General features: G+C 65.2%; 45 protein-coding genes and 2 tRNA genes (2 of these 47 running past the window's edge). 28 read left to right on the top strand and 19 right to left on the bottom strand.

All coding sequences use genetic code 11. The annotated features are described in order from the left end of the window. The 5 genes from ABE454_RS06280 to ABE454_RS06260 form a co-directional block, all read right to left on the bottom strand. On the bottom strand, positions 1–127 hold the start of the coding sequence (locus ABE454_RS06280) for an ABC transporter permease (RefSeq protein ID WP_346530120.1). 1007 nt of this gene lie to the left of the window's left edge; the window shows 127 of its 1134 coding nt (coding positions 1–127); the start codon lies at positions 125–127; its stop codon lies off the left edge, out of view. Continuing rightward, positions 124–1458 (bottom strand): TolC family protein, encoded by a 1335-nt coding sequence (locus tag ABE454_RS06275; RefSeq protein WP_346530118.1) that lies wholly within the window; start codon positions 1456–1458, stop codon positions 124–126. The genes ABE454_RS06280 and ABE454_RS06275 overlap by 4 nt, the downstream gene beginning before the upstream one ends. Positions 1459–1617: 159 nt before the next feature. Next, complete coding sequence (locus ABE454_RS06270; RefSeq protein ID WP_346530116.1) at positions 1618–2664, bottom strand: ATP-binding protein; 1047 nt, start codon at positions 2662–2664, stop codon at positions 1618–1620. Then, the gene (locus ABE454_RS06265; protein ID WP_346530114.1) at positions 2661–3347 is read right to left on the bottom strand and encodes a response regulator; all 687 of its coding nucleotides are present in this window, start codon (positions 3345–3347) and stop codon (positions 2661–2663) included. The genes ABE454_RS06270 and ABE454_RS06265 overlap by 4 nt, the downstream gene beginning before the upstream one ends. A 127-nt stretch (positions 3348–3474) precedes the next feature. After that, entirely contained in the window at positions 3475–4122 is a 648-nt protein-coding gene (locus tag ABE454_RS06260; protein WP_346530112.1) for an HAD-IB family hydrolase, read from the bottom strand. A 196-nt stretch (positions 4123–4318) separates the two neighbouring features. On the opposite strand from ABE454_RS06260, the gene clpX reads away from it, so the two are divergent. The 5 genes from clpX to ABE454_RS06235 all read left to right on the top strand — a co-directional run bounded on the left by clpX (position 4319) and on the right by ABE454_RS06235 (position 9955). Beyond that, entirely contained in the window at positions 4319–5587 is a 1269-nt protein-coding gene (clpX, locus tag ABE454_RS06255) for an ATP-dependent Clp protease ATP-binding subunit ClpX (RefSeq protein ID WP_024354171.1), read from the top strand. A 371-nt stretch (positions 5588–5958) separates the two neighbouring features. Beyond that, complete coding sequence (gene lon, locus ABE454_RS06250; protein WP_346530109.1) at positions 5959–8358, top strand: endopeptidase La; 2400 nt, start codon at positions 5959–5961, stop codon at positions 8356–8358. A 117-nt stretch (positions 8359–8475) separates the two neighbouring features. Beyond that, positions 8476–8751, top strand: a complete 276-nt coding sequence (locus ABE454_RS06245) for an HU family DNA-binding protein (protein ID WP_346530106.1) — start codon at positions 8476–8478, stop codon at positions 8749–8751. Between the two features lie 47 nt (positions 8752–8798). Continuing rightward, positions 8799–8875: transfer RNA gene (locus ABE454_RS06240), tRNA-Val, on the top strand. Between the two features lie 276 nt (positions 8876–9151). Further along, positions 9152–9955 carry a class I SAM-dependent methyltransferase gene (locus tag ABE454_RS06235; RefSeq protein ID WP_346530104.1) on the top strand — a complete coding sequence of 268 codons (804 nt, stop codon included), beginning with the start codon at positions 9152–9154 and terminating at the stop codon, positions 9953–9955. Positions 9956–10014: 59 nt separating this feature from the next. Here the strand turns inward: ABE454_RS06235 and ABE454_RS06230 are convergent, their stop codons facing one another. Next, complete coding sequence (locus tag ABE454_RS06230) at positions 10015–10758, bottom strand: DUF481 domain-containing protein (RefSeq protein ID WP_346530101.1); 744 nt, start codon at positions 10756–10758, stop codon at positions 10015–10017. 248 nt (positions 10759–11006) lie between these two features. Then, a complete protein-coding gene (locus ABE454_RS06225; protein ID WP_346530098.1) occupies positions 11007–11810 on the bottom strand; it encodes an AraC family transcriptional regulator in 804 nt (267 codons plus the stop codon). Between the two features lie 123 nt (positions 11811–11933). On the opposite strand from ABE454_RS06225, the gene ABE454_RS06220 reads away from it, so the two are divergent. Then, complete coding sequence (locus tag ABE454_RS06220; RefSeq protein WP_346530095.1) at positions 11934–13169, top strand: MFS transporter; 1236 nt, start codon at positions 11934–11936, stop codon at positions 13167–13169. Positions 13170–13187: 18 nt separating this feature from the next. On the opposite strand, the gene ABE454_RS06215 is transcribed toward ABE454_RS06220, so the two are convergent. Both ABE454_RS06215 and ABE454_RS06210 read right to left on the bottom strand, forming a co-directional pair. Beyond that, the gene (locus ABE454_RS06215) at positions 13188–13925 is read right to left on the bottom strand and encodes a TetR/AcrR family transcriptional regulator (protein WP_346530092.1); all 738 of its coding nucleotides are present in this window, start codon (positions 13923–13925) and stop codon (positions 13188–13190) included. 9 nt (positions 13926–13934) lie between these two features. After that, positions 13935–15443, bottom strand: coding sequence for a carboxylesterase/lipase family protein (locus tag ABE454_RS06210; protein ID WP_346530090.1), 1509 nt, complete (start codon positions 15441–15443; stop codon positions 13935–13937). A 201-nt stretch (positions 15444–15644) separates the two neighbouring features. Here ABE454_RS06210 and ABE454_RS06205 point away from each other — a divergent pair, with 201 nt between their 5' ends. Next, on the top strand, positions 15645–17879 hold the full coding sequence (locus tag ABE454_RS06205) for a TonB-dependent receptor (protein WP_346530087.1): 2235 nt from the start codon (positions 15645–15647) through the stop codon (positions 17877–17879). A 75-nt stretch (positions 17880–17954) separates the two neighbouring features. On the opposite strand, the gene ABE454_RS06200 is transcribed toward ABE454_RS06205, so the two are convergent. The 3 genes from ABE454_RS06200 to ABE454_RS06190 form a co-directional block, all read right to left on the bottom strand. Continuing rightward, positions 17955–19415 carry an amidohydrolase gene (locus ABE454_RS06200; RefSeq protein ID WP_346530084.1) on the bottom strand — a complete coding sequence of 487 codons (1461 nt, stop codon included), beginning with the start codon at positions 19413–19415 and terminating at the stop codon, positions 17955–17957. 141 nt (positions 19416–19556) lie between these two features. Next, positions 19557–22649 (bottom strand): TonB-dependent receptor domain-containing protein, encoded by a 3093-nt coding sequence (locus ABE454_RS06195; RefSeq protein ID WP_346530082.1) that lies wholly within the window; start codon positions 22647–22649, stop codon positions 19557–19559. 135 nt (positions 22650–22784) lie between these two features. Next, a complete protein-coding gene (locus tag ABE454_RS06190; protein WP_346530080.1) occupies positions 22785–25565 on the bottom strand; it encodes a M14 family metallopeptidase in 2781 nt (926 codons plus the stop codon). Positions 25566–26121: 556 nt separating this feature from the next. Between ABE454_RS06190 and ABE454_RS06185 the strand changes: the two genes are divergently transcribed. Both ABE454_RS06185 and ABE454_RS06180 read left to right on the top strand, forming a co-directional pair. Further along, entirely contained in the window at positions 26122–29106 is a 2985-nt protein-coding gene (locus ABE454_RS06185) for a TonB-dependent receptor domain-containing protein (RefSeq protein WP_346530077.1), read from the top strand. Positions 29107–29260: 154 nt separating this feature from the next. Beyond that, a complete protein-coding gene (locus ABE454_RS06180) occupies positions 29261–30532 on the top strand; it encodes a metal-dependent hydrolase family protein (protein WP_346530148.1) in 1272 nt (423 codons plus the stop codon). Positions 30533–30627: 95 nt separating this feature from the next. Here ABE454_RS06180 and ABE454_RS06175 read toward each other — a convergent pair whose 3' ends face one another. From ABE454_RS06175 to gltX, 3 genes are all read right to left on the bottom strand, one after another. Next, a complete protein-coding gene (locus ABE454_RS06175) occupies positions 30628–31017 on the bottom strand; it encodes a cupin domain-containing protein (protein ID WP_346530074.1) in 390 nt (129 codons plus the stop codon). Between the two features lie 137 nt (positions 31018–31154). After that, on the bottom strand, positions 31155–32456 hold the full coding sequence (gene gltA / locus ABE454_RS06170; RefSeq protein WP_346530071.1) for a citrate synthase: 1302 nt from the start codon (positions 32454–32456) through the stop codon (positions 31155–31157). Positions 32457–32524: 68 nt separating this feature from the next. Then, the gene (gltX, locus tag ABE454_RS06165) at positions 32525–33940 is read right to left on the bottom strand and encodes a glutamate--tRNA ligase (RefSeq protein WP_346530068.1); all 1416 of its coding nucleotides are present in this window, start codon (positions 33938–33940) and stop codon (positions 32525–32527) included. A gap of 58 nt (positions 33941–33998) precedes the next feature. On the opposite strand from gltX, the gene ABE454_RS06160 reads away from it, so the two are divergent. Further along, positions 33999–36092, top strand: a complete 2094-nt coding sequence (locus ABE454_RS06160; RefSeq protein WP_346530065.1) for a ComEC/Rec2 family competence protein — start codon at positions 33999–34001, stop codon at positions 36090–36092. Positions 36093–36289: 197 nt separating this feature from the next. Here ABE454_RS06160 and lexA read toward each other — a convergent pair whose 3' ends face one another. The 3 genes from lexA to ABE454_RS06145 form a co-directional block, all read right to left on the bottom strand. Continuing rightward, entirely contained in the window at positions 36290–36994 is a 705-nt protein-coding gene (gene lexA / locus ABE454_RS06155; protein ID WP_346530062.1) for a transcriptional repressor LexA, read from the bottom strand. A gap of 154 nt (positions 36995–37148) precedes the next feature. Continuing rightward, positions 37149–39239: a S9 family peptidase gene (locus ABE454_RS06150; RefSeq protein ID WP_346530059.1), complete on the bottom strand. Its 2091-nt coding sequence runs from the start codon at positions 39237–39239 to the stop codon at positions 37149–37151. A gap of 118 nt (positions 39240–39357) precedes the next feature. Then, positions 39358–42579, bottom strand: a complete 3222-nt coding sequence (locus ABE454_RS06145) for an autotransporter outer membrane beta-barrel domain-containing protein (protein WP_346530056.1) — start codon at positions 42577–42579, stop codon at positions 39358–39360. 286 nt (positions 42580–42865) lie between these two features. Between ABE454_RS06145 and ABE454_RS06140 the strand changes: the two genes are divergently transcribed. Further along, positions 42866–44116 carry a glycosyltransferase gene (locus ABE454_RS06140; protein WP_346530146.1) on the top strand — a complete coding sequence of 417 codons (1251 nt, stop codon included), beginning with the start codon at positions 42866–42868 and terminating at the stop codon, positions 44114–44116. A gap of 130 nt (positions 44117–44246) precedes the next feature. Here ABE454_RS06140 and ABE454_RS06135 read toward each other — a convergent pair. Further along, positions 44247–44323: transfer RNA gene (locus ABE454_RS06135), tRNA-Asp, on the bottom strand. A 449-nt stretch (positions 44324–44772) separates the two neighbouring features. Between ABE454_RS06135 and ABE454_RS06130 the strand changes: the two genes are divergently transcribed. The 17 genes from ABE454_RS06130 to ABE454_RS06050 form a co-directional block, all read left to right on the top strand. Then, positions 44773–45150 (top strand): NADH-quinone oxidoreductase subunit A, encoded by a 378-nt coding sequence (locus ABE454_RS06130; protein WP_346530054.1) that lies wholly within the window; start codon positions 44773–44775, stop codon positions 45148–45150. Further along, a complete protein-coding gene (locus ABE454_RS06125) occupies positions 45120–45719 on the top strand; it encodes a NuoB/complex I 20 kDa subunit family protein (RefSeq protein ID WP_346530052.1) in 600 nt (199 codons plus the stop codon). Before ABE454_RS06130 ends, ABE454_RS06125 begins: the two co-directional genes overlap by 31 nt. Then, positions 45716–46339, top strand: coding sequence for an NADH-quinone oxidoreductase subunit C (locus ABE454_RS06120; protein ID WP_346530050.1), 624 nt, complete (start codon positions 45716–45718; stop codon positions 46337–46339). Before ABE454_RS06125 ends, ABE454_RS06120 begins: the two co-directional genes overlap by 4 nt. 92 nt (positions 46340–46431) lie before the next feature. Next, the gene (locus ABE454_RS06115) at positions 46432–47610 is read left to right on the top strand and encodes an NADH-quinone oxidoreductase subunit D (protein WP_346530143.1); all 1179 of its coding nucleotides are present in this window, start codon (positions 46432–46434) and stop codon (positions 47608–47610) included. After that, on the top strand, positions 47607–47792 hold the full coding sequence (locus ABE454_RS06110) for a hypothetical protein (protein ID WP_346530048.1): 186 nt from the start codon (positions 47607–47609) through the stop codon (positions 47790–47792). Before ABE454_RS06115 ends, ABE454_RS06110 begins: the two co-directional genes overlap by 4 nt. Then, positions 47792–48466 (top strand): NADH-quinone oxidoreductase subunit NuoE, encoded by a 675-nt coding sequence (gene nuoE / locus ABE454_RS06105; protein WP_346530046.1) that lies wholly within the window; start codon positions 47792–47794, stop codon positions 48464–48466. The genes ABE454_RS06110 and nuoE overlap by 1 nt, the downstream gene beginning before the upstream one ends. Beyond that, positions 48466–48735, top strand: coding sequence for a hypothetical protein (locus tag ABE454_RS06100; protein WP_346530044.1), 270 nt, complete (start codon positions 48466–48468; stop codon positions 48733–48735). The genes nuoE and ABE454_RS06100 overlap by 1 nt, the downstream gene beginning before the upstream one ends. 6 nt (positions 48736–48741) lie before the next feature. Further along, positions 48742–50055 carry an NADH-quinone oxidoreductase subunit NuoF gene (gene nuoF, locus ABE454_RS06095; RefSeq protein WP_346530042.1) on the top strand — a complete coding sequence of 438 codons (1314 nt, stop codon included), beginning with the start codon at positions 48742–48744 and terminating at the stop codon, positions 50053–50055. A gap of 5 nt (positions 50056–50060) precedes the next feature. Beyond that, positions 50061–52106, top strand: a complete 2046-nt coding sequence (gene nuoG, locus ABE454_RS06090) for an NADH-quinone oxidoreductase subunit NuoG (protein ID WP_346530039.1) — start codon at positions 50061–50063, stop codon at positions 52104–52106. 3 nt (positions 52107–52109) lie between these two features. Next, the gene (nuoH, locus tag ABE454_RS06085; protein ID WP_346530037.1) at positions 52110–53186 is read left to right on the top strand and encodes an NADH-quinone oxidoreductase subunit NuoH; all 1077 of its coding nucleotides are present in this window, start codon (positions 52110–52112) and stop codon (positions 53184–53186) included. Further along, positions 53183–53413 (top strand): hypothetical protein, encoded by a 231-nt coding sequence (locus ABE454_RS06080; protein WP_346530035.1) that lies wholly within the window; start codon positions 53183–53185, stop codon positions 53411–53413. The genes nuoH and ABE454_RS06080 overlap by 4 nt, the downstream gene beginning before the upstream one ends. Continuing rightward, positions 53410–53625 (top strand): hypothetical protein, encoded by a 216-nt coding sequence (locus tag ABE454_RS06075; protein ID WP_346530032.1) that lies wholly within the window; start codon positions 53410–53412, stop codon positions 53623–53625. Before ABE454_RS06080 ends, ABE454_RS06075 begins: the two co-directional genes overlap by 4 nt. Then, complete coding sequence (gene nuoI / locus ABE454_RS06070) at positions 53625–54116, top strand: NADH-quinone oxidoreductase subunit NuoI (protein ID WP_003170180.1); 492 nt, start codon at positions 53625–53627, stop codon at positions 54114–54116. The genes ABE454_RS06075 and nuoI overlap by 1 nt, the downstream gene beginning before the upstream one ends. A 113-nt stretch (positions 54117–54229) precedes the next feature. Beyond that, positions 54230–54856, top strand: coding sequence for an NADH-quinone oxidoreductase subunit J (locus tag ABE454_RS06065; protein WP_040345165.1), 627 nt, complete (start codon positions 54230–54232; stop codon positions 54854–54856). Then, on the top strand, positions 54856–55164 hold the full coding sequence (gene nuoK, locus ABE454_RS06060) for an NADH-quinone oxidoreductase subunit NuoK (protein ID WP_003164596.1): 309 nt from the start codon (positions 54856–54858) through the stop codon (positions 55162–55164). Before ABE454_RS06065 ends, nuoK begins: the two co-directional genes overlap by 1 nt. Before the next feature lie 14 nt (positions 55165–55178). Next, the gene (nuoL, locus tag ABE454_RS06055) at positions 55179–57218 is read left to right on the top strand and encodes an NADH-quinone oxidoreductase subunit L (RefSeq protein WP_346530141.1); all 2040 of its coding nucleotides are present in this window, start codon (positions 55179–55181) and stop codon (positions 57216–57218) included. A gap of 5 nt (positions 57219–57223) precedes the next feature. Continuing rightward, positions 57224–57671 carry the 5' end (the start) of an NADH-quinone oxidoreductase subunit M gene (locus ABE454_RS06050; protein WP_346530028.1) on the top strand. It continues 1040 nt past the right edge of the window, so only the first 448 of its 1488 coding nucleotides appear in the window; it begins with the start codon at positions 57224–57226; its stop codon lies off the right edge, out of view.

Genomic DNA, 57671 nt, shown 5'->3' with positions numbered 1-57671 from the left:
TGCTGAAGATGCCCAGCACCAGCGCCGCCTGCACGATCAGCAACAGACCGGCGAAGGTGACGGCCAGCACCACGGGCACGAAGCGCGGCCATTCGTGGATCAGGGTCTTGCGGGCCAGCGAGATCATGGCGCCGTCTCTGAAACAGAAGGCGGGCCGCCCGCCGCCTTGTGGACCGCCAGCAGGGCCAGAATGCTGTCCAGACGGGCGCCGACCAGGGCCGCGCGGGCGTCCAGCAGGTCCGCTTCGGGCTGGATCAGGTCCAGTTCGCTGGCCAGACCCAGATCATGGCGGGTGGTCCAGACGTCCAGCGACTGTCGCAGCGTCTCGACCGTTTCGCGGCGCGTCGTGACGATGGCCTGTTGTTGCTCAAGGGCGCCGAGGGCGGTGCGGGCTTCGCTGGCGGCGTCGATGACGGACTGGCGGTAAAGGGCAAGCGCGCCGGACAGGGCGTGGTCTTCGCTGTTCACCACGGCGAGGCGACGGCCCCAGTCCCACAGCGGAATGTCGATCGTCGGCCCGACGACGGGGGCCACGCCGCCGGGCGAGGGCGCGGACGCCAGGCTGAGCGTGTAGCCGATGGACCCGCCCAGCGACAGGCTGGGGTAGAGGGCGGCGCGGGCGATTTTGACGCGGGCGGCGGCTTCCAGCACCTCGGCCTCGGCGACCATCAGATCGGGACGGCGACGCAGGTCGTCGGCGCGCAGTTCGGACGCAAAGCGCACGGCGGCGAAATGCCCGCCCGGCCCGGCGTCATGGGGATCAGGACCGGACCGGCTCAACAGGGCGGCCAGCGTCCATGAGGCGCGGTCGATCTGATGCTTCAGGCGCGTCTGTTCGATCCGGCGGCGGTTTTCCTCCATCACGGCTGCGCGCAGGTCGGAGGCGTCGGCCAGCCCGGCGTCATGTCGCGCCTGCATCAGGTGCAGGGCGCGCAGGGACAGGTCGTGCGACTGTCGCGACAGGGCCAGCTGGACCTGCGCCTGATGCCGTTCGTAATAGGCCTGAATGAGCGAGGTCGCGATCATCAGCCGCGCCGCCCGCAGCTGGGCGGCGCTGGAGGCGGCGCGGGCCGCGGCCTCCTGATTGCGCGCTGCGCCCGCGCCGAAGAAGTCGATCTCCCATCGCGTGCCGACGCCCAGCTGATAATAGCCGTCGCCGGTGGGCACGTCCTGCAGGGGGGCGCCGAACAGATCCGCGCCGGGACGGTCGGCGTTGCGGGCGCCGCGCTGCAGGGCTGTCGCCTGCTGTAGCCGATGCCGGGCGCTCTCGATGGTCAGATTGCGCTCAAGCGCCTCGGTCAGCAGGGCCGCCAGATCGGGGTCGTCGAAAACCGCGCGCCAGTCATCGGCGCTGACGGTCTCGGCCAGAGCCGAGGCTTCGGCCGGAACGGGCGCAGGGGTCTGATCGTCGCGCGCGGCGGCGCCGCCCGCGACGACAAGAAAGATCGCGCCTGGCACACCCAGCAGAAGTCTTCGGTTGGGGTGGTGCAATGATGATCCTGCTAAACCACGACGCGGCGGGACGTGGGGATCACTACCCACTGCGTGTTGCGGCTTTGCGGACGGAATGTGGAGGCCATGTCGTCCAGGCTGGCCCGGAATACGGCGACGCGGGCGTCACTCGGCCAGCGGCAGCTCGAACTCGGCCTGAAGACCGCCCAGATCGGAGCGCCCCAGCAGGGCGTATCCGCCATGGGCCTCAGCGATATACTGGACCACGGTCAGGCCCAGACCAGACCCCTTGGCGTCCGAGCGGGCGCTGCGGAAGGGGTCGAACATCTGGGGCGCGATGTCGTTCGGCACGCCGGGGCCGGAATCGGCGACGCTGATGACGGCGAAGCCATAGCTTTCCTCGATGGCGACCCGCACCAGTCCGGGGTCGGCGTGGACCCGAACGTTCTCCAGCAGGGCGTGCAGCGCCTGACGGATGCGGGTGCTGTCGCCGACGACGCGCACCGGCGTGGTCGCCCATTCCATCGTGAAGCCCAGCTTGTTGAGCAGGGGCTCGTACAGGCCCTTCAGCGGCTGGATGACGGCGTCCAGAGACAGTTCTTCAGTTTTCAGCGACAGGTGGCCGCTTTCATACAGGCTGATGACGCGCAGATCCTCGACGATCCGCGTCAGGCTCTCCAACTGGAACTTCATCAGCCCCAGCCATTCGTCATCCAGATCGAAGATGTTGTCGGCGACGCCCTCCATCATGCCGTTCATGATGGTCAGGGGGGTTCTGAGCTCATGGGCGATGGCGGCGTTCCACTGCATCGACTCGCGCGTGGATTTCTGAAGATGCGCCGCCAGCGTGTTGAAATCAGAGATTAATTGGGAAACCTCGCCAAGGCTGCCGTCCTTATAGTCCACGCGAGCGGCCAGATCGCCCGCCGTCAGGGTCCGCGCCGCCAGAGCCACATGGGACAGGGGCGCCGCGATCCGCTGCGACAGGATGCGCGCGGCGATGATGGAGACGGTCAGGCCCAGCAGCAGCGACAGCAGCAGGGCCGCCAGGTCGATGACATCGAAATAGATCTCCAGATGTTCGTCGCGCGGATCGACGAACAGCAGATAGACGATGCTCCATGCGAAAAAGGCCGAGAACAGACCGCTGATCGCGACCGTCGCCATATAGAAGGAGAACTTCCGCTGGAGACTGGGCGAGCGCTGGATCATCTGGCGTTCAGGCGATAGCCGACGCCCCTGACGCCCTTCAGCGCCTTGTCCATCCCGGCGGCGTTCAGTTTGCGGCGCAGCTTGCTGATGTGGCTGTCGACCGTGCGGTCCAGCACGTCTTCGTTGGGCAGGCAGGCGTCGGCCAGTTCCCCGCGTGAGAAGACGCGCATCGGGTGGCGGGCCATGAACTCCAGAATGCGGAACTCGGTCAGGGTGGTGTCGAGGTGGTTCAACTGATCGCCGTCGCGCACGGTGGCGATATAGCTTTCGGGGTCGATCTCCAGCCTGTCGACGCGGATCAGCCGGTCGGGCGCCATGCCGTTGGTGCGCCTCAATATGGCCTGAACGCGGGCGACGACCTCCATCGGGCTGAAAGGCTTGACCACATAGTCGTCGGCCCCGGTGCGCAGGGCCTGAAGCTTGTCCACGTCCTGATCCAGCGCGGTCATGATCAGGACCGGCGTATCGCCCTTGCGGCGCAGTTCCGACAGCACGCCCCAGCCGTCGATGCGCGGCAGCATGACGTCCAGCAGCACCACATCCGGCTTCAGCGCGGCATAGAGGTCCAGCCCGACCTGACCGTTATAGGCGCGGGCCGTGCGGAACCCCTCGCGGACCAGATAGCGATCCAGAATCTCGGCGATCGCGACTTCGTCTTCAATGATGAGGGCCAGAGGGTTCATGCGTGCGGCGTCAGGCGTCCCGGTATCATCAGGCGAACCTCGCATGGGGCGGTTCGGGGGCCAAGTTGCGATCAGCGCCTCGGTCCGGCGTCCATCATGTCTCCATGTTCGCGCAACAGATGGTGCGTCAGGGACGGCCGCTGAAGACGCGGTAGCCTTTTTCCTGCGCCGCCGCGATCATCTGGGCGTCGCCCGATGTGTCGCCATAGGCGGCCGCCAGCACCATGTCCGGGCCATAGACGGCCCGCAGACGCTGCATCTTTTCCTCGCCCCGGCAGTTGCCGCCGACGAAGGTCCCCAGCACGCGGTCCTGATCGTCGAAGGCCAGACGGGTGCCGATCAGGTTGTCGGCGCCGAGCCTGCGGGCGAAGGGGGCGACCGTGGTCTCGGGCGAGGCGGTGACGATGACGCGGTGGGCGCCGCGACGGCCCCAGTCTTCCCAGGTCGCCAGCGCATCGGGGCGCATGAAGCGCGGCCAGATCTCGGCGGCGAAGCGCTCTGCATCGGCCTCCAGCGCCTTGCGGTCGGCGTCCATCAGGAACTCGCGCACCGAGGCGATTTTGATCCGGCCCCGGTCGCGGTCGCCCAGATAGGCGAAGACCGCCGGGACCATCTGCACCAGTCCGGTCATCCATCGCACCGGCCCGGCCCGCCATTTCAGGAAGGTGGTGAAGCTGTCGCGAATCGTCAGCGTGCCGTCGAAATCGAAGGCGACGATGGGTTGTCCGGGGGCAGGGGACTGGTGAAAGGCTTTTTCGCTTCCCATGTCAGACATTAGCCGTGATCCCCATATTATCTGTCCTGTCCGATCCCCGAAGCGCGTTGCAGCGCCGCAACGGGGTTGTGGCGGAACGTGTGATGGGTGATTGTCATTTTTTGAAGACCTTCGATGATAGATTCCCTGGATCGATCGCGAAGGAAGCGCTTTTCGTCTCAATGTCGGGGCGGATTGCGGATAGTGAGAAGGGTCTATGACCAAAGCCGCCGGCACAGACGCCAAAAGCACGCTCTACTGCTCGTTCTGCGGCAAGAGCCAGCACGAAGTCCGCAAACTGATTGCCGGACCGACCGTTTTCATCTGCGATGAATGCGTCGAACTGTGCATGGACATCATCCGCGAAGAGCACAAGATCGCGTTCAAGACCTCCAAGGACGGCGTGCCCACGCCCAAGGAGATCCGCGATGTCCTCGACGATTATGTGATCGGTCAGGCCCACGCCAAGAAGGTGCTGAGCGTCGCCGTCCACAACCACTACAAGCGCCTGAACCACGCGACGAAGAACAACGACGTCGAACTGGCCAAGTCGAACATCATGCTGATCGGGCCGACCGGCTCGGGCAAGACGCTGCTGGCCCAGACGCTGGCGCGCATCATCGACGTGCCGTTCACCATGGCCGACGCCACCACCCTGACCGAAGCCGGTTATGTGGGCGAGGACGTCGAGAACATCATCCTGAAGCTGCTTCAGGCGTCGGATTACAACGTCGAGCGGGCCCAGCGCGGCATCGTCTACATCGACGAAATCGACAAGATCTCGCGCAAGTCGGACAACCCGTCGATCACCCGCGACGTGTCGGGTGAAGGCGTGCAGCAGGCCCTGCTGAAGATCATGGAAGGGACCGTCGCCTCCGTGCCGCCGCAGGGCGGGCGCAAGCATCCGCAGCAGGAATTCCTGCAGGTCGACACCGCCAACATCCTGTTCATCGTCGGCGGCGCATTCGCCGGCCTTGAAAAAGTGATCTCGGCGCGCGGGGCTGGGGCCTCCATCGGCTTCGGCGCCAAGGTCAAGGAAATCGACGAGCGCCGCACCGGCGAAATCCTCAAGGGCGTCGAGCCGGACGACCTGATGCGCTTCGGCCTGATCCCCGAGTTCATCGGCCGTCTGCCGGTTCTGGCGACGCTGGAAGACCTGGACGAGGCGGCGCTGATCACCATCCTGACCGAGCCGAAGAACGCTCTGGTCAAGCAGTACAAGCGACTGTTCGAGATGGAGAACGTCACCCTGACCTTCACCGACGACGCCCTGTCGGCGGTCGCCAAAAAGGCGATCACCCGCAAGACCGGCGCGCGCGGCCTGCGCTCCATCCTTGAGGGCGTGCTGCTGGAGACCATGTTCGAACTGCCCACCTTCGAGGGCGTCGAAGAGGTCGTGGTCAACGCCGAGGTGATCGACGGCAAGGCCCAGCCGCTGCTGATCTATTCGGAAACCAAGAAGAAGACGGCTGACGGCGCGGCGTGACTGAACACCCACCCTTTCTCCTCGATGGGGGAAGGGCAGGGATGGGGGTGACCGCGCGACATCGACCAGATGGGTCGCTGGAGACGAGGGCGCGTCGCCTGAGCCCTGTTCTGAAGCCGTGCGGCCGCACCCCCACCCAACCCTCCCCCATCGAGGGGGAGGGCTTTGTTTTGGGCCATCTGAAATCGCACGCTTTTTCACGCTTCTGTGGGTCGCGGACCCGCCACGCTTGAACCGCGTCCAGACAGAACCACATACTCACACGAAAGCCGCTGAAAACAGCGGGTCGAGTCGGAACGAGGCGGCAGTAACGCCCAATCAGACCGGATCGGCGGGCCGGAGATTCACAAAGGCCCCGGAAAGTACGCATCATGACCGAGAGCAAAATCCTCCCTGTCCTGCCGTTGAGAGACATCGTCGTCTTTCCGCACATGGTCGTGCCGCTGTTTGTCGGGCGCGAGAAGTCCGTGCGCGCCCTCGACGAGATCATGAAGGGCGAGAAGCAGATCCTGCTCGCCACCCAGATGAACTCGGCCGACGATGATCCGGCGACGGACGCCATCTATTCGACCGGCGTGCTGGCCTCTGTGCTGCAACTGCTGAAGCTGCCCGACGGCACGGTGAAGGTGCTGGTCGAGGGCAAGTCGCGCGCGCGCCTGACCCGCTTCACCGAGCGCGAGGACTATTACGAAGCCGAGGCCGTCGAGATCGACGACGAGGCCGGTGATCCTTCGCAGAGCGAAGCCCTGCTGCGCGCGGTGATCGAGCAGTTCGAAAACTATGTGAAGCTGAACAAGAAGGTCCCGCCCGAGGCCCTCAGCGCCATCCCCCAGATCACCGATCCGTCCAAACTGGCGGACTCGGTCGCTGCCCATCTGTCGGTCAAGATCGCCGACAAACAGGCCCTGCTCGAAACCGTCGTCATCCCGGCGCGGCTGGAGAAGGTCTATGGCCTGATGGAAGGCGAGATCAGCGTCCTGCAGGTCGAGAAGAAGATCCGCAGCCGCGTGAAGCGGCAGATGGAGAAGACCCAGCGCGAATATTATCTGAACGAGCAGATGAAGGCGATCCAGCGTGAGCTGGGCGAGACCGACGATGCTCGCGATGAACTGCTGGAGCTGGAAAAGCGCATCAAGAAGACGCGCCTGTCCAAGGAGGCCCGCATCAAGGCCGAGGCGGAGCTGAAGAAGCTGCGCAACATGTCGCCGATGTCGGCGGAATCGACCGTGGTGCGCAACTATCTCGACTGGCTGCTGTCGATCCCGTGGTCGAAAACCCGGCCCAAGGCCATCGACCTGCAGAAGGCCGAGGACATCCTCGAAGAGGATCACTACGGCCTGGAGAAGGTCAAGGAACGGATCATCGAGTATCTGGCCGTTCAGGCGCGCACCGGCAGCCTGAAGGGGCCGATCCTGTGCCTGGTCGGCCCTCCGGGCGTCGGCAAGACCTCGCTGGCCCAGTCGATCGCCAAGGCGACGGGTCGTGAGTACGTCCGCATGTCGCTGGGCGGCGTGCGCGACGAGGCCGAGATCCGCGGCCACCGCCGGACCTACATCGGCTCCATGCCCGGCAAGATCATCCAGTCGATGAAGAAGGCCAAGACCACCAACGCCTTCGTCCTGCTGGACGAGATCGACAAGCTGGGCGCCGACTGGCGCGGCGACCCGTCCTCGGCCCTGCTGGAGGTGCTGGACCCGGCCCAGAATTCGACCTTCGGCGACCACTATCTGGAGGTCGACTACGACCTGTCGCCGGTGATGTTCGTCACTACGGCCAACAGCCTGAACATGCCCCAGCCCCTGCTGGACCGCATGGAGATCATCCGCGTCTCCGGCTACACTGAGGATGAGAAGGTCGAGATCGCCAAACGCCACGTCCTGCCCAAACAGCTCAAGGACCACGGCCTGAAGGAAGAGGAGCTGATCGTCCCCGACGAGACGATCCGCGACCTGATCCGCTACTACACGCGCGAAGCCGGCGTGCGTTCGCTGGAACGCGCCCTGGGCGGTCTGGCCCGCAAGGCGGTGCGCGAGATGGCCAAGACCAAGGCGACCTCGATCACCGTGGATGCGGCCAAGCTGGCCGAATACGCGGGCGTGAAGAAGTTCCGCTACGGCGAAACGGACGCGGAAGATCAGGTCGGCATCGTCACCGGCCTGGCCTGGACCGAGTTCGGCGGCGACATCCTGACCATCGAGGCCCTGAAGATGCCGGGCCGCGGCCGCATGACTGTGACCGGCAACCTGAAGGAGGTCATGAAGGAGTCGATCTCGGCGGCGGCGTCTTACGTCCGCAGCCGCGCCCTCAGCATCGGCGTCAAGCCGCCGGTGTTCGAGAAGACCGACATCCACGTCCACGTTCCCGACGGCGCTACGCCCAAGGACGGCCCCTCGGCGGGCGTGGCCATGACGGTGGCCATGGTGTCGGTTCTGACCGGCATCCCGATCCGCAAGGATATCGCCATGACCGGCGAGATCACCCTGCGCGGTCGGGTGACGGCCATCGGCGGTTTGAAGGAGAAGCTGCTAGCGGCCCTGCGCTCGGGCGTGAAGACCGTGCTGATCCCGCAGGAGAACGAGAAGGACCTCGAAGACGTGCCCGAAAACGTGAAGGCCGCCCTTGAGATCGTGCCGATCTCCACCGCCGACGAGGCGCTGAAGTGGGCCCTGACCGGCACGCCTACCCCCGTCGAATGGGACGAGGCGGCCGAGCCCATGACCCCGACGCCGCCCGCCCCGACGGCGGGCGAAGGGGCCAGCGTCAGCCACTGACGCCGGGTCTGAACAAATGAAGCGAGGCGGTTCGGGGCGACCCGGACCGCCTTCTTTTTGACCTGTGCGCCGACACTGGCTTAAGTGCGCGCTTCGTTCGCGAGGGGAGCCGCAGACATGACCAGAACCGAACTGATCGGCCGCATGGCCGAGGCGGCGGGTATCACTCGCGAGCAGGCGAAACTGGCGCTGGAAGCCTTCACCGATCAGGTGACGGGGTCGCTGGTTCAGGGGCGCGACGTGCGTCTGGTCGGCTTCGGCAGCTTCATCGCCGTGGACCGTAAGGCAGGCGTCGCCCGCAACCCCCAGACCGGCGAACAGATCGCCCGCCCGGCTTCGCGCACCGCGCGCTTTCGCCCCGGCGAAGGCTTGAAAAGCGCCTTGAACGGCTGACCGTCACAGGGCATGAAGCCTGTTCCCGACGCTGAGTCGGATGATGTGGGCGGCTAGCTCAGCTGGTCAGAGCATCTCGTTTACACCGAGAGGGTCGGCGGTTCGAACCCGTCGCCGCCTACCATTCCCCCAATCATGGCGATGAAGTCCGCCTTGCTGCGCGTCAGCCATTGCTGGCGCCATGGTCGACCGTTAGAATAATCGCACGGATCAAGGAGATCGGTGTCGTGATCAAGGCGTGAAAACCATCCATGCGGTGCGTCTGACGGTGTCAGACGTCGCATATGAATGCTCGTCGCATTGACGTCGGGCCAGTTGTTTTCGCCATCCGATCGACAGCTTCATGTCACGTGCCTGATGCACGCCGCCGTAGAGCGGGTGGCCATGATGCGAGGTTTTCATGACTGATACTTCTTCACGCTCCATCGATGTGAATACGCATAATCAAGCCGCCTGGGATCATCAGGCGAAGCAGGACTGCGACTGGTCGCGCCCGGTTTCACCAGAGGTCATTGCGGCGGCCAGAGCCGGACAGTGGTCCGTGCAGTTGACGCATGGCGCGCTGGCCGAAGACTGGCTGGGCGATGTGCGGGGGCGGCGCATCCTGTGCCTGGCTTCGGGCGGAGGGCAGCAGGCGCCGGTGCTGGCGGCGGCGGGCGCGCAGGTGACGGTGTTCGACGTCTCGCACAGCCAGCTGGATCAGGACCGCATGGTCGCGGACAGGGAAGGCCTGTCGCTGCAGACCGTGCAGGGAGACATGCGCGACCTGTCCGTCTTCGCCGATGCGTCGTTCGATATCGTGTTCCAGCCGATCGCCAACCCCTATGTCGACGACGTGAACCCTGTGTGGCGCGAGTGTTTTCGCGTGCTGCGTCCGGGCGGGCGGTTGCTGGCGGGCTTCTATAATCCGGTCATCTTTGTCGGCGACCGCGATCCGGAGCTGTTTGAAAAGGGTCTGATCCGGCCGGTCTTTTCCATCCCCTATGCCGATGCGGCGGACATGGATGAAGAGACGTTGAAGGCTAAGATCGGGCGCGATGAAGCCCTTGTCTTCGGCCACAGTCTGAAGGATCTGATCGCCGGTCAGATACGGGCGGGCTTCGTCATCGCGGGCTTTCAGGAAGATTTTGCGCCGCGGCCACGTTTCCTGATCGACCGTTATCTGCCGACCTTCCTGTCGACCCTGGCCATTCGGCCGGAGTGACGGCGGTTACTTGAGTAAAAGAATGACGGAGCGAGGACGACCTCGCTCCGTCTTCAGTCTTATTTGCCGAAGCCGTAGACCAGCGACACGCGGGTGGCCGTGTCAGTCTTGTCGAAGCCGAAGGGCGGATCGGTGTCGTGACGCACGTCAACCGAGAAGCGCGCCGACAGGGCGCCGCTCAGGGCCGCCGTGACGGCCAGCGAGTTGGTCAGCTGGGTCGAGGTCTTGGCGTACATTACAGCGGTGTCGTTCGTCAGCTTGACGCTGTCGTTGAACGCGTGGCTGAATTTGGAACCGGCGATGAAGGAGAAGCTGGTTTCCGTTTCACCGGGAACCACGATCGGGCCGGGCAGGGTGGTTTCACGCACTTCGTCGAACTTCACGCCCGGGCCGCCTTCGACCGCCCAGTTGGTGCGCTCGCCGACGATGACGCGATAGCCGGCGCCCGCGCCCAGGAAGGTGCGGCTTTCGAAGCCCGAGAACTCGTCCCGTTCATGCGAGACGCGGCCGAAGCCGTAGGTGCGCGGACCGAAGTCGCGATCCGCCTGGCCAGCGACGAAGATGCGGTTCTTGGTTTCGACGCCATCGGTCTTGCCGTAGTCGGCCAGGGCTTCCAATGAGATCTTCCAGTCGCCGGTCTTGCGGCCAAGCTTCAGGCCCAGGCCCATATCGCTGGTGTCAGTGTTGCCGCTGGTGAAGCCGGCGCCGAACGAGCCTTCACCCGTCCAGACGGATTCTTGCGCCAGAGCCGGGCTTGCCGCGGCGGCGATCAGGGCGCTGGCGGCCAGAATGCTGATTTTCATAGAGGGGGAGCCTCTCTCTGCCTTTGATAGGAGGGCGGCCCATAACAATGCTCTTCGCAAGGATCAAGTATAGATGCTGATATTTTCAGTATGGTGAATAACTTGTTTACAGTGATGTGATCCTGTTGCCTCAAAGTATAATATTCAAATTATTTAGGTGCGTTAGTCATTATTATTTTTTTTGGTGGTGTAGCGAAGCAACAACCCTAAAGGGGAATGCTATTTGGGGCGACTGCCTGATTATGATGTTATTCTAGTGAAGGGCGCGCCTTATGCGGGTGCAGGGCTGCGCTGCTCAGATAGGCGCTGGGCGCCAGTCCCATCCGGCGTTTGAACATGGTCGAGAAATTGCCCGCGCCTTCATAGCCCAGATCAAGGGCGACCGTTGTCACGGCTTCTCCGGCCGCCAGTCGGGGCAGGGCGACCGACAGGCAGGCGCGCTGGCGCCATTCGCCGAAGCTGAGGCCCGTTTCGCGCCGGAACAGGCGGGTGAAGGTGCGGCGGTTCATCGCCAGCTGATCGGCGAAGGCATCGATCGGCGCCACCGCGTCGGGCGCCAGCAGAAAGGCCTGACACAGCCGCGACAGGGCCGGATGAGCCGGAAAAGGCACGGCGAACCCTTCCGGCGCCGCCCGGTCGATTTCGGCCATCAACAGCCGGACCAGCAGGCCGTCGCGGCTGGCAGGGTCGTATTCAGCGGGCACGTCGAAGGCTTCCAGCAGCAACTGGCGCAACAGGGGTGAGACGGCGACGACTTCGCAGGCGCGGGATGCGGAGCGGCACTGACGGGGCTCGATCAGGACGCTGCGGGTGTGGACGACGCCGACCATCTTGACCGCATGGGGCGTGCCGCCGGGAATCCAGACGCCGCGCTCTGGCGGGGCGACCCAGGCGCCGTGCGGGGTGCTGACCACCATGACGCCGCGCGCGGCGTACAGGAACTGGGACCGGCGGTGGCTGTGCTCGGCCAGTTCGAAGGAGGGCGGATACTGACGCCCCAGCGCCACCATCGGGCGGGGATTTTGATCGGGATCGCTGAAGGCGGGCTGCATGAAGCGATTGTCCCAGATTCATAAGCGATTGTCTCTTGTGTCGAAGTGGGTCACCTCCGGGCCTGCTACATAATGACGCGCCGCGACAGGCGGCCATCGCCTCCCCAAGACGAGAGTTCGTGCGTGACCATCCCTGCAGACCTGACTGACGCCCCGCCTCCGACGGCCGCATCGACGGCGCCGCGATTCCTGATCGGCGTGGTCGGGGCTGTGGCGTTCGCGCACCTTTTGAATGATCTGATCCAGGCGGTGCTGCCCGCCATCTATCCGATGCTGAAGATGAAGTTCGCGCTGAACTTCACCCAGATCGGCATGGTGGCGCTGGTCTATCAGTTCACGGCGTCGCTGCTTCAGCCGTGGATCGGGCTTTATACGGACAAGCATCCCAAGCCTTGGCTGCTGCCGTGCGGCATGTTCGCGACCCTGATCGGGATCGGCCTGCTGGCCACGGCGGGCAGCTACCCGATGCTGCTGACGGCGTCGGCGGTGATCGGTATCGGTTCGGCCACCTTCCATCCTGAGGCTTCGCGGGTGGCGCGTCTGGCGTCGGGCGGGCGTTTCGGCACGGCGCAGTCGACCTTTCAGGTCGGCGGCAATACGGGATCAGCGATCGGGCCGCTGGTCGCGTCGATGATCATCCTGCCGATGGGGCAGACGGCGGTCGGCTGGCTGGCCGTGGCGGCGGTGATCGCGATCTGGGTGCTGTTTGGCGTCACGCGCTGGCGGCTGCGTAATCCAGAGATCAAGGTCGTGGCCAAGGCGACGGCCGGGGCGCAGGTCCTGAGCCGGGGGCGGATCATCGTGGCCCTGGCGGTCATTGCGGTGCTGATGTTCGCCAAATTCATCTATATCGGCGGCTTCACCAACTACTTCACCTTCTACCTGATCGAGCGGTTCGACCTGTCGGTGCGTGAGTCGCAACTGCACCTGTTCGCCTTCCTGGCGGCCGTGGCGGCGGGCACCTTTGCAGGCGGGCCGATCGGCGACCGGATCGGGCGCAAGGCGGTGATCTGGCTGTCGTTCATGGGGGCGGCGCCGTTCGCCCTGATGCTGCCTTACGTGGATCTGGGCTGGACGACGGTCTTTTCGATCGCGGTGGGCTTCATCATGTCGTCGGCCTTTGCGGCGCTGGTCGTCTATGCGCAGGAGTTGGTGCCGGGGCGCGTCGGTCTGGTGTCGGGGCTGATGTTCGGGCTGATGTTCGGTATCGGCGGCATCGGCGCGGCGGGGCTGGGCATGATCGCCGACGTGCGCGGCATCGTCTGGGTTTACAAGTTCTGCGCGATCCTGCCCTTGCTGGGCCTGTTCACGGCCCTTCTGCCCGATACGCGGGGCAGTCGGGCGACCAGGCGGGGCTGAGGCGTAGGGGGCGCGGTTTCAGCCCGGCTCGGCCCCGGACTGGCACAGGATCTGGAAGCCGCCGGTGAAGACGGCCTCCATCGCGTCGCAGATGGCGGTCATCTCGGACGAGCGGCACAGGCCGCCTGACAGGACGTCGATCCGCCCCGTCTGGGCCAGCGACAGCGTCAGCGACCCCGACAGCAGGTGATAGAACCAGTAGATCTGGCGATGCGGCGTCTCGGGCGCTATCCGTTTCAACAGGCCGATGAAGCGGTCGATCACCGGGTCGAAATGGCGGTGCATGGTGTCGCCGCCCCAGGCGGGGGTGTTGTTCACCTGAGCCACTAACGCGCCGTAGTTCAGCCAGGCCGGGTCGCCGTCCTCGAACAGCACGAACAGCGGGCGCAGGAAGGCGTCGATGGCGCCGCGCACCGTCATGGCGTCGCCGTGCGCGGCCTCATAACGGTCCAGACTGTCGAGCCGCAGTTGATTCACCACCTCGGCGCGGCGGCCGAAGACGGTCGAGAACAGCTGGTTCTTGTCGTTGAAATAGTAGTGCAGCAGGGCCGTATCCACGCCCGCCGCCTTGGCCACCGCCTTCAGGGTGACGCCGTGCAGGCCGTCGCGCGAGAACAGCTCTTCGGCCACATCCAGAATGCGGGTGGTGGTTTCTTCGCGCCTCTGGGCCTTGGGTTTAGGAGGGGCCTTGGGCTTGGGGGCGGCCTTGGGTTTGGGCGTCGTCTTCGGACGTGGCCGGGACTCGGTCGTGGACATGGGGTCAGCTTACCCGAACATCCGCCGCAGGCGATCCCGCAGACGCATCAGCAGGATCAGCAGCCTGCCCTTGCGTCCGTGATGATCCAGCGCCGTTTTCCACCAGCCGCGTCTGACCACGCCGCCGGGCGTGCGGTCGAACACCATCCACGCATCATCGGCGGGCGTATAGGCGGGCCAGTCGGCGCCCGGGGCGCCGGTCCTGGCGAAGGCGACCCAGCGGGCGTGCATGGCGGCGCCGATGGCGCGGTCGGCCTCGGTCGCGGGCGGGGCGCCGTCGGGGCGGTGATCCAGCGTCTCGAAGATGTGGAAGATCTCGGCGGCGTGGGCGGCGCGGGGCATGGCGTCGCGCCGGGCTTCTTCCACATAGTCAAAGGCGTAGAGCCAGCTCTTTGATCGTTTCGGGCGCGAGGCGACCCAGCGCGCCGGGGCGGCGAAGGCGAAGTCGCGGAAGCCAAGGCGGATCAACTGCTCCCTGTCTCCATCGGCCTGCGGATAGAGGCGGGCCAGCGCCGCGTTCGGTTTGATCAGCTTGCCGAACCGTTCCAGTCCGCCGGCGTAGTTGAGCAGGGAATCCTCGCCGCTGTTGACCCCGATCATCAGCGGCACATCGGCGAAGTCGCCGCGCGCAAAGGCGCTGATCGGGTCGCGGTCCAGCAGGCGACCATCAATGACGGGACCGAAGGCGCCCTCGACAGCGGTCAGCCTCTCAGGCGCGACGGCGCGCAGGGCGGTGGGGTCTGCCTCGGTCAGGCCCAGGGCGGTCGCCGTGGCCGCGCCCTTGGCCTCGGCGGCCTTCAGCGGGGTGGCGGGCAGCCAGCCGCCGCCGGACTGGACCACAGCCTTGTGGAACAGACCGCGCGCACGACGGACGGTCATCAGCGCCAGTATGTCGAGGCCGCCTGCTGACTCTCCGAACAGGGTGACGTTGGCCGGGGCGCCGCCGAAGCTGGCGGCATGGTCGCGCACCCATTCCAGCGCGGCGATCTGATCCAGCAGGGCCTGATTGCCCAAAGGCTCGTCCGCAGGCGCCTCGGCCGTCAGCGACGGGTGGGCGAAGAAGCCCAGCTGGCCCAGCCGATAGTTGACGCTGACCAGCATGACGCCGTCGCGGGCGAAGGCGGCGCCGCCGTAGAAGGGCAGGGAGCCCGCCCCCATACGGTTCGACCCGCCGTGCAGCCAGACCATGACCGGCGCCGGGGCGGTCGCCTCGGCGGGCGCCCAGATGTTCAGCGTCAGGCAGTCTTCATCTGTTGGTTCGGGCGCGCCGCCGATGGAGACGATGTCGGCGACGTCCGCCGGTCCCGCCTGCGGCGCCGAAGGCCCGAAAGCGAGGGCGTCGCGAACGCCCTGCCATGCCGGAAACGGACGCGGCGCCCGCCAGCGCAACTCGCCCGTGGGCGCGACGGCATAGGGCACGCCGCGAAAGACATTGGCCGGTCCCTCGCGCTGGCCGCGCAGGTCGCCGGACGGCGTGTGGGCGACGGGATGCGTCGCGCCCTGATGGTGCTGATCCATGTTTCGTCCCGTTTTCGTGTGATCTGCGCCACACTCGTTCACTCAAGAATGAGGAATGCCCGCCCGTCTGTCGAGCCGCTTCGTGAAAAGTCATTCATGCAAGAATGAATGATGTTGACAGCGGGGCCATTCGCGGATCACCGTCGCACCAACACAGATCAGCGGCGACTGAAACGACCGCGCGTGGAGGAGGAAACGGGAATGCGATCGACAGGACAATTGCGTCTGGCGCTGATGAGCAGCGTCTTCATTACGGCCTCGCTGTGCGCGGCGCCGTCTTTCGCCCAGCAGGCGACGGGGAGCGAGCAGGCCTCGAACGTGGACGACATCGTCGTCACTGCGCGCCGTCGTGAGGAAAGCCTGAAGGACGTGCCGGTCGCCGTCACCGCCGTCACCAGCGAGCGTCTGGAACAGACCGGCGCCGCCGACATCACCACCCTGCAGGCGCAGACGCCGAACGCGACCGTTCAGGTGGCGCGCGGCACCAACTCGACCCTGACCACCTTCATCCGCGGCGTCGGCCAGCAGGATCCGTTGTGGGGCTTTGAGCCGGGCGTTGGCCTCTATGTCGACGACGTCTATGTGGCCCGTCCGCAGGGCGCGGTGCTGGATATCTTCGACATCGAGCGGCTGGAAGTCCTGCGCGGACCTCAGGGCACGCTGTATGGCCGCAACACCATCGGCGGCGCGATCAAATATGTGACCAAGCGCATCGGGCCGGATCCCGAACTGACGCTGAAGGGCGCCTATGGCAGCTATAATCAGGTCGATCTGATCGCCTCGGGTTCGGCGCCGCTGACCGAGACGCTGCGCATCGGCGGCGCGGTCGCCCGCTATACCCGCGACGGCTATGGCAAGAACCTGAACACCGGCGCTGAACACTACAACAAGGACGTCACGGCGGGCCGCCTGAGCGTCGAGTGGACGCCGCGCGATGATCTTTTCTTCCGTCTGGCCGGGGACATCACCGAGGACGAGTCCAACGCTCGTCACGCGCACCGCCTGATCGCGCCGACGACGGACAAGGTCTATGACACCCGCGCGGGTATCGGCGACGACGGCTATGTGCGCACGCGCGGACTGTCCCTGGCCGGCGAGTGGAACGTCAATGACGCTGTGACTCTGAAGTCCGTCACGGCCTGGCGCGATGGCGACACCAAGGGCGACGGCATCGATTTCGACGGCCTGCCGCAGCCGATCCTCGACATCCCGGGCTATTATGCCGACAGCCAGTTCACGCAGGAATTCCAGTTGCTGTTCCAGGGCGACCGCTGGCAGGGCGTGGCGGGCGTCTTCTATATGGACGCCTCGGCCGAGGGCGCGTTCGACACCGTCATCGGACTTTATCCCAGCATGGGGCCGGGGCTGCCTGCGGGGCTGACGACCTATACCGGCGGCAAGGTGGACACCAAGAGCTTCGCCGTCTTTGCCGATTTCAGCTATGACGTGACCGATCAGCTGTCGCTGTCGGTGGGCGGTCGCTGGACACGCGACAAGAAGAGCGTCGATCAACTGCGCCAGAACTATCTGGGCATCAAGAGCCCGTTCTTTGGCAATAAGGCCGCCATTCCGGCAGGGCCGCCGTCAACCGACTACACCAACTCTGACACCTATTCGGAGTTCACGCCACGGATCAGCGCCAGCTACAAGCTGACCCCGGAACTGACGGCCTATGCCTCATATGGCCGGGGTTTCAAGTCGGGCGGCTTCGACATGCGCGGCGACGCCAGCCTCTATCCCGAGACGGTCGACGGCTATCAGCCGGAACTGGTCGACACCTATGAGATCGGGCTGAAGGGATCGCTGCTGGATCGCCGCGTCAACTTCGCCACGGCCCTGTTCAAGTCGGACTATACCGATCAGCAGATCACGTCGCAGTTCTACATCCCCCCGGCGTCGGTCGTCAGCTATGTCGACAACGCGGGTTCCAGCGAAATCTGGGGCTGGGAACTGGAGGCCAGCGCGCGGATCACCGACAGCTTCATCCCGCGTCTGACGCTGGGTTATCTGGACGCCAAGTTCAACGACTTCGTCACCCTGAACCCGCTGACCGGCAAGCGCGAGAACATGGCCGATCAGCGCCATTTCCAGAATACGCCGGACTGGACCGCCAGCCTGGCGCTGCCCTACAGCTTCGATCTGGGCGACAAGGGTTCGCTGGTTCTGACGCCGATCGCCTCATACCGTGGCGCGACGCAGATGTTCGAGACGCCGATCCCGCTGCTCGATCAGGGGTCGTACTGGCTGTATGACGCCACCCTGATGTGGACCTCGCCGGATATGCGCTATCGCGTCAGCCTGGCGGGCCGTAACCTGGGCGATGAGCGGTATCGCGCGGGCGGCTACAACTTCCCCGGCGCCATCACCGGCGATTCCGTGGTGGCCTTCTATGGCGCGCCGCGCACCGTGACGCTGAGCGTGTCAGCGAAGTTCTGATCGTTTCATCAGCGCCGATGAAAGAGGGGCCCGGCTTTTTCAAGCCGGGCCCCGTTTCGTATTACTTATGTCGTATCACTTGGCGGACAGACGATAGTCCAGCGGCGGCGGCGCATCGCCGATCAGCGGGCGATAGACGAAGTCCGGCCCGCGGCGCTGGTTCAGTTCGGCCTTGGCGGCGCGGATGGTGTCCGGGCTGATGAACAGTTCGGCGGCGGTCAGGGCTAGCGTCTTGGCGGCCGTCACCGCGCCCTTGACGCCGATGGACGATCCGGCGGCGGCGGTGTTCTGCCAGCTGTGACCGGCCGAACCGGGAACGAAGGTCGCCGTCGACAGGCCGACGGTCGGCACGACCCAGCTGACGTCGGACACGTCGGTCGAGCCGCCGGCGCCGTCCATGTGAATGGCGGCAGGCTGGATTTCACCGACGCTGGACAGGGCGACCTGGCTGGTCAGCGTCTTCTGAATTCCCTCGGCGAAGGTAATTTCTTCAGGGGTCCAGCTGATGCCGCCGACGCGGTGCAGGTTGCGGTCCATGACGTGCATCAGGGCTTCGTTCGGCATCATGCTGAATACGCCGCCGATCTGCTGGAACTCGACGCGGGTGCCGGTGCCCATGGCGGCGCCCTCTGCGGCCTTCTGGACGCGCTCCATCACCGAGCGGACGACGTCGGGATCGCCGTCACGCACATAGTAATAGGACTCCGCATAGGCCGGGACCACGTTCGGGGCCTTGCCGCCGTCGGTGATGGCGTAGTGGATGCGCGTCCCGTCGGGGATGTGCTCGCGCATCATGTTGACCATGTTGTTCATCGACTCCACGGCGTCCAGCGCAGAGCGGCCCAGGTGTGGCGCGCCCGAGGCGTGAGCGGCGGTGCCGTAGAAGCGGAACTTGCCCGAGATATTGGCCTTGGTCGTGCCCTGAGAGGCGCTGTTGCTGCTGCCGGGGTGCCAGTGCAGGGCGACATCCACGTCGTTGAAGAGGCCGTCGCGGGTCATGAAGGCCTTGGCCGAGCCGCCTTCTTCGGCCGGAGTGCCGTAGACGCGGATTTCGCCCTTGATGTTGTGGGCCTGCATCCATGCCTTCACCGCGATGGCGGCGTGGGCCGAGGCGGCGCCGAACAGGTTGTGGCCGCAGCCGTGTCCGGCGGCGGCGCCGAGGCTTTCCTGATGCGAGACAGCGGCCTGCGACAGGCCGGGCAGGGCGTCATATTCGGCCAGAACGCCGATGACCGGGCCGGTCCCGTTCTTGAAGCTGGCGACGAAGGCGGTCGGCATTCCGGCCACGCCTTCGGTGATGGTGAAGCCTGCGCCGCGCAGGTCGTCCTTCAGGGCGGCCGAGCTCTGGGTTTCCAGATAGCCCATTTCGGCGAAGGACCAGATCTTCAGCGCCGTGCCGCCCAGTTGTTCGGCGTTGCGGTCCACGGCGGAGATGATCTCAGTGGTCTGGGCGCGCGGAAGCTCGCCCGCAGCCGCAGCGCCGGCGGCGCCGAAAAGCGCGGCGGAGGCCGCGGCGGCCATAAGAAGACGTTTCATAATGCTACCTCGGAAAAGAAAATGAGCGCCGGACGGACCGGCGCTCTGTGGAAGGCGTGGGTCAGACCTTCTTGTTGAGGACGATGCCGGAGATGGAGAAGGGCAGGGCGGACCACTGTCCTTCTCCGATACTCAGGCCGATCAGAAGCTCTTGGTTACGGAGACCGAGTAGTAACGGCCGAGCGTATCGTAGTTCTGGCCGTCGAAGCTGCCGGCGAAGTTGCCGACCTGCGGCGGCTCCTTGTTGAACAGGTTGGCGACGCCGACACGCAGACTGATGTCGTGCGGCAGGGTGAAGCGGCCGTTCAGGTCGAAGACGTCATAAGCCTTGACGCCCCGGGTCGTGCTGGCCGCGTTGCGGATCTGCTCGGCGCTGATCATCGCGGCGGTGTGGCGCCAGCGCAGGCTGAGGTTCATCCAGTCCCTGGAGTAGGAAATGGTCGTGTTGGCCTTCCAGTCGGGGTGGGCGACGCCCGCGCCCTCTTCAACAGCGGTGCCGCGGCTGCCGGCGTAGTTGTACGACGGACCGCCCGGCAGGTTCTGGATCTCGAACTTGTCGACGTAGCTGACCACGGTGCCCAGAGACAGGTTGCCGGCCGAGGCGGGCAGGCCGATGTCGGCCAGATCGAACGTCCAGTCGACCTGCAGGTCGATGCCGCTGACCTTGAAGGCGCCCAGGTTCAGCGCGGGCTGGCCCGGCTCATACAGGAAGCCCGTGGTCGGGTTACGCTTGCCCATGACCTGGCAGTAGTAGTTGTTCACGTCATAGGTGGGGTTCGCGCCATTGAGATTGAAGCAGTTCTCGATGGTCTGGATGATCGGCAGGTTGCCGACCGCGCCCGTGACTTCGATCGAATACCAGTCGATCGAGGTCGAGATCCGCTCCAGCAGCGGCGAGGAGAACGGCGACTGGATGACGGCGCCGATCGAGTAGGTGTCGGTGGTTTCTTCCTGCAGGTTGGGGTTGCCGCCGGTCAGGGCGAACACCTGGGTAGAGCCGAACTGATAGGACGGAAGCACGCCTGCGGGCACGCCCATGGCCGCGCACAGGGCCTCGACCTTGGCGGCGTTGGCGCCGCTCTGACCGAAGCCGCCGCGATAGCCGGAGCGGACATCGCAGGGGTCGCCGCCGAACGGGGTCGAGGCGCTGGGGCTGCCGATGCCGGTGCTGCCCGACGATTCCGGCGCGTAGAGTTCGCCGACGCTGGGCGCGCGCACCGAGCGGTTGTAGCCGCCGCGCAGGCGCAGGGAGTCGATGACGCTCCAGTCGATGTCGACCTTATAGGCGCTGACGCCGCCGACGCTGCTGTAGTCGGAATAGCGATAGCCGAGGTTCATATTGACCTCCTGCGCCATCGGCATGTCCTTCAGGATGGGAACCAGCGCCTCGAAGTAGATCTCGCTGACGCTGGTGTTGCCGCCGGACGGACGCAGCACGCTGTAGCCCAGGATGTCGCTGCCGACGCCCGGGATGTTGTAGAGCTCGTCAGAGTTGTACTGGAAGGAGTTGTAGCGATAGCCGAGGCCGGTCGCTACGCGGACTTCACCCGCCGGAAGCGTGAACAGGCCGCCCTGCAGGTTTATTTCGGCGACCCGCTGCTTCATCTCATTGGTGTTCGACGTGCGGCGGCTCATATAGTCCATACAGCTTTGCGAAAGCGCATGGTTGCCGAAGAAGTTGGCGCCGCCCTCGCAGAGCACAGGGTAGTTGACCATGCCCACAGAGGCGCCCGTCACGGGGTCATACTCCATGCGCGAACCGCCCGCGCCGCCGAACGGATCGTACAGCAGGTTCATGACGGCGGACTTGCTGAGCGCGCCGTGCTGGATGTTGTTGGTCTTGGTCTGACCCACGCTGGCGAAGGCGTCCCAGGTCCAGTCGCGATAGGGCAAAACGCCGTTGGCGCCCATGACGACCTGATAGACGTCATAGGTATTGGTCTGCAGGCGGTCGCCGGCGGCGGTGAACGCCTTCTGGAAGGTGAAGTCGCCGTTGGGGTTGGGACGCGAGGCCAGGATCAGCCGGGCGTCGGGCGTCAGGAAGGGGTTGGTGACCGGCGCGCTCAGCGCATAGGCCGCGCCCGACGCCAGGGTCGGGTTGAAGAAGGTCAGCGCATCATAGCTGGTGAAGGTCGCCTGGGCGAAGACCGAGGTGTTGTCGGTGACGTCGTAATCCAGCTTGGAGAAGACCGTGACACGTTCGTTGGTGTTCACCACCTGGCTGTTCGGCCAGCCGAAGTTGAGCTGTTTGCGGCTGCCGGCGATGTACTGGGTGTCCGTCTCCGGGTCGCGATAGTTCTCGACGTAATAGTCGCCGACGGTCACATGGCTGAACAGGGTGCCGTCCATGTTGAAGCCAAGCTGGCCCGTATAGGTGGCGGTTCCGGTGATGGGGTTGGTCCCATAGACATTGCGGAACAGATTGTTGACCACGGCCGCGCTGGGCGCATTGCCGGGGAAGAGCATGGCGCCGGAATCGAGCGTCGCCGTGCCGTTCTGGGGCGTGCGCATGATGTTGAACGAGCGGTCGCTCTGAAGCGCAGGCTCGCGCTGGGAGTAGTCGACCGAGATCATGGCGCGGCCGCGCCCATCGGCGAAGCGCGAACCGGCGGTCGCGGTTGCACGGAACTGTTCGCCGTCGCCGTATTCGCTGACGCCGTACTGGGTGCTGAGGGTCAGGCCTTCGATGTTGCGCAGGCGGAAGTTGACCACGCCCGCCGTGGCGTCTGAACCATAGGCGGTCGAGGCGCCCCCGGTGATGACTTCGACGTTGCCGATCAGGGCGTCAGGCAGGGTGTTCAGGTCGATCGAGCCATCGGGAGACGACGGCTGCATCCGGCGCCCGTCCAGCAGGATCAGGGTGCGCTTGGGGCCCAGGCCTCTGAGGCTGGCGTTGGCCTGACCGGCGTTCAGGGTCGTGGAGCTGCTGCCCGTGCTGGCCTGGCCGAAGGCGCCGGTGAACTGCGGCAACTGCGTCAGGGCGCGCTCGACCGACACCTGGCCGGTGTCTTCGATGGCCTCGGTCGAGACCGACACGATCGGGCTGTTGGCCACATAGTCAGGGCGCGCGACGCGCGAGCCGGTGACGATGATGTCGCTGACCTGGGTGGCCGAGCCGGCCTGGTCTTCCTGGGCGTGGGCTGCGCCGGCCATCAGGGCCGCATAGGCGCAGGCGCTGGTCAGCAATATCCGTGATGCGTTTGATTTGGATCGCGTATGTCTTTGAGTGTTCATTGTTTTCCCCTCTCGTTTGGTGGCTGCTTTCAAGCCGGCATCAGGTAAAGTTTTTTGAGCTGTGTTTTTGCCTGATGGTCGGGTGTTGAGAGCCGGAGCTTTGCAGGCTCCGGCTCATGTTATTGTCTTCAGGACTTATTTTGCTGCCGACGCCGGGCCGTACAGCAGTCCGTTGAAGAACAGGCGGAAGGTTCCGGCCGGTTGCGCGCGCTGGGTCACTTCGGCGCCGTAGACGAACACCTTGCCCTTGCCCATTTCGACCTCGACCACGGCGGCCGTATCCTTCAGCCGCTCCTGATTGTGGGCCCAGCCGCTGCGCAGAGGCGTGGCGGTGTCGAACCAGGCGATCGAGGCGGCGTCTCCGGCCTGGAAGCGATAGGTCTGGCCGTTGGAGAAGAAGATGTCCGCCTGCGATGGCATGCCGAAGGCCAGCGGCTGACGGTTGTCGACCGAGGCGCGCAGGATCGAGCCGGGCAAGAAGAACTCGGACGTGGTCAGCGGCCGTGTCGTGGCGCCGTCCTGACCGGTCAGGGCCGGTTCAATGGGCGCGCCCATCAGATGGGCCAGACGGTTGGCGCCGCCGATGGTGACGACCGATCCGCCGTTACGCACGAAGGCGCTGAGGCGCGGCACCGTCACGTTCTGGCTGACCTCGCCCAGCCAGCCGCGGAAGTCGGCGGGAATGTCCTCGGCCTTGGGCAGGGGCTGGTTGCGTTGCGGACGATAGGCCGGGTGCGTCAGCGCCGGTGTCGTGCCGTCGGTGAAGACCAGCACGTCGTATTTGGCGTTGAGGTCTTCCTGATCCAGCGCCTGCGGATAGACGACCTCGAATGGGAATTCGTACTGCTCCAGCAGCCAGCGGGTCCAGCCCGAGCTCATGACGCCGCCATAGCGGTCGACCAGACCCACGCGCACCGGCTTCAGGGCGATCGCCTGACCGGCAGGCTTGCGATCCACCGCATAGGCGTTGAAGCCCAGTTCGCCGACAGCCTGACGCACGGCGGCCGAGGCTTCCGGCGAGGCCTGGACCCAGATGGCGCCGGGCGCCAGTTCCGTGCGGCCGACGCGCGCGCCGTCCTTCAGCCACTCCACCTGTGCGCCCGCCTTCAGCAGGCGGTTGGTCAGGATGAAGCTGTTGTTGACCTCATGCGGGATCAGGAAGCCCGCGCGGCCGTTGCCGATCACCGAACCGGACGGCGCGGCCAGTTCCTCGCCCGTGCGCTGGAACGGGCCGTCGAAACCGTCCAGCACGCGGTCGAAGGTGACGCCCATCTGATAGGCGAGGGTATAGCCCGCCACGTCATAGGGCAGCTTGGGCGGGCCGCCCGGATATTCGGTGTTGTGGGGGTGATCCTGGGGCTCGAACATGTCCAGGATGTGCGGACGGAAGGCCTGTGCGGTCTTCACCACATAGGAACCGGCCGGATAGGACTTGCCCTTGACGGTGAAGGGGGCGCTGGCGACCTCCACGTCCACGCCGTTGCGGATCAGGGCGTTCAGGAAGGCGACGGTGGTCGGCAGGTCGCGCTGCTCGGCCGGGTTGATGATGAAGCCGCGCGGGTCGCGGTTCTCGGCGGTCTTCACCACGCTGTCGAACAGGCCGGAATCGACGGCGCCCCGGTCGGTGGTCGTGGCGGCGGCCTTCAGGTCGTCGACCTTCTGGGGCGTGATGGTCCAGCTGTCCTGCGAGCCGCGCTGAATGCTGTTGGCGCCCATCTGATAGATGCCCATCAGCAGGCGTTCGCGGTTGCGCGCGGCATAGTCGATCACCGCACGGTTCATCGACCACTGGTAATCAATGCTGTCCTGCAGATGCCACATGCGCGGGCCGATGGGCATCGGCTCATCGTTGCGCGCCAGCTGGGTTTCCGGGATCAGCGGAATGGCCTCGGGCGTCGGACCGCCGATGATCTCGGTCAGGATGCCGACCATGTTGTGGAAGTAGGGCGCCGACCGGTACATGCCGTTGTGCCAGGTCGAATAGGGGGCGACGCTGTCCTTGCCTGAGCCGGCCTTGCCCTCGGCGATCAGGCGGCTGTGCATGATGGTGCCGACCTCGGTGGTCGTGGTCATCACCAGCGGATCGAAGTTGTAGTTGAACGGGTCGCGGAACGGCGGAATGAACACCACCATGCCGCGCGGGCCGGTCTGGTGCTGGTTGAAGACGATCTGCGGGAACCACTCGCGATAGTGGACGCGGTTGATGTTCCGCGTTTCGGGCATCAGCGACATGTAGGAGTCGCGGTTGTTATCGTGGCCCACATACTTCTGATACAGGCGCGGAATGGAGTCGAACTCGCGCTTCTGCGGGTCGGGGTTGCGCATGTACCAGTCGGCGACAAGTTGCAGCCCGTCCGGGTTGGCGTGGCCGAACAGGATGATGACGTCATCCAGTGTGCGCAGAGTCTCCGGGTCGTTCTGCGTCAGCAGATTGTGCAGGATCTGGATCTGGCCCTGAGTGGTGACGGTCTCGGTTGCGTGCAGCCCGGCGTCGATCCAGACGATGGCCTTGCCCTGGCGCGCCAGTTCGGCGGCCTGTTCCTGCGTCAGGCCCTCGGCCCGCGCCAGACGCTGGGCGATATCCTGATAGCGGGCCAGATTGGCCAGGTTGGCCGGGGACGACACAATGGCCATCCACTGGGTGCGGCCCTCGGCCGAGGTTCCGAAGCTTTCCAGCTTCATGCGATCGGATTCGGCGGCGATACGCTGAAGGTAGGTTTCGTACTGATCGTAGTTGGCGAGGAAGTAGTCCGTTCCCGGGTTCTGCGGGAAGAAGCTTGCGGGTGATGTGATGCGGGCGGCGGTCGGGCTTGCGCCCGCCTGGCTGTAAGCCGTGGCGCCGGTTGCGGCAGCTGTGAGCGCTGTGCTGGCCAAAAGCGCCGCGCACAGACGAATCGCCAAGGTTTTACGGACCATCGTTCCCCTCATGATTTTTATGTAGTTGCGCCCGCTCTCCCTACGGACGCCCATAGCTTCGCCAAATTGAAGACACATGAAAGCCCCTCATGGCCTCATTTGAGACTTTTTTTGTCTCTTTTTCTTATTTTCTGGCGGTTATCGCGCAAAGATTGTGCTGCTTGAGCATTTTCGCGCGAACTGAGGAAGCTTTCATAAATGAGGGAAGTAAATGGAACGGTGTCCGTCGAACGATGCGTTCCTGAAATGTGTCAACAAGAGTCGCGAGCAGACATTTCACTGAGGGATAAAAATTGCGCGAAATAACAACTAAGGGGCGATTTAAGGCGATATATCGCCCGTAGCGATCTCCTTTTGGAGAATGCAACCGCATGAAATGTATATCATTTATATTATTTTTGTGATCCGGCGGTATTTTGTCTTGTTTATGGCGGGCATCGCGGGAACATTCCCGGCAAGCGGCGCGGTTCACGACGTCGCGCATCAGATTTACGCGTAACGGGATTTGAGGGGATTCTTCATGCGTCAAAACGGGGGAGGGGGCGTTCGCCCCGCCATGAATCGTGCGTGGTTGGCATGTGGGTGCGCCACGCTGGCCTTGCTGGGAGGGGCCGGTCACGCCCTGGCTCAGGAGGATGAGCCGGCGGTCAGCGAAGTCGGCGAGATCGTCGTCACCGGCTCGCGCATTGCGCGCCGCGACTATGTGTCGAACAGTCCGCTGGTCTCGGTGTCGTCAGAGGCGATCGAGAACACCGGCCAGGTCACGGTCGAGAAGGCCCTGACCCAGATGCCCCAGTTCTCGGGCGCCATGGGGCAGAGCACGGCGGGGTCGTCGTCGACCTCGCTGAACGGCGGCCAGGCCTACGCCAGCCTGCGCGGGCTGGGCTCGAAGCGGACCCTGCTGCTGCTGGACGGCAAGCGGCTCCAGCCGTCGAACCCCGACGGTTCGGTCGACCTGAACATCATTCCTGAAGCCCTGATCGGCAACGTCGAGGTCATCACCGGCGGCGCCTCGACCGCCTATGGTTCGGACGCCACGGCGGGCGTGGTCAACTTCATCCTGAAGCGCAACTTCAGCGGCGTCAGCGTTTCGTCGCAATACGGCATCAGCGACTATGGCGACGGTGAGAGCTTCCGCGCCTCGGTCACGGCGGGCGATCAGTTCGCCGAAGGGCGCGGCCGTGCGGTGATCTCGCTCGACTATTCGATGCGCGAACCGGCTTTCCAGTCGAAGCGCGACTACTACTATGTGCGTAACCGCCAGTCGAACACGGCCATCATCGCTCAGGGCGCGGCCTGGTTCGGCAGCAACCGCCCGACCATCGACGCGGTGAACGACATCTTCGTCGGCAAATATGGACTGACGCCGGTGATCGGCTCGGTTCTGCCGAACGATCCCTATTATAACGGCCAGATCGGCTTCAACACTGGCGACCAGAGCCTGTTCAACCTTGGCGGCGCGTCCAAGGTGATGAACCTGAAGGACCCGGAAACGGACGGTCACTTCCTGAACGCGGCCGGGACCAACATGCTGTGGGGCTGGAACCGGGGCCGGATCCAGAACGAGAACGAACGCTATTCGCTGTTCTCGCGCGTCGACTATCAGCTGACGCCGGAGATCGACTTCTTCCTGCAGGGCTCGCTGACCAGCTATGAGTCAGAAGGCACCTTCAATCCGACTCTGGCCGGTCTGGCCTATGCGCTGTCGGCGCCGGTGACCAACCCCTATATCGGCGCGGACCTTGCTCATCTTCTGGCGTCGCGACCCAATCCGACGGCCGATTTCGCACTGTGGAAAGATCTGGATTTCGCGGGCGAGCGTCTGCAGTCCTATGCCTATGACGTTCACCAGTTCATCAGCGGCCTGTCGGGCCAGGTGGGCTATAAGGACTGGACGTGGGAAGCCTACGCCAGCGTCTCCAAGGCCAGCTTCGAGAACGTTCAGACCGGCGGTGTCAGCCGCTCGGCGATCACCAAGCTGCTCTACAGCCCGACGGGCGGATCCGAACTGTGTGCGGGCGGCTTCAACCCGTTCGGCAACCACAGCCCGTCGACCGAGTGCGTCAACTACATGGTCCGTGGCACGACCAACACCAATGAGCTGACGCAGCGTATGGCTGAGGCCTCGATGCAGGGGGGGCTGTTCCAGCTTCCTGCGGGCGAGGTGCGCTTCGCGGCGGGTGTGGGCTATCGATACAACCATTTCGACTTCCGTCCTGACTCTGCGCTGGATCAGCCGGACGGGACCAGCGACATTCTGGGCTACAGCGAACTGCGGGCGTCGTCGGGCAAGGTCGATACGACCGAAATCTTCGCCGAATTCCTGGTGCCGCTGCTGCGCGACAAGCCGTTCATCAAGGAACTGGAGATGGACCTGGGCTACCGCTATTCCGACTACAGCTCGGTCGGCGGCGTCCATGCCTATAAGGTGGACCTGAACTGGCAGGTGAATGACATCGTGCGTCTGCGCGGCGGTTATAACCGCGCCGTGCGCGCGCCCAGCGTAGGGGAGCTCTTCTCGCCGATCTCTTCGGCCACGGTTGATGTGGGTACGCCGTCCTCCGCCAACACCAATGGCGACCCTTGCGATCACCGCAGCTCGTTCCGGACCGGGCCGAACGGCGACAAGGTCAAGGATCTGTGCGTGGCGCTGGGCGTACCGGCCAGCCTGATCAATGGTTATGAGTTCGGCGCGGCCCAGGTCTTCGCCCTGACCGGCGGCAACCCGGATCTGAAGGAAGAAACGGCGGACACCTATGCCTTCGGCACGGTGCTGCAGCCCAGCTTCCAGTCGCCCTGGCTGAGCAACATCAGCGCCTCGATCGACTGGTATCAGATCAAGGTGTCGGACGCGGTCGGCGTTCTGGGCGTCGGCAACGGCATTCGTTACTGCTTCAACGACGGCGGCAACAACCCGACCTACGATCCGAACAACTACTACTGCACCCTGCAGGATCGCGGGACCAACGACGGCTATATGATCAACCCGAGGCAGCCGCTGCTGAACCTGGGGCAGTTCAACGTCACTGGGATCGACCTGCAGCTGGACTGGCGTCTGCATCTGGCCGACATCGGCGTGCCGGATAATGGTCAGCTGAGCTTCAGCTCGGCGATCAGCTATCTGAACAGCTTCGAGATTCAGGCCCTGCCAGGTGCGCCCACCTTCGATTATGCGGGCAGCTGGGGCACGGCGATCGAGGCCAACGCCGGTCAGGCGCACCCGGAATGGAAGGCCAACACCGGCGTCACCTATTCGCGTGACAACTGGAATCTGGGCCTGCGCTGGCGGCACACCTCGGCCATGATCAACAGCGCGCGCGTGACATCGCCGAGCAGCACCGCGCGGGGCGTCGACGCCTATGACGTCTTCGACCTGAATGCGCGGGTGAACCTGCCTTACGAGACGACGGTCCGGTTCACGGTGACCAACCTGTTCAACAAGGAGCCGCCGCAGGTGGGCGATATCCGCGGAACCTACGATCCCCAGAATTATGACACCCTGGGACGTTATTTCTCGGTCGCTGTGACCAAGGCTTTTTGATCTAAGCCGTGGGGCTGATACAGCCCCACGGCGCATGTTGCGTTCAAGCGGGGGGCCCTCCCGCCTATCAAGTCGACGATGAAGCGTCGCATGGAGGAAAAAATTGGCATTTGAACCCAGAAAGACATGGGCGGCGGGCATCGCTGCTGTCCTGATGGCGGCGTCGCCGGTTGCAGTCGGTCAGGCTGCGGCCCAGACGCAGGCGCCGACGGTGTCCTACATCCACGCGGGCAAGCTGCTGGCGGACCCGGCCACGGGCCGCGTCACCGAGCGCCAGACGATCGTCGTCGAGAACGGCCGCGTGCGCGAAATCGTCAACGGTTATGTCGGCGACCAGGGCGTCATCGACATGAAGGACCGCTTCGTCCTGCCGGGTCTGATCGACGGCCACGTCCACCTGACCAACCAGCAGGGCGAAGGCAACCGCGTCGCGCGCTTCACCAATACGGCGGCTGACTCGGCCATCACCGGCGCCGCCTATGCGCTGGTGACGCTGAAGGCGGGCTTCACCACGGTCGCCGACCTGGGCGGCACCAGCGACGCGGTCGTGGCCCTGCGCAACGGCATCGCCGCCGGCCGCATTCCGGGTCCGCGCATGCTGGTTTCGGCCGGTACGGTGACGCCGCACGGCGGTCACGGCGACGCCAACGGCGTCAGCGCCGCCCTGGTGCCGGCCCTGCGTCAGAACGGCGTCTGCTCGGGCGCTGACGACTGCCGCCGCGCCGTGCGCGAGCGCGTGCGTTCGGGCGCCGACATCATCAAGATCACGGCCACCGGCGGCGTGCTGTCGGATACGGGCGCCGGTCTGAACCAGCAGTTCTCGGACGAAGAACTGCGCGCCATCGTCGAGACGACCCACTTCATGGGCCGCACGGTCACCGCCCACGCCCACGGCACGGACGGCATCAACAGCTTCCTGCGCGCAGGCGGCGACTCGATCGAGCACGGCACCTTCCTTGATGATGAATCGATCCGCATGTTTAAGGCCAACAAGGGCTGGCTGACGCCGACCCTGCTGGCCGGCGATTTCGTCGCCCGCGAAGCCGCGCGTCCGGAAACCTTCTTCACGCCGAACCAGCGCAAGAAGTCGCTGGAAGCCGGCCCGCAGATGCTGGACATGGCCCGTCGCGCGCACCGCGCCGGCGTGCAGATCTCGTTCGGCACGGACTCGGGCGTGTCGCCGCACGGCGAGAACGCCAAGGAGTTCGCCCTGCTGGTTCAGGCCGGTCTGTCGCCGCTGGAAGCCATCCAGACGGCTACGGTCAACGCTGCTCGTCACTTCCGCATGCAGGAAGAAATCGGCCGTCTGGCGCCCGGCTATTCGGCCGACATCATCGCCGTTTCGGGCAATCCGCTGTCGGATGTGACCCTGCTGGAAAACGTCGAGTTCGTGATGAAGACGGGCAACGTCTACGTCCAGCCCTGAGCAGGGCGACGAAATCAGGAGCGCTGAAGACGCTCCGATGAGGGGGACTCGAGGGGGCCGGCGTTTGCGGGCCCCCTCTTTTTATGCGCCGCCGCCTATTCCGAGGTGACGCCGTCGAAATGCTCTTCGGTCTCGTCGGCCTTGGTCGGATGCAGCACGCCGTGGCGATGCTCGGGCGGGCCGTACAGGGTGTAGAGCTTCATCGGCTCTGCGCCCGTGTTGATCAGGTTGTGGCGGGCGCCTGCGGGCACGATGATGCCGGATTCGGCCTGCGCCGGACGCGACTGGCCGTCGATCACGATCTGGCCTTGCCCCTGTTCGATGCGGAAGAACTGGTCGTGGCCCTCATGGACCTCTTCGCCGATCTCCTCGCCGGGCTGCAGCGTCATCAGCACCAGTTGCAGGTGGCGGCCGGTGTAGAGCACCCGGCGATAGTCCTCGTTGTCGAGCGTCGCGCGTTCGATGTCGTCCAGATAGCCTTGCATGTCGTCTTCCTTGTCAATGATGGGCCCGAACATAGCTTATCCGTGGTGGGGCCCGGCGCGTTGATCTTCCGCAAGGGGCAAAGAAAAACGCCGGAGCTTTCGCCCCGGCGTTTCTGCATTCTGCGCTGTGCGACGGCTTAGCCGCGCTGGGCCAGCGGCACGTAGTCGCGCTCGGTCGGGCCGGTGTACAGCTGACGCGGGCGGCCGATCTTCTGCGACGGATCGGCCATCATTTCCTGCCACTGGGCGATCCAGCCCACGGTGCGCGCCAGGGCGAACAGCACGGTGAACATGGTGGTCGGGAAGCCCATGGCTGACAGGGTGATGCCCGAATAGAAGTCGACGTTCGGGAACAGCTTGCGCGAGGTGAAGTATTCGTCCTTCAGCGCAACGGCTTCCAGTTCCTTGGCGACCTGGAACAGCGGGTCGTTCTCGCGGCCCGTGGCGGCCAGCACTTCATAGGCCGACTGCTGCATGACCTTGGCGCGCGGGTCGTAGTTTTTGTACACGCGGTGGCCGAAGCCCATCAGCTTGTACTTGCGGTCCTTCACGCCCTGAATGAACTCGGGGATGCGGTCCGGCGTGCCGATTTCCTTCAGCATGTTCAGCGCCTCTTCGTTGGCGCCGCCGTGCGACGGGCCCCACAGGCAGGCGATGCCCGCGGCGATACAGGCGAAGGGGTTGGCGCCCGACGAACCGGCCAGACGGACGGTCGAGGTCGAGGCGTTCTGCTCGTGGTCGGCGTGCAGGATGAAGATGCGGTCCATGGCGCGCACCAGGGCCGGATCGACGTGATAGTCCTCGGCCGGAACGGCGAAGCACATCCGCAGGAAGTTCTCGGCGTAGGACAGGTCGTTGCGCGGCGAAACGAACGGCTGACCGATGTGGTATTTATAGGCGCGGGCCGCGATCGTCGGCATCTTGGCGATCAGACGGATGGCCGAGATGTTGCGCTGCACCGGATCATGGATGTCCAGGCTGTCGTGATAGAAGGCCGACAGGGCGCCGACGGTACCGACCATGATCGCCATCGGGTGGGCGTCGCGGCGGAAGCCTTCGAAGAAGCGATCGAACTGGGCGTGCAGCATGGTGTGCCGCGTGACGTTCTGATCGAACTCTTCATATTCGGCGGCGTTCGGCAGTTCGCCGTGCAGCAGCAGGTGGCACACTTCCAGGAAGTTGGACTTCGAGGCCAGCTGGTCGATGGGATAGCCGCGGTGCAGCAGCACGCCCGCATCGCCGTCGATATAGGTCAGGCTCGATTCGCAGGCGGCGGTGGAGGTGAAGCCCGGGTCGAAGGTGAAGGCGCCGGTGCCGCCATACAGCTTGCGGATGTCGATGACGTCCGGGCCGGTCGAGCCGGAGAGGACGGGGAGCTCAACAGTCTTGTCCTGATAGGACAGGGTCGCCGAGCCGGCGGGTTTCGCTTGTTCAGTCATCTTGGCCCCTTGTTCTTCTTCGCGACCGGCGCGCGGGGAGGCGGTCGGCCTGAGTTGGTTATGGGTGTTCACTTAGTCTGTTGCAGCGCATCATCCAAGCGTCCGAGACTTTCGTCGCGGCCCAGAGCGCACAGCGTTCTGGCGATATCGGGCGATGCAGAACCGCCCGTCAAGGCCGCCCGAAGGGAAGGCCCTATTTTTCCAAAGCCTACGCCTTCTTCTTCAGCAAAAACCTTAAGCTCGGCCTCAAGAGGAAAGACGTCCCAGCTCTGGAAAAGTCCCAGTCGTTCACGCAGTCGTGAAATTCGAGCGCCGCTTTCGCCCTGCAGCAAAGCGGCGGATTTCTCGTTCAGGGCGAGTGGACGCACCTGCAACACGAACGATGTCTGATCGGCCAGTTCCGGGATTGTCTTGGCGCGATCCTTGACGAAAGGCATGGCCCGCAACAGGCGTTCTTCATCATCCGGCAGCAGGTCGCGGCCGCGCGCCAGATGGGCGTCCAGCGTCAGCTTGGCCAGGCGATCGTCGTCGGCCAGACGGATCCAGTGAGCGTTGACGTGGGCCAGTTTGTCGAAGTCCAGACGGGCGGGCGCCTTGTTGACGCCGGTCAGGTCGAACCACGCCAACGCCTGCTCGTCGCTGAACAGTTCGTCGTCGCCGTGCGCCCAGCCCAGACGGGCCAGATAGTTGCGCATCGCCTCGGGCAGGTAGCCCATGTCGGCGTATTCATGCACGGCCTGCGCGCCGTGCCGCTTGGACAGTTTGGCGCCGTCCGGGCCGTGGATCAGCGGGATGTGGGCGAAGGTCGGCCGCGTCCAGCCCAGGGCGTCGTAGATCAGGCTCTGGCGGGCGGCGTTGTTCAGATGGTCGTCGCCGCGGATGACATGGGTGACGCCCATGTCGTGATCGTCCACCACCACGGCCAGATTATAGGTCGGCGCCCCGTCGGAGCGCAGGATGACCAGATCGTCCAGCGAGGCCGATTCCCAGCGCACCGTCCCCTGCACGGCGTCCTCGACCACGACCGCCTGGTCCAGCGGACGGCGGAAGCGGACCGTGTGCGGCCTGGTCAGATCATCGGCGGACGGTTCACGGTCGCGCCACGGCGAGACGAAGTCGCGGCCCTCGGCCTTTGCCTGATCGCGCAGGGCGCCGGTTTCATCTGCGGTCAGGAAGTCGCGATAGGCGTGGCCGGTGGCCAGCAACTGGTCGATGACTTCGCGGTGGCGGTCGGCGCGGGCGAACTGGAAGACGGGCTCTTCGTCGCCGAACAGCTCCAGCCAGGACAGGCCGTCGAAGATGGCCTTCACGGCCTCATCGGTCGACCGCTCGCGGTCGGTGTCCTCAATGCGGATCAGGAATTTGCCGCCGCGTCCCTTGGCGTACAGCCAGTTGAATAACGCGGTTCTCGCCCCGCCGATATGCAGGTAGCCTGTGGGCGAGGGGGCGAAGCGGGTGACGACGGTCGAGGAGGGGGAGGTCATAGAGGCAGCATCCATAGGGCAGGGTCTTATACGCCCGCCCGTGGGGAAGCGAACCCTTATGGCCCGCTTATTTGAAAGCCTGCGCGCGGATGCGATGGCGCAGGCGGATCGGTGGCCCATGTGGTCATCGGTCTGTTTCGGGATGGGCTGCGGCGCTTATTTCGTGCTGAAGCAGGAACCGGCGACGTGGCCGCTGGCGCTGGTCGCCGCTGTCCTGCTGGCGGCATGGATCATCGGCAAGGCGAGGGGGCTGCCGCGCTGGGCGACGTTGATCCTGCTGATGCTGGCCTGTTTCAGCGGCGGACTGGCGGTCGCCAGTCTGCGGGCCGGAGCGGCGGCGGCGCCGATCGCGCCCGCTGACATGAAGCCGACGCAGGTCGAAGGCTGGGTCATGGATGTGGATTCGTCCGGCCGGAACGGCGCCCGCATCGTCGTGGCGCCGGTGCGCGTGCGGGGGCTGGCGCCCGAGGCGACGCCCGAGCGCCTGCGCGTCACGGTGAAGGGCGCGCCGCCGCCGCCCGGCGCGGCCATCCGCGTCTTCGGCATGTTGAACCCGCCGCCGCCGCCCGCCAGTCCGGGAGCGTATGACTTCGGCCGCAACGCCTATTTTCAGGGGCTGGGCGGCACGCTGTTCGCCCTGGGGCCGACGCGCAGCGCCGACCTGTCGCCGCCCCCGTGGCGCGTGCGGATGGAGATGAAGGTCAACGCCGTCCGCTTCGCCCTGGCCCAGCGGATCGTCGCCCGTCTGGGCGAGCGGACGGGCGGCGTGGCGGCGGCCATGACCACGGGGCATGAGACGTGGATTCAGGATCCCGATCTGGACGCCATGCGGGATTCAGGACTGGCCCACATCCTGTCGATCTCGGGGCTGCATATGGCGGTTGTGGGGGGCTTTGTCTTCTTCGCCGTGCGGCTGTCGGTCGCGGTGTGGCCCTGGCTGGCGCTGAGGGCGTCAGGCAAGAAAATCGCAGCGGTCGCGGGGCTGATCGCGGTGGGGACCTATCTGGTCATCTCTGGGGCGCCCGCGCCGGCGGAACGGGCGGCGGTCACGGCCTCCATCGCCTTTCTGGCCATATTGGCGGACCGACAGGCGGTGACGATGCGGGCGCTGTCGGCGGCGGCCTTTGTCGTCCTGTTGCTGAGGCCCGAGGCTGTGGTGACGCCGGGGTTTCAGATGTCGTTCGCCGCGACGGCGGCGCTGGTGGCGCTGGTCGAGATCTGGCCGCGCAGGATTCGCGAACTGGCTGTTCCGTGGCCGATCGCGGCGGTGCAGCGGTTTGCAAGCTGGTTGCTGGCCGCGTGCTGCGCCAGCCTTGTGGCGGGCATGGCGACCGGGCCGTTCGCCATGCAGCATTTCAATCGCACCGCCGTCTATGGGCTGATCGCCAATATGGCGACCGCGCCGCTGGCCGATTTCATCATGATGCCCATGCTGGCGCTGGGCGCGGCGCTGGAGCCTCTGGGACTGGGCGCGCCCTTCCTGTGGCTGGCGGGCTGGTCGGTCGACGCCATGCTGGCGATCGGCCATTGGGCGGCGAACCTGCCCGGCGCGGTGCAGACGATCCCCAGCGCCCCGGCGGCGGCCCTGCCGGTCGCCTTTCTGGGCATCCTTTTCATGTGCCTGTGGCGGGGATGGTGGCGTCTGCTGGGGCTGCCGTTTGCTGCAGCCGTGCTGATCTGGCCGCGCCCGGCGCCGCCTGATGTCTGGATCGGAGACGGCGGCGCCAACGCCGCCTATCGACAGGGGGAGGAGGCGGTCGTGATCCGGCCGTCGGTGCGTCAGTTCGCCAGCGATCTGTGGTCCCGGCGGCGGGGGCTGGAGGCGGTCGGGCGTCCGTCCGACGGCTGGACCTGCAAGCGGTCCTTCTGCGCGCCGGAGGGGGAGGGCGGCGTTCTGGCGCTGTGGTGGGGCAAGGTGGCGCCGGGCGAGGCGCAGTTGGACCAGATGTGCCGCAGCGCAGAGGTGATCAGCGTGCGTGCGGTCGTGTCGGTTCTACCGCTGTCATGCGAAGGGCGGCTGGTGCTGGACGGCGCGGACTATGCGCGCGGCGGCTCGGTGGAGTTGTGGCGCGATGACGCCGGAAGCTGGCGCGCGCTGTGGGCGGCGGAGGTGCGGGGCAGGCGTCCGTGGAGTGATGGGGGCGCAGATTAGGCGCTGCCCCCTAATTCCGCTCATCCCGGCGGAGGCTGTGATCCAGTAAGTGCTACACGTGCTGACGGTGAGTTACGGACAGGTCCGGCCGGGGAGCAGATTTCAAAGGCTGCGCCTGAAGCCAAAGCACTGGGTCCCGGCGTCCGCCGGGATGAGCGGAGTTCATGGGACGGTGCGTTAAACCAACTGCTGAGGCGTCAGTGATATCGGCGGAGCAGGCCGACCAGCTTGCCTTGAACCTCGACCTGATCGGGGCCGAAGATGCGGGTTTCATAGGCGCTGTTGGCGGGCTCCAGCGCGATGGACTGACCCTTCTTGCGCAGGCGTTTCAGCGTGGCTTCCTCTCCCTCGACCAGGGCGACGACGATTTCGCCGGAAGAGGCGTTCTCGACCCGTTTGATGATGACGGTGTCGCCGTCGAGGATGCCCGCCTCGATCATGGAATCACCCTCGATCTCGAGCAGATAGTGTTCGCCCGCGCCCAGCATGGCTTCGGGGACCGGCAGGCGCTCCCGCTCGTGCTGGATGGCGGCGATGGGTGTGCCGGCGGCGATCTTGCCCAGCAGGGGCAGGTCGCGCACGTCATTCGCGGCTTCGGGCGCAGCGGCGCCGGGGTTCAGGCCGCCGCCCTGAATCACGTCGGGTCTGAACGGGGCGCGACCCTTGGCCGGGGCGGCGGTCGTCGCCTGTTCGGGCAGTTTGACCACTTCCAGCGCGCGGGCGCGGTGGGCGAGGCGGCGGATGAAGCCGCGTTCCTCCAGCGCCGTGATCAGGCGGTGGATGCCGGATTTGGACGCCAGATCCAGCGCCTCCTTCATCTCGTCGAAGGAGGGGGAAACGCCCGTCTCCCGGATGCGCTCATGAATGAACATCAGGAGTTCGTGCTGTTTCTTCGTGAGCATGGCGCAGAATCCAGAACAAGGCGTGAACCGACTGTGATGTTCTGTAAGTGTTCTGGTTAAAAGTCAACTAACGCCACGCTTGAAGCGCAGATGGCAAAAACCCGCGCCTGCCGATCGACGGCGGGCGCGGGTTTCAATGGAGGCGGGTCCGGCCTTAGCGGGCGGCCGGGGCGCCGTCCTTATAGCGGTCGAACCATTCCAGCATGGTGTTCATGCGGGCCGCGTTCTGGGACGGGCGGACAGCCAGGCTGTGGCCGACGCCGGGGATCTTGACCAGAGCCGTCGGCACGCCGCGCAGTTGCAGGGCGGTGTAGTACTGCTCCGACTCGCTGACCGGGGTGCGATAGTCCTCGTCGCCGACGACGACCATGGTCGGGGTCTTGACGTTGCCGACCAGCGACAGCGGCGACCGGCGCCAGTAGGCCTCCGGGTTCTCCCACGGATATTCGCCGAACCAGTAGCGGGCGAAGGTGGCCGGGTTATCGGCGGTCAGCGCGAAGCTGGCCCAGTTGATGACCGGCTTCTGCACCACGGCGGCCTTGAACCGGTCGGTCTTGCCGACGATCCAGCTGGTCAGCACGCCGCCGCCCGAGCCGCCCGTGACGAACAGTTTGTTCGGATCGGCGATGCCCTGGGCGATGATGTCGTCGACGCTGCTGATCAGGTCGTCATAGTCGTTCGACGGATAGTTGTGGTGGATCAGGTTGGCGAACTCATAGCCATAGGAGGTCGAGCCGCGCGGGTTGACCGACAGCACGGCGTATCCGGCGGCGGCGAACAGCTGGTTGTCGGTGGCGAAGTGCGGGCCATAGGCGGCGAACGGGCCGCCGTGGATTTCCAGCACCAGCGGATAGCGCTGGCCCTCGACATAGTCGACCGGCAGCGTCAGCCAGCTTTCGACCGCGCGCTGGTCGTGGGAAGAGGCGACCTGGATGCGGCGCACCTCGCCCAGACGGCGGGCGTTGAGGAAGTCGGCGTTCAGGTGGGTCAGCTGGGTGCTGCGGCCGCCCTTCAGGACGTGAACATCGGCCGGGCGGCTGGTCGTGCCGCGCGTGTAGGCGATGGCGCCGTCATTGGCGACCGAGTAGTCGCCGCCGGTGTAGGGACGGCCGAAATCGTCCCCGGTCAGGTCTTCGATCAGATTGGTCAGGGCGCCGTCCAGCGAGACGCGGGCGACCTTAGTGCGGCCCTGATCGTCATAGGCGACATGGATCGAGCGGCCGTCGCGGCTCCAGACCGGAGAGCGGACCGAGCGGTCCAGATTGCCGGTCAGCAGGCGGCTGTTCGAGCCGTCGGCGTCCATCACATACAGGCCGGTGTTGTGGTAGCCCATGCCTTTGTCGTCATAGCCCAGATAGGCGATGCGGCGGCCGTCGGGCGAGGCGACGGGCGAGTTGTCGGGTCCGGCGCGGCTGGTCAGGGCGGTCAGGCCGCCGGTCTGCACGTTCAGGGCGTAGACTTCGCTGTCGGCGGTTTCACGCTGCCAGTCAGGGCGGCGGTTGGCGCTGAGGTACAGGGTGCGCGAATCGGGCGACCAGGACAGGCCGCCGCCGTGGTTGAAGTCGCCGTGGGTCAGCTGGCGCGCGCCGCCGCCCTGAGAGCCGACCACGAAGACCTGACGGAAGCCGGTCTTCAGATAGCCCTGACCGTCCGAGCGGTAGGAGACGGTGTCGATGATCTCCAGCGGCGGGGCCCATTTGGCGCCTTCCGGCTTGGGAAGGGGCGAGCCGATCTTGGGCTTGTCGCTGGGAACCAGGACCGAATAGGCCAGTTGCTCGCCGTTCGGCGACCAGCTGATGCTGGACGGGGTGTTGGGCAGGTTGCTGACGCGCACGGCCTGGCCGCTGGCCATCCAGCGGACGAACAGCTGGGGCGCGCCGCCCTCGGCGTTCGAGATGTAGGACAGGCGCGTGCCGTCCGGCGACCAGCGCGGCTGGCGGTGCGAACCGGCCGAGGCGACCAGCGGCGAGTGCTGGCCCGTCTTCACGTCGATCAGCCAGATGGTCGGGCGCATCTGGTCGGTCATGATGTCGGCCGTCTGGCGGACATAGGCGATCTGGCTGCCGTCGGGGCTGATCTGGGCGTCGGAGGCGACCTCCATGCCGAACAGGTCCTGGGCCGTGAACAGGCCGCGGTCGACGGAGGGCAGGGCGGCTTGGGCGGCGGCGGCAGGCGCGGTCTGCGCCAGCGCGGGCGCATGGGCGCTCAGGATCAGGGCGCAGGCCGCCCAGGCGAATTTGTTCATCAGGAAACCCCCTATGGTTCGGCGGGGATCATAGGAGAGCACAGGCAGGCGGCAAGACATGGAAAAGGCCGCCGGAACGAATCCGGCGGCCCTTTTTGATGCGCGTTCCGAAGAAAAATCAGAACTTGAAGCTGGCCCGCAGCAGAAGGGTGTAGCGGACGTAGTCTTCCAGCAGCTCGGCGTCGCCGGTGATGGACAGCAGCCCCAGGTCGTTGCCGACGTTCAGGCGGAAGCCCAGGATCGGCCCGCCGCCCTCGATGCTGGCCGGGTCCAGGGTGAAGGCGTCGCCGCCCGAGGCCAGACGGGCGATGGTCTGGCCCGCATCGACCGAGAAGTTCTGGCGCCAGCCCAGGCGGACTTCCGGACGGATCCAGCCGTCTTTGCCGAAGCCGTAGCCGATGTTGACCGCCGCCACGCCCGAGAACATGTGGCCGTCACGCTTGTCGATATCGAGGTCGAAGCCATCGCCGCCGCCCTTTTCAGTGCGGGCGTCCTCGTTCAGCGAGAAGTATTCGACATAGGCTTCGGGGCGCACGTTGATGCGGCCGAAGTGGCGTTCATAGGAGGCGCCCCCGGCGGCGGCCACGGTGAAGCCGTGCCAGGTCGACTTGTTCTTCAGATGGATGCCGTCGGCCACCAGCTTGCGCGTGGCGTCGAAGGAGGCGTAGCCGCCTGCGGCCCGCGCCCAGGTCGACCAGTACTGACCCTGTGCGCGCCAGTAGAGGCCCAGTTCCAGCAGGTTGGCGGACAGGACTTCCTCGGCGGCGGCTTCGGGGTCTTCCAGATCGGAGGAGGTGAAGGCCGCGGTGACGCCGAAGGCGCCCAGATTGGTGCCGCGCTCGACGCCGCCCGCCAGGCCGAAGCCCTCGGAGCGGAAGCCGTAGGTGTCGGTCTTGTCCTTGTCGGCGTAGAAGTTGATCTCCTGCACCCAGGCGCTGGTCTCGCCCGGCGCGGCCGAGGCGTTGCGGCCGGTCAGGGCGCGGGTCACGGCGTCGACGCCGCTGGCCAGCGACAGCAGCGGCCCGCCCGAGTGGTCAGGCAACAGTTGCTGATAGATATGGAAGAAGCCGTCGCGGTCGGTCTGGTTCAGCATGGCCGCGCGGATCAGCTCATTGTCGGCCAGACCGGCATAGAGAACGTCATAGGCGGCGGCCTCGGCCTTGATCATGCCGGCTTCTTCGGCCGTGCGTCGACGGGCGTCGACGGTCAGCTTGCCGGCGGCCTCATCGACGTTCGACTTGACCACAAAGGCGTAGGGCGAGTTGTTCTGCAGCCCTTCCTGATCGATGGCGCCGACCTTCAGATCGCCCGCCTCGATGATGGTGAAGGAGGTCGGGTCCTGGATCAGGGAGTCGAACCGCACGCCCAGACCGGCGCCGTCGGCCAGGGTGGCGTTGCCGCTGACCTTGAAGCCGCCGGATGTGTTGTTGGCGGGGTCCAGGGTTACGATCAGCTTGCCGTCGGCGCCGACGTTCAGGTTGCTGGCCTCGACCTGACCGGACTGGCGGGCGTCCAGCGTGCCCTTGGAGATGTCGATGTCCAGTTGGCCGTCGCCGTTCGACAGCTTGCCGGTGACCACGGCGCCGCCGCTGATCGCCAGACGGTCCTTGCCGGTTCCAAAGGCGATGTCGCCGGTGACCGTGCCGTTGCGGATGTCCAGAACATCATCGCCCGAGCCGAGGCGGATTGCGCCTTGAATGACCGGCTCATTGGCGTCCGGCACCCCGTCGCCGTCGGCGTCGGGCAGTTTGTGATCGGGAATGACCACGCCGTCCTGCACCAGGGTGAAGCCCGTGGTGTTGGCGCTGACGTCGATGGCGACCGCCGAGCCGGTGCGGGCCACATCCTTTTCAGGCGTGACGGCGGCGATGATCTTGCCGGTGTTGTTGATCGAGGTGAGCGTGCCCGATTCATCGTTCACGGCGACGGCGTCGCCCTTGGAGCCGCTCATCCCTGCGGTGATGGCGCCGGAGTTGTCCAGCGCGCCGACGTTGGCGCCGCTGCTGATCAGGATGCCGGACGACTGGTGCTCGCCGGAGCCGGTGGACAGGCTCTGGATCGCGCCTGAGTTGAGGATCTTGCCTGCCGTGGCGCCGTCGCCGAAGTGCAGGGCGGTGCTATCCGCTGTGACGGCGGTCGAGGTGATCGTGCCCTGGTTGCGCAGGCCGCCGCTGAGGGTGACGGCATGGCCGGTCCCGCCGATCTGAACGCCGGTCGCGTCGATTTCCTTATAGACGCCGGAGGCCTCGATCGTGCCGCGGTTGATGAAGCCATAGGCGTCATCGCCGGTTCCGACGGCGCCGAGGGAGATGGCCTTGTCTTCGGAACCGACCAGCACGGCGGGCGCGCCGCCGAAGGTGCGGATCGTGGACGTGGTTTCCTGGGCGTCGGGGATGCCGTCCTTGTCGCGATCGGGATCCTTCTTCTCTTCTTCGGTGGTGTCGTCGGGCAGGGGCGGCGGCGGGGCGTCGAACACGACGCCCTTGGTCACGTCACCAGCAATCCGCACGGCCGGGCCGCCTTGCAGCATGTCCTCGGGCTTGAGGTTTTCGAGGTAGGGCCGTCCCTTGACCGGATCGCTCGTCGTCGGCTTGGAGGGCGGGGCCGTGGTGAAGCGGTAGCCGGTCGAGGTCACCGTGCCCTGAATCTTGACGGCGCCGTCGACGTCGCCGTCGATGGCCACGCCGGTGGCGTTCTCGCCCAGCACGCCGACGCTGCCCAAGACAGTGACGTTACCGGTCACATCGCCCGTGGTGTGGATGCCGTAGGCGTCCGTGCCGATGACGGTGATCTGGCCCTGGCTGAAGATGTTCCCGGTCAGGGGGGCGTCGACGGTCAGGCCCGAAGACTGGTTGCCCTCGACCTTGATCGAGCCTGTGGATTCGATGCGGATGTCGCCGACCAGCGGCGCCGTCCCCGTGACGCGGACGCCGTGGCGGTTCGTGCCGTCGGCGAACGGGCCGTCGGGAATGCCGTCGTCGTTCTCGTCCTTATACTCCTCGATGGAGTCGGTGATGTTGATGGCGCCGGCGATGGTGACATTGCCCGTGTTGCCGCCCTGTATCTCGATGCCCGTGGCGCCGTCGGCGGCCTTGAGCATGTCGATCTTGGAACCGGCGTCCAGCTTCACGTCATGGCTGGAATCCAGCGTCACGGCCGTCCCAGAGGTGACGACGACCGAGCCGCCGCTGGCCAGACGCACCGCGTCGGGTGCGCCGCTGTTGGCGGTCGAGGTGCGGACCGGGGTGGTCCGCTCATTCGAAATGACCTGTTCGGCCTGAACGCCGGAAGCGACCATCAGAGGAGCGATCGCAACGGCGCTCGCGAGCAGAATACGCATTCGTCAGAAACCCCTCGTGGTCGCACGCGCAAGGATTGAAGGCGCCCCTCCTAACAGGGTCTGCGCCAGCATGCCCCAAGTTTCTCTAATTTGAGGCGAATGCAAGACCGGGCGTAGGGCGATCAATCTGAACGGCAGATGAAAATGCACGCCTGTCGTCTTTCTCTTGAGCGTAGCCGTTACTGGCGTTACGGGCGAAAGGGGGGCTGACTTCAACCGTATTCGTCGCATCCAAAGTCGGAGCTTTAGCGTTAGCGTGAAGAACGACAGGCAGAAGGTCCGCTGGATGAGCATCAACCCCATCGACGTGCAGGAAAGCGAGCTGCGGCTGTTTCCTGGCCTTGATGAAGAAGTCGCCGACACCTTGCGGGCGATGAAGGCGGCGGCGACTGATTCCCGCCCCCGTCTGGTCGACACCACCATGCTGTTCGCGCCGCGTTCGGGCGGGGTGAAGCGCTATCTGATGTCCAAAAAGGCGTGGCTGGAGGCCGAGCGCCCCGGCGTGGCGCATAATCTTGTGGTGCCGGGTTCCGGCTATCGGACGGGATCGGACGGCATTGTCCGTCTGCAGGCGCCCAAACTGCCTTTCGGTGACGGATATCGCTGGCCGGGTTCGGTGCGGCGCTGGGGCGCGTGGGTGTCGTCGCTTAACCCTGCGCTGATCGAGGCGGGCGATCCCTATACGCCCGGCCAGGGCGCGCTGGAGGCGGGGCAGAGGGTCGGATGTCCGGTCGTGGGCTTCTGCCATTCGGACCCTGCGGCGCTGGCGGCCCTGCATTTCGGCGAATGGGCCAAGAAGCCGGTCGAAAAGCGCTGGGCCAAGCTGTTTTCGCAATTCGACCGCGTCGTCTCGCCCAGCCGCTTCATCGCGCGGCGGCTGGAGGAGGCGGGCGTAGGCGACATTGTGATTCGGCCGCTGGGCGTGGATGTGGACGCCTTCCATCCGGACCGTCGTGATCGCGAGGCGCTGCTGAAGAAGCTGGGGCTGGGCGCGGACGCCCGCCTGCTGTGCTTCGCCGGACGCCCGGCCAAGGAGAAGAACGTCGGCGTCCTGATTGATGCGGTGCAGCGTCTGGGCGCGCCCTATCATCTGGTGCTGGTCGGCGCCGGGGCAGGGATGCCTGCGGAGGATCGCGTCATCTCACTGCCGTATGAAAAAGACCCGCGCGCGGTGGCGCGCATAATCGCCAGCTGCGACGCCTTCGTGCACGCCAATGACAAGGAGCCGTTCGGCCTGATCGTGCTGGAGGCCATGGCCTGCGGCCGGGCCGTGGTCGGCGTCAATGCGGGCGGGGTCGCTGAAACGGTGGACGACAGCGTCGGGCAGTTGGCCGCCTCGGCTGATCCGGTCGATTACGCTACGGCGATCGAGGCCCTGTTCGCGCGCGATGTGGAAGCGCTGGGCTGCGCCGCCCGCGTGAAGGCCGTCGAGCAGTTCGCCTGGAACCGCGTCTTCGAGGACCTGAGCATGCTTTACGGTGAACTGACCGGGAAGGCCGAGTTCGTTACACCCCGCGAGGCGTTGCTCATCAACTAGGCGCTTGATGGCGGGCGTGCAGAAGGCAGAGCCTGAACAGGCGCGCGAAGGTGGTGTCTGAAGGCGGAAGTGATTTTTGAGAGAGAAGGGGAAGGGCAGTGCGCCACTCCCTCATGTTCATGAGAAGGAGTGGCGCGAGTGACGGGGCTCGAACCCGCGACCTCCGGCGTGACAGGCCGGCACTCTAACCAACTGAGCTACACCCGCGTTCCCGTCCGAAGCGCTGTGCGCCGCGGCGAGGGGCGTCGTTTAGGCGGGGCTGCGTCGCACGTCAAGCGACCCGGCTGTGGATAAATGAAAACATCTCGCCGTCCGGCCGGAATAGCCTGAAGAACCGACATGGCGCGCCTGTCTGATGGAGTGAGAGCGCCTGATATTCCGCCTTCCATGCGCTTGGGGCGGCAGGCGGATGAGGCTGTGCTGAATGCGGTGGGCGCCTGAATCCGTTCGCAAGCGGATTTCGGGACATCTGCGCCCTCGCTTTCACGGATCGCTGCAATGCCGGAAACCGTCGAACGGGCCGGAATAAAACAGCCGGAACAGTGAGAACCATTCGCAACAAAAAACCTTTGCCGACATGGGTTTGAACCCTGGCGAGGTTGGGTCTAAGAAGCCCCGAATCCGCCCTCTACCTCCCGGCGGGCGAGGCAGCTCGAATGAACGAATTTCTTCTAGAATACCTTCCGATCGTCGTTTTCCTGGGCATCGCCATCGTGCTCGGCGCCGGCTTCATGCTGGCGGCCTGGGTGCTGGCCCCCAAGAACCCCGACACCGAGAAGCTCTCGGCTTATGAGTGCGGCTTCAACGCCTTTGACGACGCGCGCATGAAGTTCGACGTGCGTTTCTATCTGGTGTCGATCCTCTTCATCATCTTCGACCTGGAAATCGCCTTCCTGTTCCCGTGGGCGGTGTCGATGTTCGACCTGTCGCACGGCGGCATGGTCTTCGCCTTCTGGTCGATGATGGTGTTCCTGGGGATCCTGACCATCGGCTTCATCTACGAATGGAAGAAGGGAGCCCTGGAATGGCAGTGATCGCCCCCTCCAGTCCTCTGGTCCCCGCCGGCTCGGCTGCGCGTTCGACCGTCGAGGGCTATGACCCCCAGATCCACGACAAGTTCTTTGAGTCCGTCAATACGGAACTGGGCGAGCGCGGCTTCCTGACGACCTCGCTGGACGACGTCATCACCTGGGCGCGCACGGGTTCGCTGATGTGGATGTCGTTCGGTCTGGCCTGCTGCGCCGTCGAGATGATCCACCTGTCGATGCCGCGCTTCGATCTGGAGCGTTTCGGCACCGCCCCGCGCGGTTCGCCGCGTCAGTCGGACCTGATGATCGTCGCCGGGACGCTGACCAACAAGATGGCTCCGGCCCTGCGCAAGGTCTACGACCAGATGCCGGACCCGCGCTACGTCATCTCGATGGGCAGCTGCGCCAACGGCGGCGGCTATTACCACTACAGCTACAGCGTCGTGCGCGGCTGCGACCGCGTGGTGCCGGTGGACGTCTACGTTCCGGGCTGCCCGCCGACCGCCGAGGCTCTGCTGTACGGTATCCTGCAGCTGCAGAAGAAGATCCGCCGCACGGGGACCATTGAGCGATGAGCGAGCTGGTGCGCGTTGCGGAGCGCGAATCCGCCCTGACGCCTCTGGGCACGGAAATGGTCGCGGCGCTCGGCGTCGAGGCTGTGGTGGCCTATGGCGAACTGACCCTGATCGCCCCGCGTGAGAAGATCGTCGCGATCATGACGGCCCTGCGCGATCAGTTCGGCTTCCAGCTGTGCATGGACGTCTGCGGCGCCGACTATCCTGACCGCGCCGAGCGGTTCGAGGTCGTCTATCACCTGCTGTCGCTGACGCGCGCCGCGCGCGTTCGCGTCAAGGTGTCGACCGATGAAGTGAAGCCGGTCCCCAGCGTGTCGTCGGTCTATCCGTCGGCGGGCTGGTTCGAGCGTGAAGCCTTCGACATGTACGGCATGATCTTCTCGGACCACCCGGACATGCGCCGCATCCTGACCGACTACGGCTTCCAGGGGCACCCGCTGCGCAAGGACTTCCCGATGACGGGCTATGTCGAGGTCCGCTACGACGAAGAGCAGAAGCGCATTGTCTATGAGCCGGTGAAGCTGACGCAGGAATTCCGCAACTTCGACTTCCTGTCTCCGTGGGAAGGCGCCGACTATCCGACCGTCCTGCCGGGCGATGAAAAGGCGGGAGCGCAGTAATGGCCGACGTCAAGAACATGCCGGCGCCGATCGGTTCGGCCATCGACCCGTTCGAAGATTATGAAGACGGCCTAACCCCGCACGCGCGGGCGATGGACGACCGCAAATTCACCATCAACTTCGGCCCGCAACACCCGGCCGCGCACGGCGTGCTGCGTCTGGTGCTGGAGCTGGACGGCGAGCTGGTCACGCGCGTCGATCCGCACATCGGCCTGCTGCACCGCGGCACCGAGAAGCTGATGGAGGCGCGCACCTACCTCCAGAACATCCCCTATCTGGACCGGCTGGACTACGTCTCGCCGATGAACCAGGAACACGCCTTCTGTCTGGCCATCGAGCGGTTGCTGGGTCTGGACGTGCCGTATCGCGGCCAGCTGATCCGGGTCCTGTACTCGGAGATGGGCCGCATCCTGAACCATCTTCTGAACGCGACCATGCAGGCCATGGACGTGGGCGCCCTGACCCCGCCGCTGTGGGGCCACGAAGAGCGCGAGAAGCTGATGGTCTTCTATGAGCGGGCCTGCGGCGCGCGTCTGCACGCCAACTACTTCCGTCCGGGCGGCGTCCATCAGGACCTGACGCCCGAGCTGATCGACGACATCGGCCGCTGGTGCGCCGAGTTCCCGGCGGCGCTGAACGACATCGAAAGCCTGGTCACCGAAAACCGCATCTTCAAGCAGCGGAACGTCGACATCGGCGTGGTGTCCAAGGAAAACGCCATGGCCTGGGGCTTCTCGGGCGTCATGCTGCGCGGCTCGGACATCGCCTGGGACCTGCGCAAGGCCCAGCCGTACGACTGCTACGCCGACATGGAGTTCGACATCGTCGTCGGCAAGAACGGCGACTGCTGGGACCGCTACCTGTGCCGCGTCGAAGAGATGCGCCAGTCGGTGCGCATCATGGAGCAGTGCATCCACAAGCTGCGCAACTGCCCCGGCGAGCCGGTCCTGTCGGAAGACCACAAGGCCACGCCGCCGCGTCGCGGTGAGATGAAGCGTTCGATGGAAGCGCTGATCCACCACTTCAAGCTCTACACCGAGGGCTTCAAGACGCCGGAAGGCGAGGTCTATGCGGCCGTTGAAGCGCCCAAGGGCGAGTTCGGCGTCTATCTGGTGTCGGACGGCACCAACAAACCCTACCGCGTCAAGCTGTCGGCCCCCGGTTTCCGTCACCTGCAGGCGATGGACTGGATGAACCGCGGCCACATGCTGGCGGACGTGTCCGCCATACTCGGCTCGCTCGACATGGTGTTCGGGGAGGTGGATCGATGAACCGACCGCTTTCCGAACGCCTGAACCAGGGCTGGGAACTGGTCAGCTATTCGACGACCGCCCCTTATGGCGAGCAGCAGCAACACTGCTTCCTGATCCGCCGTCAGGGCCAGCACCGGGTTCTGACCGTCCGCAAGAAGGTGCTGGGCGAAGGCACTGTTGTTTCTGAGATGGAAGTCTGATGTCCGTTCGTCGTCTCGCCAAGGAGCAGCCTGCCTCTTTCGAGTTCTCGAAAGAGACGATGAAAAAGGCTCAGTGGTGGATCCAGAAATACCCGGAATCGCGTCGTCAGTCGGCGGTGATCCCGGTGCTGTGGCTGGTCCAGAAGCAGGAAGGCTGGGTCTCGGAGCCCGCCATCCGCGCCATCGGCGACCTGCTGGGCATGGCCTATATCCGGGTGCTGGAGGTCGCGACCTTCTACACCATGTTCCAGCTGACGCCGGTCGGTAAGGCCGCGCTGATCCAGGTCTGCGGCACGACGCAGTGCATGCTGCGCGGCTCCAATGAGCTGATGCGCGTGTGCCGCGAGAAGATCGGCCCCAAGGACGAACTGTCCGCCGACGGCCGCTTCACCTGGCAGGAAGTCGAGTGCATCGGCGCCTGTTCGAACGCGCCGGTGGCCCAGATCAACGACCTCTATTACGAAGACCTGACGCCGGAAAACATGGCCCAGATCATCGATGATTTCGCTGCGGGCAAGACGCCGAAGGCGGGCAGCTATGTCGGCCGTCACACGTCCGAGCCGGTGGGCGGCGCGCGCGTTCTGACGGACCCGGCGCTGTATGACGGCTCGGCCGCGAAGAAGATCAAGAAGCTGCCGAACTCGGAACCTGTCGCTGAAAAGGCGCCGGTCTGATGGGGCGGCCGGATCTCGAAACAGAAGCGGGCAGGGCGGCCTATCGGGCCGAGCTGCGTCGCGTCGGCTGGCGCCCGCGTTGGGCGGGGCTGGCCTGTATCGTGGTTGCGGCCGCACTGGTTTTGTTCGCACGCGAGGGCCGTTTCGGCCTGACTGAAAACGCGGTGATGGCGGCCTATGGCCTGTTGGCCGTGGGATGGGTGCTGGTGATCTACGCCGTCTTCCAGCGCACCCGCCACCATAAACGCCGCATGGCGGAAGGACTTTAAGGGATCATGGTCGGCATCCTCCAAGACAAGGATCGGATCTTCACCAACCTCTATGGCTTCCATGACTGGGGCCTTGAGGGTGCGAAGACGCGCGGCGCGTGGAACGCCACCAAGGACATGCTGGACCTTGGCCGCGACTGGATCATCAACAACGTCAAGAACTCTGGCCTGCGCGGACGCGGCGGCGCCGGTTTCTCGACCGGGCTGAAGTGGTCCTTCATGCCCAAGGAAGTGAAGGATCGCCCTCACTACCTGGTCATCAACGCCGATGAGTCCGAGCCCGCGACGTGTAAGGACCGCGAGATCATGCGTCATGATCCGCACCTGCTGATCGAAGGCGCGATGATCGCCTCCTTCGCCATGCAGGCGCACGCCTGCTACATCTATCTGCGCGGCGAATACATTCTTGAGCGCGAGCGCATGGAAGCCGCCGTCAAGCAGGCCTATGAGGCCAGGCTGATCGGTGACGACAACGTCCACGGCTGGGACTTCCACGTCTATATCCACCACGGCGCCGGGGCCTATATCTGCGGCGAAGAGACGGCTCTGCTGGAAAGCCTGGAAGGCAAGAAGGGCCAGCCGCGCCTGAAGCCGCCGTTCCCGGCGGGCGCCGGCCTCTATGGCTGCCCGACGACCGTGAATAACGTCGAGTCGATCGCTGTCGTCGGCACCATCCTGCGTCGCGGCGCCGACTGGTTCGCCAGCTTCGGCCGTCCGAACAACGCGGGCACCAAGCTGATGTCCCTGTCCGGTCACGTGAACACGCCCTGCGTGGTCGAAGAGGCCATGTCGATCCCGCTGCGCCAGTTGATTGAGGATCACGGCGGCGGCGTGCGCGGCGGCTGGGAAAACCTGAAGGCCATCATTCCGGGCGGCGCGTCCTGCCCGGTGATCACGCGCGAACAGGCCGAAGTCGCCCTGATGGACTTCGATTCCATGCGCGAAATGCGTTCGACCCTCGGCACGGCGGGCGTGACGGTCATGGACCAGTCGACCGACATCGTGAAGGCGATCGCCCGCATCAGCTACTTCTTCAAGCACGAGAGCTGCGGCCAGTGCACGCCGTGCCGTGAAGGCACCGGCTGGATGTGGCGCGTGCTGGAGCGTATGGCGATCGGCGATGCCGACCCGTCCGAGATCGACCTGCTGCTCGACGTGGCCGGTCAGGTCGAAGGCCACACCATCTGCGCCCTCGGCGACGCCGCCGCCTGGCCCGTTCAGGGTCTGATCCGGCACTTCCGTCACGAGATCGAAGAGCGCATCCACACCTACCGCAGCCGCCGCGCGAACTTCGCCGGCCACGCGATCGCGGCGGAGTAATCGTAATGCCTATCGCCAAGGTCAACGGCGTTGAAGTCGAGTTCGAACCGGGCATGACCGTGCTGCAGGTCGCCGAGCGCGCCGGGCAGGAAATCCCGCGGTTCTGCTACCACGAGCGCCTGTCCATCGCCGGCAACTGCCGCATGTGCCTGGTCGAGGTGAAGCCTGGACCGCCGAAGCCGCAGGCTTCGTGCGCGCTGCCGGCCGCCGAAGGTCAGGAAATCTTCACCGACACGCCGATGGTGAAGAAGGCCCGCGAAGGGGTGATGGAGTTCCTGCTCATCAACCACCCGCTGGACTGCCCGATCTGCGACCAGGGCGGCGAGTGCGACCTGCAGGATCAGGCTGTCGGCTACGGCCGCGACGGCTCGCGCTATGGCGAGAACAAGCGCGCGGTCGAAGAAAAGAACATGGGCCCGACGGTCAAGACGTTCATGACGCGCTGCATCCAGTGCACGCGTTGCGTCCGCTTCATCACCGAAGTAGCGGGCGTCCCGGACATCGGCATGATCTCGCGCGGCGAAAGCGCCGAGATCACGACCTATCTGGAAAAGAACATCGACAGCGAGCTGTCGGGCAACGTCAACGACCTGTGCCCGGTGGGCGCCCTGACGCACCGCCCGTGGCAGTATCACTACCGCCCGTGGGAGCTGAAGAAGACCGAGACCATCGACGTGATGGACGCCCTGGGTTCGAACATCCGCGCCGACTCGCGCGGCGCCGAGGTCATGCGTGTGCTGCCGCGCGTGAACGAGGGCATCAACGAGGAATGGCTGTCGGACAAGAGCCGCTACGCCGTCGACGGCCTGCAGGCGCGTCGTCTGGACCGCCCGTGGGTGCGTGAGAACGGCAAGCTGCGTCCGGCTTCGTGGGACGAGGCCCTGTCGGTTGTCGCGGACAAGCTGAAGACCGCTTCGGCCGACCGCATCGGCGCCATCGCCGGCGATCTTCAGGACGCTGAGTCGATGAAGGCGACGCTGGATCTGTTCCGCGCCCTGGGTTCGGCCAACACCGACTGCCGTCAGGACGGCTCTGCGCTGGGCGGCGAGGCTCGTGAGGGCTGGCTGTTCAACTCCGGGCTGGAAGGCATTGAAAACGCTGACGCCATCCTGATCGTCGGCGCCAATCCGCGCACGGAAGCGCCGCTGCTGAACGCGCGCATCCGCAAGACGTGGCTGAAGGGCGGCGTCGAGATCGGCGTCATCGGCCCGCAGGCCGATCTGACCTATGACTACAACTACCTCGGCGCCGGTTCGAAGACCGTCGGCAAGCCGCCCAAGGCCGCTGTTGATTTCCTGACCAAGGCCGAACGTCCCGCCATCATCGTCGGCGCGGGCGCCCTGACCGGCGAGACCGGCCCGGCCGTGCTGAACGCCCTGGGCGCGCTGGCCAAGAAGGTCGGCGTGGTCAAGGACGGCTGGAACGGCTTCAACGTCCTGCACAGCGCCGCCGCGCGCGTCGGCGGTATGGACATGGGCTTCCTGCCGGGCGAGGGCGGTCTGGATGTCGCCGCCATGCTGAAGCCGGGCGCGCTGGACGTGCTGTTCCTGCTGGGCGCCGATGAGGTGAACGCGGATGCATCGGGCGCCTTCCGCGTCTATCTGGGCTCGCACGGCGATCGCGGCGCGCACGGCGCGGACGTGATCCTGCCGGGCGCGGCCTACACCGAGAAGTCGGGCCTGTACGTCAACACCGAGGGCCGGGTGCAGATGGCCGAACGCGTGGTCTTCCCGAAGGGCGAGGCCAAGGAAGACTGGGCCATCATCCGCGCCCTGTCGGAGCGCGTCGGGCACAAGTTGCCGTTCGACACCCTCGACCAGCTGCGCACGAAGCTGATGGGCGACCATCCGACCTTCGGCCGTATCGACTATCTGGCCCCGGCTGCGACGTTCGACGTCGCCAAGCTAGGCGCCAAGGGAGACCTGGGCGACGTCGCCTTCGTTTCCGTCATCGCCGATCCCTATCTGACCAACCCGATCGCGCGCGCCAGTGAAACCATGGCCCAACTGTCCGCTGAGCGGACGGCGCCGGTCGCCCTGGCGGCGGAGTAAATCATGGACGCTGCGACTTCCTTCTGGACCACGCCTCTGGGTTGGACCCTCGCCACGGTCGGCGGGATCCTGCTGGTGGTGGTCGGTATCCTGATCTCCCTGGCCTTCCTGCTGCTGGCCGACCGCAAGATCTGGGCGGGCGTTCAGCTGCGCAAGGGTCCGAACGTGGTCGGCCCCTTCGGCCTGCTGCAATCCTTCGCCGACTTCTTCAAGTTCGTGCTGAAGGAGATCGTCATCCCCGCCGGGTCGGACAAGGTGGTCTTCATCCTGGCCCCGCTGATCAGCTTCGTGCTGGCCTTCGTGGCGTGGGCGGCGATCCCGTTCGCACCGGGCTGGGTGGTCGCGGACCTGAACGTCGGCATCCTGTATATTCTGGCGATCAGCTCGCTGGGCGTTTACGGCATCATCATGGGCGGCTGGGCTTCGAACTCGAAGTATCCGTTCCTGGGCGCGCTGCGTTCGGCGGCGCAGATGGTGTCCTATGAAGTCTCGATGGGCCTCATCATCATCAACGTCATCCTGCTGTCGGGGACGATGAACCTGACGCAGATCGTGACCCAGCAGTCCGGCTGGATCTGGAACTGGAACGCCTTCGGCGGCGGCCTTGAGACCCTGCCGACCATCATCGTCATGCTGCCGATGACCGTGGTCTTCTTCATCTCGGCGCTGGCCGAGACGAACCGCCCGCCGTTCGACCTTCCCGAAGCGGAATCGGAGCTGGTGGCCGGTTATCAGGTCGAATATTCGTCGACCCCCTATCTGCTGTTCATGATCGGCGAATACGCCAACATCGTCTTCATGTGCGCCATGATCACCCTGCTGTTCTGCGGCGGGTGGAATCCGGGCTTCCCGACCGACTTCCTGAACAGCGTCCCGGCCTTCGTCGCCAACCTGTTCTACCTGCTGGTGTTCATCATCAAGGTGGTCGGCTGGTTCTTCATGATCGCCCTGGTGAAGGCCTTTGTGCCGCGTTACCGCTATGACCAGCTGATGCGTCTGGGCTGGAAGATCTTCCTGCCCGCCTCGCTGGTGGCCGTGGTTTTCGTGGCGGCGTGGCGCGTGTTTGCGGTGGGGGCATGATGGGCGTTCGGGCGACATCCCTGATCGCGCTGGCGCTGGTCGCCGGTCTGTCGGCCTGCAGCTTCAAGCCGATGGATCCGGTCGGGCCGGAGACGGCCTCCGCGCGTCTGGAGCGGCTGGACCGGCAGCGGGAAGAAGAGTCGAACAGGCTGGCCTATTGCCAGCGTATGTCGCGGGACGATCCGCGCTTCAGCAGAGACGGCTGCGATCGCCGGATCAGCGGATGAAGTGCAAGATCGCCGTCATGATGTTCGCCCTGACTACGCCCATGCTGGTGTCGGCGTGCGCGCCCTATGAGGCTGACCCCGTGTCTGTCTATCAGTGGGAGCGCAAGGTGCAGGAAGTTGAACGGCGCGAGGCGGAACGCCAGCGCCTGTGCCAGACCCTCGACAAGGAAAGCGCCCGCTATCAACGCGAGTGCGCCGGAGTGAAATCGTAATGCTGACCCGTATCGTTCAGGCGGCCAAGGGCGCGATGCTGACCGACGTGTTCGGCGCTGTCGGCCTGTCGCTGAAGTACATGGCCAAGCCCAAGGCCACGGTGAACTATCCGTTCGAGCGCAACCCGCAGTCGCCGCGTTTCCGCGGCGAACACGCGCTGCGCCGCTATCCGAACGGCGAAGAACGCTGCATCGCCTGCAAGCTGTGCGAGGCCATCTGCCCCGCCCAGGCCATCACCATCGAGGCCGAACCGCGCGCCGACGGCAGCCGCCGTACGACGCGCTACGACATCGACATGGTCAAATGCATCTACTGCGGCCTGTGCCAGGAGGCCTGCCCGGTGGACGCCATCGTCGAGGGACCGAACAGCGAGTTCGCCACCGAGACGCGCGAAGAACTGCTCTATGACAAGGCGCGCCTGCTGGACAACGGCGACCGCTGGGAGCGTCTGATCGCGAAGAATCTGGAACTCGACGCTCCGTATCGCTAAACGGAGCGGCGATTCCGCCACGCTGACCCTGACCTTCGGGCCGGGGCCGATTTTGGAAGGGTCCGGGGTTTCCCCTTGGGCCATTGGTTTTGAAGAGGGGCGTCGTCCCGCACATGTTGCAAGGCCTGGCCTTCTATCTTCTGGCGACGGTCGCCGTGGTTTCCGCCCTGCTGGTGGTGACCGCGCGCAATCCCGTGCACTCCGTTCTCTGGCTGATCCTGACCTTCTTTTCGGCAGCCGGTCTGTTCGTTCTGCTGAGCGCCGAGTTCCTGGCGATGCTGCTGGTCGTCGTCTACGTCGGCGCCGTGGCGGTGCTGTTCCTGTTCGTCGTCATGATGCTGGACGTCGACTTCGTGAAGCTGCGCGAAGGATACGCGCGCTACCTGCCGCTGGCGGGCATCGTGGCGGGCGTTCTGCTGGCCGAGATGATCATGGTGTCGATCACGGTCGTTCAGGGCGGGGCCGCCCGCGACGCGACTTCGCCGGTTCCGGCCGGGCCTGACGTCACCAACATCGAGACGATCGGTCGCGTGCTCTATACGGACTACGTCTACTTCTTCCAGGCGGCGGGCGTGGTCCTGCTGATCGCCATGATCGGCGCCATTGTCCTGACCCTGCGTCACCGTCCGGGCGTGCATCGTCAGGACCTGGCCGCACAGGCCAACCGCGAACGCGCCAAGGCCGTCGAGATCAAGTCCGTGACCACGGGCCAGGGCGTCACCCCCGAGGAGCTTCTGTAATGGATATCTCGCTCCAGCATTATCTGGCGGTCGCCGCCATGCTGTTCACTATCGGCGTCTTCGGCATCTTCGTGAACCGCAAGAACGTCATCATCATCCTGATGTCGGTCGAGATGATCCTGCTCGCGGTGAACATCAACTTCGTGGCCTTCTCGACCCACCTGAACGATGTTTCGGGTCAGCTGATGGCCATGTTCGTCCTGACCGTCGCCGCGGCCGAGGCCGCTGTCGGCCTGGCCATTCTCGTGACCTTCTTCCGTAACCGCGGCGACATCGCGGTCGACGACGCCTCCGTGATGAAGGGCTGATCGGAACCGTGACTATCCAGACTCTCGTCACTCTCGGCGTCTTCGCCCCCCTGCTGGGGGCCATGATCGCCGGCTTCTTCGGTCGCCGGATCGGCGACATTCCGTCTCAGGGCGTTACGACGGGCCTGCTGTTCTTCTCGTGCGCGATCTCGTGGATCGTGTTCGGCCAGTGGACCTGGGGCGGGCTGGAAGCCTTCACCGTGCGCCTGGCGCCGTTCATCCACGTCGGCGATTTCCAGTCGAACTGGTCGATCCGCGTCGACGCCATGTCGGCCACCATGCTGATCGTGGTGACGTCGGTGTCCTCGCTGGTTCACCTCTATTCCTGGGGCTATATGAAGGAGGACGACAGCCGTCCTCGCTTCTTCGCCTATCTGTCGCTGTTCACCTTCATGATGCTGGCGCTAGTGACGGCGGCCGACTTCCTGCAGATGTTCTTCGGCTGGGAAGGCGTGGGTCTGGCGTCCTATCTGTTGATCGGTTTCTGGTTCAAGAAGCCCTCGGCCACCGCCGCCTCGATCAAGGCCTTCGTGGTCAACCGCGTCGGCGACTTCGGCTTCCTGCTCGGCATGATGACCGTGTTCTGGATGTTCGGCACGATCGAGTTCGCCAAGCTGTTCCCGCTGATCGCGGGCAAGGCCGGGACGGGCTGGGAATTCCTGGGCCACACCTGGTCGGCGCTGGATCTGGCCGGTCTGCTGCTGTTCATCGGCGCCATGGGCAAGTCGGCGCAGTTCTTCCTGCACACCTGGCTGCCGGACGCGATGGAAGGCCCGACGCCGGTGTCGGCCCTGATCCACGCGGCCACCATGGTCACCGCCGGCGTCTATATGGTCTGCCTGCTGTCGCCCCTGTATGAGCACGCGCCCGTCGCGTCGCAGTTCATCGCCATCATCGGCGGCGTCACGGCCATCTTCGCCGCGACGGTCGGCATGATGCAGAACGACATCAAGCGGGTGATCGCCTATTCGACCTGTTCGCAGCTGGGCTATATGTTCTTTGCGGCGGGCGTCGGCGCTTACCAGCCCGCCATGTTCCACCTGTTCACGCACGCCTTCTTCAAGGCCCTGCTGTTCTTGGGCGCCGGTTCGGTGATCCACGGCATGCACCACGAGCAGGACATGCGGAAGATGGGCGGCCTGTGGAAGCTGCTGCCCGTCACCTATGCGACCATGATGATCGGCACGATCGCCATCACCGGCCTGGGCATGCCCGGCGTCGGCGGCTTCGCCGGCTTCTACTCCAAGGACTCCATCCTCGAGAGCGCCTGGGCGGCGGCGTCGACCGGCCACTCGGCCGCGGGCATGTTCGCCTTCGTCATCGGCATCTCGGCGGCCCTGCTGACGGCCTATTATTCGTGGCGCCTGATCTTCATGACCTTCCACAACAAGCCGGTGTGGAAGGAAGAGGAGAGCGCCCATCATGCGGACGCCCACGCTCATGACGCCCATGACGATCACGCGCACGACGATCACCACGGTCCGCTGAAGCCGCACGAGAGCCCGCTGGTCATGGTTCTGCCGCTGCTGCTGCTGTCGGTCGGCGCGGTGTTCGCGGGCATGGTCTTCGCCCCGCACTTCATCGGCCATCATGAGGCCGAGTTCTGGCGCGGCGCCATCTTCGTCAGCGGTGAGAACCACGTCCTGCACGAAAGCCACAACGTCCCGACCTGGGTGAAGTGGGCGCCGCTGATCGTGACGCTGCTGGGCACGTTCATCGCCTGGTGGCTGTATGTCGTGAAGGAAGGTGCGGCCAAGGAGATGGCCGACCGCAAGGGCCCGCTGTGGACCTTCCTCTACAACAAGTGGTTCGTCGACGAACTGTATGACGCCACCTTCGTGAAGGGGACCAAGGCGCTTGGCGACTTCTTCTGGAAGATCGGCGACGTGAAGATCATCGACGGTCTGGGCCCGAACGGCGCGGCCTGGGCTTCGCTGAAGTCGGGCGGCTGGTTGTCCCGGTTCCAGTCCGGTTTCGTCTACTTCTATGCATTCGTGATGCTGATCGGCGTGGCTGCGTTCCTTGCCTTCGCCATCTTCACGTGGGGAGCCTGAGCCTCGTGCCTCACATTCTGAGCATCGTCACCTTCCTGCCGCTTCTGGGCGCGGCCGCGATCCTGATCGCGCGCCTGATGAACAAGGACGGTCAGGACGCCGCGGCCCCGGCCGCTCGCTGGATCGCCCTGATCACCACCATGGTGGTGCTGGCCGTGTCCGTCCTGCTGGTCGCGCAGTTCGATCCGTCGAACCCGGCCTATCAGTTCGTCGAGAACCACGCCTGGTTCGCGGGCGCGGCCTATCATCTGGGCGTGGACGGGGTTTCGATCCTGTTCGTCCTGCTGACGGCCTTCCTGCTGCCGATCTGCATCGTGGCCAGCTGGAAGACGATCGAGACGCGCGTCGTCGAATACATGATCGCCTTCCTGATCCTGGAGACCATGGTCATCGGGGTGTTCACCTCGCTGGACCTGTTCCTCTTCTACATCTTCTTCGAAGGCACCCTGGTGC

Origin of the sequence: Brevundimonas diminuta (assembly GCF_039673845.1) — a bacterium.
GTDB classification, from domain to species: Bacteria; Pseudomonadota; Alphaproteobacteria; order Caulobacterales; family Caulobacteraceae; genus Brevundimonas; species Brevundimonas diminuta_E.
The sequence above is the reverse complement of the archived record's forward strand: the minus strand, read 5'-3'. Positions and strand labels throughout refer to the sequence as shown.

Coding starts and splice junctions, on each gene's coding strand:
- ABE454_RS06270 (WP_346530116.1), bottom strand. CDS start 2,664: ATGATCCAGCGCTCGCCCAGTCTCCAGCGGAAGTTCTCCTTCTATATG.
- ABE454_RS06265 (WP_346530114.1), bottom strand. CDS start 3,347: ATGAACCCTCTGGCCCTCATCATTGAAGACGAAGTCGCGATCGCCGAG.
- ABE454_RS06260 (WP_346530112.1), bottom strand. CDS start 4,122: ATGTCTGACATGGGAAGCGAAAAAGCCTTTCACCAGTCCCCTGCCCCC.
- clpX (WP_024354171.1), top strand. CDS start 4,319: ATGACCAAAGCCGCCGGCACAGACGCCAAAAGCACGCTCTACTGCTCG.
- lon (WP_346530109.1), top strand. CDS start 5,959: ATGACCGAGAGCAAAATCCTCCCTGTCCTGCCGTTGAGAGACATCGTC.
- ABE454_RS06245 (WP_346530106.1), top strand. CDS start 8,476: ATGACCAGAACCGAACTGATCGGCCGCATGGCCGAGGCGGCGGGTATC.
- ABE454_RS06235 (WP_346530104.1), top strand. CDS start 9,152: ATGACTGATACTTCTTCACGCTCCATCGATGTGAATACGCATAATCAA.
- ABE454_RS06230 (WP_346530101.1), bottom strand. CDS start 10,758: ATGAAAATCAGCATTCTGGCCGCCAGCGCCCTGATCGCCGCCGCGGCA.
- ABE454_RS06225 (WP_346530098.1), bottom strand. CDS start 11,810: ATGCAGCCCGCCTTCAGCGATCCCGATCAAAATCCCCGCCCGATGGTG.
- ABE454_RS06215 (WP_346530092.1), bottom strand. CDS start 13,925: ATGTCCACGACCGAGTCCCGGCCACGTCCGAAGACGACGCCCAAACCC.
- ABE454_RS06210 (WP_346530090.1), bottom strand. CDS start 15,443: ATGGATCAGCACCATCAGGGCGCGACGCATCCCGTCGCCCACACGCCG.
- ABE454_RS06205 (WP_346530087.1), top strand. CDS start 15,645: ATGCGATCGACAGGACAATTGCGTCTGGCGCTGATGAGCAGCGTCTTC.
- ABE454_RS06200 (WP_346530084.1), bottom strand. CDS start 19,415: ATGAAACGTCTTCTTATGGCCGCCGCGGCCTCCGCCGCGCTTTTCGGC.
- ABE454_RS06195 (WP_346530082.1), bottom strand. CDS start 22,649: ATGAACACTCAAAGACATACGCGATCCAAATCAAACGCATCACGGATA.
- ABE454_RS06190 (WP_346530080.1), bottom strand. CDS start 25,565: ATGGTCCGTAAAACCTTGGCGATTCGTCTGTGCGCGGCGCTTTTGGCC.
- ABE454_RS06185 (WP_346530077.1), top strand. CDS start 26,122: ATGAATCGTGCGTGGTTGGCATGTGGGTGCGCCACGCTGGCCTTGCTG.
- ABE454_RS06180 (WP_346530148.1), top strand. CDS start 29,261: ATGGCGGCGTCGCCGGTTGCAGTCGGTCAGGCTGCGGCCCAGACGCAG.
- ABE454_RS06175 (WP_346530074.1), bottom strand. CDS start 31,017: ATGCAAGGCTATCTGGACGACATCGAACGCGCGACGCTCGACAACGAG.
- gltA (WP_346530071.1), bottom strand. CDS start 32,456: ATGACTGAACAAGCGAAACCCGCCGGCTCGGCGACCCTGTCCTATCAG.
- gltX (WP_346530068.1), bottom strand. CDS start 33,940: ATGACCTCCCCCTCCTCGACCGTCGTCACCCGCTTCGCCCCCTCGCCC.
- ABE454_RS06160 (WP_346530065.1), top strand. CDS start 33,999: ATGGCCCGCTTATTTGAAAGCCTGCGCGCGGATGCGATGGCGCAGGCG.
- lexA (WP_346530062.1), bottom strand. CDS start 36,994: ATGCTCACGAAGAAACAGCACGAACTCCTGATGTTCATTCATGAGCGC.
- ABE454_RS06150 (WP_346530059.1), bottom strand. CDS start 39,239: ATGAACAAATTCGCCTGGGCGGCCTGCGCCCTGATCCTGAGCGCCCAT.
- ABE454_RS06145 (WP_346530056.1), bottom strand. CDS start 42,579: ATGCGTATTCTGCTCGCGAGCGCCGTTGCGATCGCTCCTCTGATGGTC.
- ABE454_RS06140 (WP_346530146.1), top strand. CDS start 42,866: ATGAGCATCAACCCCATCGACGTGCAGGAAAGCGAGCTGCGGCTGTTT.
- ABE454_RS06130 (WP_346530054.1), top strand. CDS start 44,773: ATGAACGAATTTCTTCTAGAATACCTTCCGATCGTCGTTTTCCTGGGC.
- ABE454_RS06125 (WP_346530052.1), top strand. CDS start 45,120: ATGGAAGAAGGGAGCCCTGGAATGGCAGTGATCGCCCCCTCCAGTCCT.
- ABE454_RS06120 (WP_346530050.1), top strand. CDS start 45,716: ATGAGCGAGCTGGTGCGCGTTGCGGAGCGCGAATCCGCCCTGACGCCT.
- ABE454_RS06115 (WP_346530143.1), top strand. CDS start 46,432: ATGGACGACCGCAAATTCACCATCAACTTCGGCCCGCAACACCCGGCC.
- ABE454_RS06110 (WP_346530048.1), top strand. CDS start 47,607: ATGAACCGACCGCTTTCCGAACGCCTGAACCAGGGCTGGGAACTGGTC.
- nuoE (WP_346530046.1), top strand. CDS start 47,792: ATGTCCGTTCGTCGTCTCGCCAAGGAGCAGCCTGCCTCTTTCGAGTTC.
- ABE454_RS06100 (WP_346530044.1), top strand. CDS start 48,466: ATGGGGCGGCCGGATCTCGAAACAGAAGCGGGCAGGGCGGCCTATCGG.
- nuoF (WP_346530042.1), top strand. CDS start 48,742: ATGGTCGGCATCCTCCAAGACAAGGATCGGATCTTCACCAACCTCTAT.
- nuoG (WP_346530039.1), top strand. CDS start 50,061: ATGCCTATCGCCAAGGTCAACGGCGTTGAAGTCGAGTTCGAACCGGGC.
- nuoH (WP_346530037.1), top strand. CDS start 52,110: ATGGACGCTGCGACTTCCTTCTGGACCACGCCTCTGGGTTGGACCCTC.
- ABE454_RS06080 (WP_346530035.1), top strand. CDS start 53,183: ATGATGGGCGTTCGGGCGACATCCCTGATCGCGCTGGCGCTGGTCGCC.
- ABE454_RS06075 (WP_346530032.1), top strand. CDS start 53,410: ATGAAGTGCAAGATCGCCGTCATGATGTTCGCCCTGACTACGCCCATG.
- nuoI (WP_003170180.1), top strand. CDS start 53,625: ATGCTGACCCGTATCGTTCAGGCGGCCAAGGGCGCGATGCTGACCGAC.
- ABE454_RS06065 (WP_040345165.1), top strand. CDS start 54,230: ATGTTGCAAGGCCTGGCCTTCTATCTTCTGGCGACGGTCGCCGTGGTT.
- nuoK (WP_003164596.1), top strand. CDS start 54,856: ATGGATATCTCGCTCCAGCATTATCTGGCGGTCGCCGCCATGCTGTTC.